Annotated in this window: 71 protein-coding genes and 1 tRNA gene (2 of these 72 cut by a window edge); 48 read left to right on the forward strand and 24 right to left on the reverse strand. The window is 67.0% G+C overall.

Annotated elements, in window-relative coordinates:
• The 5 genes from CA234_RS09415 to CA234_RS09435 form a co-directional block, all read left to right on the forward strand.
• Positions 1-865, forward strand: the 3' portion of a protein-coding gene (locus tag CA234_RS09415; RefSeq protein WP_126001518.1) for a M23 family metallopeptidase. The gene continues 311 nt to the left of window position 1, outside the view; 865 of the gene's 1,176 nt are visible here — the last part of the coding sequence; its start codon lies beyond the left edge, outside the window; its stop codon occupies positions 863-865.
• A gap of 40 nt (positions 866-905) precedes the next feature.
• The gene (gene erpA, locus CA234_RS09420; protein ID WP_126001519.1) at positions 906-1,250 is read left to right on the forward strand and encodes an iron-sulfur cluster insertion protein ErpA; all 345 of its coding nucleotides are present in this window, start codon (positions 906-908) and stop codon (positions 1,248-1,250) included.
• Between the two features lie 10 nt (positions 1,251-1,260).
• A complete protein-coding gene (gene xth, locus CA234_RS09425; RefSeq protein ID WP_126001520.1) occupies positions 1,261-2,031 on the forward strand; it encodes an exodeoxyribonuclease III in 771 nt (256 codons plus the stop codon).
• Positions 2,032-2,253: 222 nt separating this feature from the next.
• Positions 2,254-2,532, forward strand: coding sequence for a hypothetical protein (locus tag CA234_RS09430; protein WP_125977442.1), 279 nt, complete (start codon positions 2,254-2,256; stop codon positions 2,530-2,532).
• Between the two features lie 95 nt (positions 2,533-2,627).
• Entirely contained in the window at positions 2,628-2,891 is a 264-nt protein-coding gene (locus CA234_RS09435) for a hypothetical protein (RefSeq protein ID WP_125977443.1), read from the forward strand.
• A 48-nt stretch (positions 2,892-2,939) separates the two neighbouring features.
• Here the strand turns inward: CA234_RS09435 and CA234_RS09440 are convergent, their stop codons facing one another.
• Positions 2,940-4,097, reverse strand: coding sequence for an N-acetyltransferase (locus tag CA234_RS09440; RefSeq protein ID WP_125977444.1), 1,158 nt, complete (start codon positions 4,095-4,097; stop codon positions 2,940-2,942).
• Positions 4,098-4,249: 152 nt separating this feature from the next.
• Between CA234_RS09440 and CA234_RS09445 the strand changes: the two genes are divergently transcribed.
• Both CA234_RS09445 and CA234_RS09450 read left to right on the forward strand, forming a co-directional pair.
• On the forward strand, positions 4,250-5,356 hold the full coding sequence (locus CA234_RS09445) for a fatty acid desaturase (RefSeq protein WP_125977445.1): 1,107 nt from the start codon (positions 4,250-4,252) through the stop codon (positions 5,354-5,356).
• Positions 5,357-5,481: 125 nt separating this feature from the next.
• Positions 5,482-6,267, forward strand: coding sequence for a polysaccharide deacetylase family protein (locus CA234_RS09450; protein ID WP_126001521.1), 786 nt, complete (start codon positions 5,482-5,484; stop codon positions 6,265-6,267).
• Positions 6,268-6,273: 6 nt separating this feature from the next.
• Here CA234_RS09450 and CA234_RS09455 read toward each other — a convergent pair whose 3' ends face one another.
• The 3 genes from CA234_RS09455 to lptF are packed head-to-tail and all read right to left on the reverse strand — an operon-like array spanning position 6,274 to position 9,712.
• On the reverse strand, positions 6,274-7,368 hold the full coding sequence (locus tag CA234_RS09455) for a hypothetical protein (protein ID WP_126001522.1): 1,095 nt from the start codon (positions 7,366-7,368) through the stop codon (positions 6,274-6,276).
• 38 nt (positions 7,369-7,406) lie between these two features.
• Complete coding sequence (gene lptG, locus CA234_RS09460) at positions 7,407-8,504, reverse strand: LPS export ABC transporter permease LptG (protein WP_125977448.1); 1,098 nt, start codon at positions 8,502-8,504, stop codon at positions 7,407-7,409.
• A complete protein-coding gene (gene lptF / locus CA234_RS09465; protein WP_206431154.1) occupies positions 8,501-9,712 on the reverse strand; it encodes an LPS export ABC transporter permease LptF in 1,212 nt (403 codons plus the stop codon). Before lptF ends, lptG begins: the two co-directional genes overlap by 4 nt.
• A gap of 191 nt (positions 9,713-9,903) precedes the next feature.
• Between lptF and obgE the strand changes: the two genes are divergently transcribed.
• From obgE to CA234_RS09505, 8 genes are all read left to right on the forward strand, one after another.
• Positions 9,904-10,959: a GTPase ObgE gene (gene obgE / locus CA234_RS09470; RefSeq protein ID WP_125977449.1), complete on the forward strand. Its 1,056-nt coding sequence runs from the start codon at positions 9,904-9,906 to the stop codon at positions 10,957-10,959.
• 50 nt (positions 10,960-11,009) lie between these two features.
• Complete coding sequence (locus CA234_RS09475) at positions 11,010-11,750, forward strand: suppressor of fused domain protein (RefSeq protein WP_125977450.1); 741 nt, start codon at positions 11,010-11,012, stop codon at positions 11,748-11,750.
• Between the two features lie 42 nt (positions 11,751-11,792).
• Entirely contained in the window at positions 11,793-12,938 is a 1,146-nt protein-coding gene (proB, locus tag CA234_RS09480) for a glutamate 5-kinase (protein ID WP_125977451.1), read from the forward strand.
• Complete coding sequence (locus tag CA234_RS09485; protein WP_126001523.1) at positions 12,935-13,840, forward strand: NAD(P)H-binding protein; 906 nt, start codon at positions 12,935-12,937, stop codon at positions 13,838-13,840. The genes proB and CA234_RS09485 overlap by 4 nt, the downstream gene beginning before the upstream one ends.
• Positions 13,841-13,875: 35 nt before the next feature.
• Positions 13,876-15,426, forward strand: a complete 1,551-nt coding sequence (locus CA234_RS09490; protein ID WP_126001524.1) for a hypothetical protein — start codon at positions 13,876-13,878, stop codon at positions 15,424-15,426.
• 83 nt (positions 15,427-15,509) lie between these two features.
• Positions 15,510-15,752 (forward strand): acyl carrier protein, encoded by a 243-nt coding sequence (locus tag CA234_RS09495; RefSeq protein WP_019368784.1) that lies wholly within the window; start codon positions 15,510-15,512, stop codon positions 15,750-15,752.
• 5 nt (positions 15,753-15,757) lie between these two features.
• Positions 15,758-16,960 carry an aminotransferase class I/II-fold pyridoxal phosphate-dependent enzyme gene (locus CA234_RS09500; RefSeq protein ID WP_126001525.1) on the forward strand — a complete coding sequence of 401 codons (1,203 nt, stop codon included), beginning with the start codon at positions 15,758-15,760 and terminating at the stop codon, positions 16,958-16,960.
• Between the two features lie 44 nt (positions 16,961-17,004).
• Entirely contained in the window at positions 17,005-18,969 is a 1,965-nt protein-coding gene (locus CA234_RS09505; RefSeq protein ID WP_125977455.1) for an ATP-binding protein, read from the forward strand.
• Positions 18,970-18,985: 16 nt separating this feature from the next.
• Here the strand turns inward: CA234_RS09505 and CA234_RS09510 are convergent, their stop codons facing one another.
• The 5 genes from CA234_RS09510 to hspQ form a co-directional block, all read right to left on the reverse strand.
• Entirely contained in the window at positions 18,986-19,582 is a 597-nt protein-coding gene (locus CA234_RS09510) for a TetR family transcriptional regulator (RefSeq protein ID WP_125977456.1), read from the reverse strand.
• A 101-nt stretch (positions 19,583-19,683) separates the two neighbouring features.
• Positions 19,684-20,208, reverse strand: a complete 525-nt coding sequence (locus CA234_RS09515) for a GNAT family N-acetyltransferase (RefSeq protein ID WP_241213411.1) — start codon at positions 20,206-20,208, stop codon at positions 19,684-19,686.
• A 193-nt stretch (positions 20,209-20,401) separates the two neighbouring features.
• On the reverse strand, positions 20,402-20,671 hold the full coding sequence (gene rpmA, locus CA234_RS09520; protein WP_064313800.1) for a 50S ribosomal protein L27: 270 nt from the start codon (positions 20,669-20,671) through the stop codon (positions 20,402-20,404).
• 30 nt (positions 20,672-20,701) lie between these two features.
• Positions 20,702-21,007 (reverse strand): 50S ribosomal protein L21, encoded by a 306-nt coding sequence (gene rplU / locus CA234_RS09525; RefSeq protein ID WP_084580603.1) that lies wholly within the window; start codon positions 21,005-21,007, stop codon positions 20,702-20,704.
• Positions 21,008-21,143: 136 nt separating this feature from the next.
• Positions 21,144-21,524 carry a heat shock protein HspQ gene (gene hspQ / locus CA234_RS09530; RefSeq protein ID WP_125977458.1) on the reverse strand — a complete coding sequence of 127 codons (381 nt, stop codon included), beginning with the start codon at positions 21,522-21,524 and terminating at the stop codon, positions 21,144-21,146.
• Positions 21,525-21,738: 214 nt separating this feature from the next.
• Between hspQ and CA234_RS09535 the strand changes: the two genes are divergently transcribed.
• Positions 21,739-21,828, forward strand: a tRNA-Ser gene (locus tag CA234_RS09535).
• Between the two features lie 157 nt (positions 21,829-21,985).
• On the forward strand, positions 21,986-23,284 hold the full coding sequence (locus CA234_RS09540) for an integrase arm-type DNA-binding domain-containing protein (protein WP_126001526.1): 1,299 nt from the start codon (positions 21,986-21,988) through the stop codon (positions 23,282-23,284).
• A gap of 269 nt (positions 23,285-23,553) precedes the next feature.
• Here CA234_RS09540 and CA234_RS09545 read toward each other — a convergent pair whose 3' ends face one another.
• The 15 genes from CA234_RS09545 to CA234_RS09615 all read right to left on the reverse strand — a co-directional run bounded on the left by CA234_RS09545 (position 23,554) and on the right by CA234_RS09615 (position 31,622).
• A complete protein-coding gene (locus CA234_RS09545; protein WP_126001527.1) occupies positions 23,554-24,459 on the reverse strand; it encodes a hypothetical protein in 906 nt (301 codons plus the stop codon).
• 47 nt (positions 24,460-24,506) lie between these two features.
• Positions 24,507-24,761 (reverse strand): AlpA family transcriptional regulator, encoded by a 255-nt coding sequence (locus tag CA234_RS09550; RefSeq protein WP_126001528.1) that lies wholly within the window; start codon positions 24,759-24,761, stop codon positions 24,507-24,509.
• A 321-nt stretch (positions 24,762-25,082) separates the two neighbouring features.
• Positions 25,083-25,460: a hypothetical protein gene (locus tag CA234_RS09555; protein WP_126001529.1), complete on the reverse strand. Its 378-nt coding sequence runs from the start codon at positions 25,458-25,460 to the stop codon at positions 25,083-25,085.
• Positions 25,457-26,686 (reverse strand): phosphoadenosine phosphosulfate reductase family protein, encoded by a 1,230-nt coding sequence (locus tag CA234_RS09560; protein WP_126001530.1) that lies wholly within the window; start codon positions 26,684-26,686, stop codon positions 25,457-25,459. Before CA234_RS09560 ends, CA234_RS09555 begins: the two co-directional genes overlap by 4 nt.
• A complete protein-coding gene (locus CA234_RS09565) occupies positions 26,683-26,943 on the reverse strand; it encodes a hypothetical protein (RefSeq protein ID WP_241213412.1) in 261 nt (86 codons plus the stop codon). Before CA234_RS09565 ends, CA234_RS09560 begins: the two co-directional genes overlap by 4 nt.
• Positions 26,940-27,119: a conjugal transfer protein TraR gene (locus tag CA234_RS09570; RefSeq protein WP_126001531.1), complete on the reverse strand. Its 180-nt coding sequence runs from the start codon at positions 27,117-27,119 to the stop codon at positions 26,940-26,942. Before CA234_RS09570 ends, CA234_RS09565 begins: the two co-directional genes overlap by 4 nt.
• Positions 27,112-28,158 carry a phage Gp37/Gp68 family protein gene (locus CA234_RS09575; protein ID WP_126001532.1) on the reverse strand — a complete coding sequence of 349 codons (1,047 nt, stop codon included), beginning with the start codon at positions 28,156-28,158 and terminating at the stop codon, positions 27,112-27,114. Before CA234_RS09575 ends, CA234_RS09570 begins: the two co-directional genes overlap by 8 nt.
• Positions 28,151-28,624 carry a hypothetical protein gene (locus CA234_RS09580; RefSeq protein ID WP_126001533.1) on the reverse strand — a complete coding sequence of 158 codons (474 nt, stop codon included), beginning with the start codon at positions 28,622-28,624 and terminating at the stop codon, positions 28,151-28,153. Before CA234_RS09580 ends, CA234_RS09575 begins: the two co-directional genes overlap by 8 nt.
• Positions 28,624-28,875, reverse strand: coding sequence for a hypothetical protein (locus CA234_RS09585; RefSeq protein ID WP_126001534.1), 252 nt, complete (start codon positions 28,873-28,875; stop codon positions 28,624-28,626). Before CA234_RS09585 ends, CA234_RS09580 begins: the two co-directional genes overlap by 1 nt.
• Before the next feature lie 205 nt (positions 28,876-29,080).
• Complete coding sequence (locus CA234_RS09595; RefSeq protein WP_126001536.1) at positions 29,081-29,458, reverse strand: hypothetical protein; 378 nt, start codon at positions 29,456-29,458, stop codon at positions 29,081-29,083.
• Positions 29,455-29,604: a hypothetical protein gene (locus CA234_RS24320; RefSeq protein ID WP_164521760.1), complete on the reverse strand. Its 150-nt coding sequence runs from the start codon at positions 29,602-29,604 to the stop codon at positions 29,455-29,457. The genes CA234_RS09595 and CA234_RS24320 overlap by 4 nt, the downstream gene beginning before the upstream one ends.
• Complete coding sequence (locus CA234_RS24855) at positions 29,601-30,020, reverse strand: hypothetical protein (RefSeq protein ID WP_241213413.1); 420 nt, start codon at positions 30,018-30,020, stop codon at positions 29,601-29,603. Before CA234_RS24855 ends, CA234_RS24320 begins: the two co-directional genes overlap by 4 nt.
• A gap of 90 nt (positions 30,021-30,110) precedes the next feature.
• A complete protein-coding gene (locus CA234_RS09605) occupies positions 30,111-30,485 on the reverse strand; it encodes an HIRAN domain-containing protein (protein ID WP_164521761.1) in 375 nt (124 codons plus the stop codon).
• A 13-nt stretch (positions 30,486-30,498) separates the two neighbouring features.
• A complete protein-coding gene (locus CA234_RS09610; RefSeq protein ID WP_126001538.1) occupies positions 30,499-30,957 on the reverse strand; it encodes a hypothetical protein in 459 nt (152 codons plus the stop codon).
• Positions 30,936-31,622 (reverse strand): S24 family peptidase, encoded by a 687-nt coding sequence (locus tag CA234_RS09615; RefSeq protein WP_164521762.1) that lies wholly within the window; start codon positions 31,620-31,622, stop codon positions 30,936-30,938. Before CA234_RS09615 ends, CA234_RS09610 begins: the two co-directional genes overlap by 22 nt.
• Positions 31,623-31,933: 311 nt before the next feature.
• On the opposite strand from CA234_RS09615, the gene CA234_RS09620 reads away from it, so the two are divergent.
• The 31 genes from CA234_RS09620 to CA234_RS09765 all read left to right on the forward strand — a co-directional run.
• Complete coding sequence (locus CA234_RS09620) at positions 31,934-32,188, forward strand: hypothetical protein (protein WP_126001540.1); 255 nt, start codon at positions 31,934-31,936, stop codon at positions 32,186-32,188.
• Positions 32,185-32,661, forward strand: coding sequence for a hypothetical protein (locus CA234_RS09625; protein ID WP_241213414.1), 477 nt, complete (start codon positions 32,185-32,187; stop codon positions 32,659-32,661). The genes CA234_RS09620 and CA234_RS09625 overlap by 4 nt, the downstream gene beginning before the upstream one ends.
• A 34-nt stretch (positions 32,662-32,695) precedes the next feature.
• Entirely contained in the window at positions 32,696-32,959 is a 264-nt protein-coding gene (locus tag CA234_RS09630; RefSeq protein ID WP_126001541.1) for a hypothetical protein, read from the forward strand.
• A complete protein-coding gene (locus CA234_RS09635; RefSeq protein ID WP_126001542.1) occupies positions 32,956-33,171 on the forward strand; it encodes a hypothetical protein in 216 nt (71 codons plus the stop codon). Before CA234_RS09630 ends, CA234_RS09635 begins: the two co-directional genes overlap by 4 nt.
• Positions 33,155-33,568 carry a hypothetical protein gene (locus CA234_RS09640; protein ID WP_126001543.1) on the forward strand — a complete coding sequence of 138 codons (414 nt, stop codon included), beginning with the start codon at positions 33,155-33,157 and terminating at the stop codon, positions 33,566-33,568. The genes CA234_RS09635 and CA234_RS09640 overlap by 17 nt, the downstream gene beginning before the upstream one ends.
• A 20-nt stretch (positions 33,569-33,588) precedes the next feature.
• The gene (locus CA234_RS09645; protein WP_126001544.1) at positions 33,589-34,533 is read left to right on the forward strand and encodes a DUF2303 family protein; all 945 of its coding nucleotides are present in this window, start codon (positions 33,589-33,591) and stop codon (positions 34,531-34,533) included.
• A gap of 125 nt (positions 34,534-34,658) precedes the next feature.
• Entirely contained in the window at positions 34,659-34,964 is a 306-nt protein-coding gene (locus CA234_RS09650) for a hypothetical protein (protein ID WP_126001545.1), read from the forward strand.
• Positions 34,965-35,017: 53 nt separating this feature from the next.
• A complete protein-coding gene (locus tag CA234_RS09655; RefSeq protein WP_206431155.1) occupies positions 35,018-35,896 on the forward strand; it encodes a DUF1376 domain-containing protein in 879 nt (292 codons plus the stop codon).
• Complete coding sequence (locus tag CA234_RS09660; RefSeq protein ID WP_126001547.1) at positions 35,847-36,401, forward strand: hypothetical protein; 555 nt, start codon at positions 35,847-35,849, stop codon at positions 36,399-36,401. The genes CA234_RS09655 and CA234_RS09660 overlap by 50 nt, the downstream gene beginning before the upstream one ends.
• A 45-nt stretch (positions 36,402-36,446) precedes the next feature.
• Entirely contained in the window at positions 36,447-37,139 is a 693-nt protein-coding gene (locus CA234_RS09665) for a hypothetical protein (RefSeq protein ID WP_126001548.1), read from the forward strand.
• Between the two features lie 92 nt (positions 37,140-37,231).
• Entirely contained in the window at positions 37,232-37,585 is a 354-nt protein-coding gene (locus CA234_RS09670) for an HNH endonuclease signature motif containing protein (RefSeq protein WP_206431156.1), read from the forward strand.
• 12 nt (positions 37,586-37,597) lie between these two features.
• On the forward strand, positions 37,598-37,723 hold the full coding sequence (locus CA234_RS25185; protein WP_277600215.1) for a hypothetical protein: 126 nt from the start codon (positions 37,598-37,600) through the stop codon (positions 37,721-37,723).
• A 125-nt stretch (positions 37,724-37,848) separates the two neighbouring features.
• Positions 37,849-38,403 carry a hypothetical protein gene (locus tag CA234_RS24860; RefSeq protein ID WP_241213416.1) on the forward strand — a complete coding sequence of 185 codons (555 nt, stop codon included), beginning with the start codon at positions 37,849-37,851 and terminating at the stop codon, positions 38,401-38,403.
• Between the two features lie 67 nt (positions 38,404-38,470).
• Complete coding sequence (locus CA234_RS09680) at positions 38,471-40,105, forward strand: terminase large subunit (RefSeq protein WP_164521763.1); 1,635 nt, start codon at positions 38,471-38,473, stop codon at positions 40,103-40,105.
• An 85-nt stretch (positions 40,106-40,190) separates the two neighbouring features.
• Positions 40,191-41,429 (forward strand): phage portal protein, encoded by a 1,239-nt coding sequence (locus tag CA234_RS09685; protein ID WP_164521764.1) that lies wholly within the window; start codon positions 40,191-40,193, stop codon positions 41,427-41,429.
• Positions 41,426-42,424 carry a head maturation protease, ClpP-related gene (locus CA234_RS09690; RefSeq protein WP_126001550.1) on the forward strand — a complete coding sequence of 333 codons (999 nt, stop codon included), beginning with the start codon at positions 41,426-41,428 and terminating at the stop codon, positions 42,422-42,424. Before CA234_RS09685 ends, CA234_RS09690 begins: the two co-directional genes overlap by 4 nt.
• Before the next feature lie 15 nt (positions 42,425-42,439).
• Complete coding sequence (locus CA234_RS09695) at positions 42,440-43,897, forward strand: phage major capsid protein (protein ID WP_126001551.1); 1,458 nt, start codon at positions 42,440-42,442, stop codon at positions 43,895-43,897.
• A gap of 89 nt (positions 43,898-43,986) precedes the next feature.
• Positions 43,987-44,211, forward strand: coding sequence for a hypothetical protein (locus tag CA234_RS09700; RefSeq protein ID WP_126001552.1), 225 nt, complete (start codon positions 43,987-43,989; stop codon positions 44,209-44,211).
• Between the two features lie 52 nt (positions 44,212-44,263).
• Positions 44,264-44,950 (forward strand): hypothetical protein, encoded by a 687-nt coding sequence (locus tag CA234_RS09705; RefSeq protein WP_126001553.1) that lies wholly within the window; start codon positions 44,264-44,266, stop codon positions 44,948-44,950.
• Between the two features lie 15 nt (positions 44,951-44,965).
• The gene (locus tag CA234_RS09710) at positions 44,966-45,460 is read left to right on the forward strand and encodes a hypothetical protein (RefSeq protein WP_126001554.1); all 495 of its coding nucleotides are present in this window, start codon (positions 44,966-44,968) and stop codon (positions 45,458-45,460) included.
• The gene (locus CA234_RS09715; protein WP_126001555.1) at positions 45,457-45,678 is read left to right on the forward strand and encodes a hypothetical protein; all 222 of its coding nucleotides are present in this window, start codon (positions 45,457-45,459) and stop codon (positions 45,676-45,678) included. Before CA234_RS09710 ends, CA234_RS09715 begins: the two co-directional genes overlap by 4 nt.
• Entirely contained in the window at positions 45,675-46,304 is a 630-nt protein-coding gene (locus CA234_RS09720; RefSeq protein WP_126001556.1) for a head-tail connector protein, read from the forward strand. The genes CA234_RS09715 and CA234_RS09720 overlap by 4 nt, the downstream gene beginning before the upstream one ends.
• Positions 46,304-46,684 carry a head-tail adaptor protein gene (locus CA234_RS09725; protein ID WP_241213417.1) on the forward strand — a complete coding sequence of 127 codons (381 nt, stop codon included), beginning with the start codon at positions 46,304-46,306 and terminating at the stop codon, positions 46,682-46,684. The genes CA234_RS09720 and CA234_RS09725 overlap by 1 nt, the downstream gene beginning before the upstream one ends.
• The gene (locus CA234_RS09730; RefSeq protein ID WP_126001558.1) at positions 46,684-47,214 is read left to right on the forward strand and encodes an HK97 gp10 family phage protein; all 531 of its coding nucleotides are present in this window, start codon (positions 46,684-46,686) and stop codon (positions 47,212-47,214) included. The genes CA234_RS09725 and CA234_RS09730 overlap by 1 nt, the downstream gene beginning before the upstream one ends.
• A complete protein-coding gene (locus tag CA234_RS09735; RefSeq protein WP_126001559.1) occupies positions 47,211-47,624 on the forward strand; it encodes a hypothetical protein in 414 nt (137 codons plus the stop codon). The genes CA234_RS09730 and CA234_RS09735 overlap by 4 nt, the downstream gene beginning before the upstream one ends.
• Before the next feature lie 18 nt (positions 47,625-47,642).
• On the forward strand, positions 47,643-47,825 hold the full coding sequence (locus CA234_RS09740; RefSeq protein ID WP_126001560.1) for a hypothetical protein: 183 nt from the start codon (positions 47,643-47,645) through the stop codon (positions 47,823-47,825).
• A gap of 68 nt (positions 47,826-47,893) precedes the next feature.
• Positions 47,894-48,343 (forward strand): hypothetical protein, encoded by a 450-nt coding sequence (locus CA234_RS09745; RefSeq protein WP_126001561.1) that lies wholly within the window; start codon positions 47,894-47,896, stop codon positions 48,341-48,343.
• 103 nt (positions 48,344-48,446) lie between these two features.
• Positions 48,447-48,863 carry a hypothetical protein gene (locus CA234_RS09750; protein ID WP_126001562.1) on the forward strand — a complete coding sequence of 139 codons (417 nt, stop codon included), beginning with the start codon at positions 48,447-48,449 and terminating at the stop codon, positions 48,861-48,863.
• Positions 48,821-49,306 (forward strand): hypothetical protein, encoded by a 486-nt coding sequence (locus CA234_RS09755; protein WP_241213418.1) that lies wholly within the window; start codon positions 48,821-48,823, stop codon positions 49,304-49,306. The genes CA234_RS09750 and CA234_RS09755 overlap by 43 nt, the downstream gene beginning before the upstream one ends.
• Positions 49,307-49,321: 15 nt before the next feature.
• Entirely contained in the window at positions 49,322-49,690 is a 369-nt protein-coding gene (locus CA234_RS09760; protein ID WP_126001563.1) for a hypothetical protein, read from the forward strand.
• Positions 49,691-49,783: 93 nt separating this feature from the next.
• On the forward strand, positions 49,784-53,039 hold the 5' portion of the coding sequence (locus tag CA234_RS09765; RefSeq protein ID WP_126001564.1) for a phage tail length tape measure family protein. It continues 2,405 nt past the right edge of the window; only the first 3,256 of its 5,661 coding nucleotides appear in the window; it begins with the start codon at positions 49,784-49,786; its stop codon lies off the right edge, out of view.

Genomic DNA, 53,039 nt, shown 5'->3' on the forward strand with positions numbered 1-53,039 from the left:
CAAGCTCCAGGCCGCCAAGATCGAGCAGCGCCAGGCGGTGCTCAACGCCGTCGTGTCGGGCAAGGCCGATCGCTCGGTGCTCGAAGCCGATCTCAAGGCCGTCCCGCAGCAGACCAGCGCGCTGACCGACGAAATCGTCGCGCCGCTGCGCAAGGTGGAGGCGCGCCAGGTCGCGCTCGCCGTGCAGGCGCAGAAGGTCGGCGAGGCGCGGGTGCGCCAGGCTGCGGCGCACATCCAGCATCTCGGCCTCGCGCCAAATCGCTTCGTCAAGGTCAACGTCGCCATGGGCGGCCCGTACGAGCCGGCGAGCGACGAAGATGCCGCGGCTGCGACCACCGCCGATGCGGATGCGCAGTTCCGCACCCTGTTCGAAACGTGGAAGAAGCTCGACTCGATCGAATCGAGCACGATTTCGATCCCGTCGATGCAGCCGGTGCAGCATGTCAGCTTCACGTCGCATTTCGGCGTCCGCTCGGACCCGTTCCGCGGCACCGCGGCGATGCACGCCGGCGTCGACATTCCCGGCCAGATGGGCACGCCGATCTACGCGACCGCGGACGGTATCGTCTCGCACGCCGGGCGCCTGGGCGGCTATGGCAATCTGGTCGAGATCAACCATGGTCGCGGCATGGAAACGCGCTACGGCCACCTCTCGAAGATCCTGGTGGCGGACAATACCCGTGTCCGCCGCGGCCAGATCATCGGCTTGATGGGCTCGACCGGCCGCTCGACCGGCACGCACCTCCATTACGAGGTCCGTCTCGACGGTCGCGCGATCAATCCGATCCCGTTCATCCAGTCGGGCGATTATGTCGCGCAGGCGCCGGCTTCGGGCGGCGTCGGCGGTCCGCGCGGCCAGCGCTGAGCGCATTGCCGGACGGGCATGGGCGCATTATCTGACGCCCATGACGACAACCATCGACCAGCCCACCATCGCGCTGACGCCTGCCGCCGCGGCGCGCGTCGCCGCGATTGCCGCCAAGCAGGCCAAGCCCGCCATCCTGCGGCTTTCGGTGGAAGGCGGCGGCTGTTCGGGCTTCCAATATCGCTTCGGCCTGGCCGAGGGCGTGGAGGCCGATGACAGCGTCGCCGAAGTCGACGGCGTGCGGCTGGTGGTCGACTCGGTGAGCCTCGACCTGGTGCGCGGCGCGCAGGTGGATTTCATCGACAATCTCGGCGGCGCCCACTTCGCGGTGACCAACCCCAATGCGGCATCCGGTTGCGGCTGCGGCACCAGCTTCTCGATCTGAGCGCAACCCTTTGAAAATCGTCAGCTACAACGTCAACGGCATCAAGGCGCGGATCGACCGCCTGGTCGAGTATCTCACCGAGCAGCAGCCGGACATCGTCTGCCTGCAGGAACTCAAGAGCTCCGACGACACGCTGCCGGTCGCCGCGATCGAAGCGGCGGGCTATGGCGCGGTGTGGCACGGACAGAAGGGCTTCAACGGCGTCGCCATCCTCGCCAGGGGCCAGCAGCCGGTCGAGCGCCAGCGCGGACTGGCGGGCGATCCCGAGGACGCGCACAGCCGCTATATCGAGGTGGAGGTCGGCGATCTGATCGTCGGCGGGCTCTATTTGCCCAACGGCAATCCCCAGCCGGGCCCCAAGTTCGACTACAAGCTGCGCTGGATGGACCGGCTGTACGACCGCGCGGCGCAACTGCTCGCCGAGGAGCGGCCGGCGGTCCTTGCGGGCGATTTCAACGTCATCCCCAATGACGACGATACCTTCTCGGTCCGCGCCATGGCCGAGGACGCGCTGATGCAGCCCGAATCGCGCGAGCGCTACCGCATGCTGCTCGCGCAGGGCTGGACCGACGCGCTGCGCACCCGCTTCCCCAAGGGCGGCGTGTGGACCTTCTGGGACTATCAGGCGGGCGCCTGGCAGCGCGACGCGGGCTTCCGCATCGACCATCTGCTGCTCAGCCCGCAGGCGGCCGACCGCTTCACCGGCGCCGGTGTCGACAAGGACTATCGCGGCCGCGAAAAGGCCAGCGACCACGCACCGACCTGGGTGACGCTGCGCTAGGCGCGGCGTAGCTGGCATTCTTTTTTCGGAAGTGGCGAGGGTGTTGGCGTATGGCGCCAACCCTTGGTCATCTGTGCCGTATTATGGCACCATGACACTTCGGTGAATTCTGCTAAGTAATTGAAAACAAACTCTGGTGGAAACTGGCACGGGTCCTGCAGAACATCGAGGTACCGGCGAAAGCGAAGGAGCGTCGGCCCTTAAAGCAGACAGGAACCTGACATGAGCCCAATTCGCACACCCAAAATCCTCGGCCTGATACCGGCCGCCGTGCTGCTCGCCACCACCCTGACCGCGGCTGCATCGGCCCAGGCTGCATCGGAGCCCGAGCAGACCAAGGCGGCCGCGAAGAAGGACCTTCGCACGCTGGACCCGATCGCCCGACGCCTCGTCTGGTGCGTCGAGCGCAAGGCGGCCGACGGCTCGGAGAAGAAGATCAAGCAGTGCAAGACCCGCGAGGCCTGGATCCGCGAAGGCAACGATCCCTTCCGCGAATACTGATCGCCCGTACCCACCTCTGACATTTCACGAAGCCTACCAACCCCCGCATCGCGTGCGGCGGAACGATCCCGCACGCCTTTTTCAGGAGAAGAGACATGACCAAGTTCGTTCGTACCGCTCGCATCGGCGCCACCCTGTTCGGCGCGTGCGCCCTGGTGGCCGTCGCCGCAGTTCCCGCCAGCGCCGCATCGGAGAAGTCAAAGCGCGCCGAAAGCGCCCTGACGGCCGAGGCCGGTTCGGTTCGGGTGTGCGTGAAGTTCGAGGCGCCGACCGGTACCCGCATTGCACCGCCGCGCCAGTGCAAGACCCGCGATCAGTGGATCAAGGATACCGGCGTCGACCCGCTCGCGACGCGCTGAACCCTGGCCGGCAGCGGGTGGGAGTACCGCCCGCTGCCACCGCCAGGATCACAGCGCCTTCTGGTAAATCAGATACTCGCGGTTGATCTTGCTTTCGATCGCATCGGCGATCGCGATCATCCCCTGATTGTCGTCCAGGATCCAGCCGATCTCGCCCCGGCTCGCGCCGTAATGGGTCACCGACGCGCGGCGGATATATTCGATCATCATGAAGGCCAGCTGGCTCGCCATGCGCGAGCTCTGCAGCCGCTTCACCACCCCCATCAGCGGCACGCGCATCGTCCGCGCCTTCGGGCGACGCAGCCACAGCAGCAGCTTGGCCCAGCCGAAGGGCAGCAGCGAACCCTTGAGCGGCTGCAGCGGCTCGTTGAGGTCGGGCAGGGTGACCATGAACGCGACGGGTTCGCCGTCATATTCGGCGATGCGGATCAGGTCGTTGAACACCAAAGGCTTCAGCTTCTTGCCGACATCGTCCACCTCGGGCTGGGTGAGCGGCACGAAGCCCCAATTGTCCCCCCATGCATCGTTGAGGATGGCGAGGATGATCGCGGCTTCCTCGGCGAACTTGGCCTTGTTGACCTCGCGAATGCGGATGCGGGTGTTCTTCTCGCCGGCGGCGACGATGCGCTGCACGATCGGCGGGAATTCCTTGCTGATGTCCAGCTCATAGGTGACCAGCTTCTTGGCCGGGCCATAGCCCTGCGCCTCGATCCAGCCCTGGTAGCGCGCCGGATGGTGGCCCATCAGCACCGTTGGCGGATGGTCATGGCCCTTCACCAGCAGGCCTGGTTCTTCCCAGATCGACAGGCTCACCGGGCCCAGCGTCCTGGTCATGCCCTTGCCACGAAGCCAGTCCTCGGCCTGCGCGATCACCGCAGCGGCGACCTCAGCATCCTCCGCCTCGAACAGCCCCCAGAAGCCGGTCCCGGGGCCGAAGCCCTGCTCCGGCGGCATCTGCAGTGCCAGCGTGTCGATATGCGCCGAGATGCGGCCGACCACCTTGCCCCCGCGCTCGGCGAGGAACAGCTGCCCCTCGGCATGGCTGAACCAGCCATTTTTCTTCGGGCTGATTGTGGCGGCCACTTCCTCGCGCAGCGGCGCGACCCAGTTGGGATCGTCGCCGTTCAGGCGGTAGGCGAGTTCGATGAACGCCTTGGTATCGGCCTTGCCCGATACGGGCCGGACCTTGAGATCGGCACTAGCCACGTGGAGTATCCCCAGAAAAACTTGATACGGCGCAATGCAGTCTTGCGTCCGAGAGCGCCTGTCAAGCGCAGGCATGCAGTGCAGCGAAACGGCCCCATGGGCGCCCTGTAATGCCACCTTGTAGCCACTATCTAAGGCCAATGGCACTACCCATGACCCAATCGCTAGCCTTCGATCATCCGGACGCCCCGGACGCCGAAATCTCGGCGACGATCGCGCGCATCCGCCTTTCGGGCGTTCCCGACGACCGTGCGATGCTGCGTGCCGCCGCGGAGCTGACCCGCGATCTCCATACGCCCAACAAGGCGATGTACTGGACCGACTGCTTCCTTTCGGCGGCGATCGGCTATGCCGGCATGGCGACCGCGATGTTCGCGGCCTCGCCCTGGGTGGCGGTGATCGGCGGCATCGTCGCGGTGCTCGCGCTGTACCGCGCCGAGCTGTTCATCCACGAGATCACCCATCTCAAGCACTCGCTGCTGCCGGGCTTCCGCACCGCGTGGAACGCGTTCGTCGGCGTGCCGCTGCTGCTGCCCTCGTTCATGTACGAGGGCATCCACACGATCCACCATGCGCGCACCCGCTACGGCACCGATCAGGATCCCGAATATCTGCCGCTCGCGCTGATGAAGCCGTGGACGCTGCCGCTGTTCCTGCTGGTCTCGGTGCTGATGCCGATCGGGCTGCTGCTCCGCTTCGCGGTGCTGTCGCCGCTGTCGCTCTTCTCGCCGAAGCTGCGCCGCCTCGTCGTGGCGCGCTATTCGGGGCTGCAGATCAACCCCAAGTTCGAGCGCCGCGCGCCCGAAGGCGAGTTCCGCCGCCAGTGGTTCTGGCAGGAGCTGGGCGCGAGCCTGTTCGCGATCACGCTGATCGGCATTACCGTGGCCGGAATCCTGCCGCTGCGCGCCTTCTTCGCCTACATCGCGATCGTCGCCTGCTCTGCGGTGATCAACCAGGTCCGCACGCTGGTCGCGCATCTGTGGGAGAACGAAGGCGAGCCGCTGACCGTGACCGCGCAGTATCTCGACAGCGTCAACGTGCCCGAGCCGGGCTTGCTGCCCTATCTCTGGGCGCCGGTGGGCCTGCGCTACCACGCGCTGCACCATCTGCTGCCGGCGGTGCCGTACCATGCGCTGGGCACGGCGCACCGTCGCCTTGTCGCGGCGCTGTCGCCCGACTCGGTCTATCACCAGGCCAATTACCCGACGCTCTCGGGGCTGGTGGTGAAGCTGGCACAGGGCACGATGCGCCAGCGCTGATCGGCGTGAGCGACAGGCAAGGGGCCGGGCACCAGGCGGTGCGCCGGCCCCTTTCTTTTTGGGCGCACGCCCTTGCGCACCTTCGGGCCGCAGCTAGGCTGGCGGCAGGATCGGAGGAGAGGGTGATGCGACGGCTTTTCGCAGCGGCGGTGCTTTGTGCGTGGATGGCGGTGCCGGCAGCGGCGCAGACTCGCTGGCCGAACGGCGCCAAGGCGGCGGTGGTGCTCACCTATGACGACGCCCTGGAGTCGCAGCTCGATCACGCGATCCCGGCACTCGACACCGCCGGGCTGAAGGGCACCTTCTTCCTGGCCAATGTGAAGGAAGCCGATGTCGAGCGCTGGCGCGCGGCGGCGAAGGGCGGGCACGAGCTCGCCAACCACACGATCTTCCACCCCTGCACGCACGACGTCTATCCCGCCGATCCGCGCTATGTGAGCGAGGCCTATACGTCGGCCAGCATGCTCCGCGAGATCGCCCAGCAGAACGTGCTGCTCCGTGCGCTGGACGGCAAGGATCGCCACGGCTTCGCCACGCCCTGCGGGCAGAACCTGGCGGGCGGCAAGGACTATCTGGAGGACCTGCGCAAGGCGGGCTCCGTCACCTATGTGCGCGGCGTGGTCGACACGCCGGCGAATGCCCGCGCGGATGTCGCCAAGGCCGATCCCATGCACGTCCCCGCACGCGGTTTTGGCGAAGGCGCGACGGCGGAGGAGATGATCGCCTATGCCCGCGAGGCCGAGCAGGGCGGCGGCTGGGCCGTGTTCCTGTTCCACGGCGTCGGTGGCGACTATCAGGCCGTGCCCGATGCCGAGCACCGCGCCTTGCTCGCCTGGCTGGTGCAGCACCGTAGCGAGGTGTGGGTGACGACGCTGCAGGGCGCGCTCGACTGGGCCAAGGCGCACCCCTGAGGTGCGTTAGGGCCGCTCGCCCGGCTTCAGTCCCAGCGCGGACCAGGGGAGGATCGCCCAGTCCGGCGCGTCGCAGGCGCGCTGCACACGGGCGAAATAGGCGCCGAGCCACAGGCCTTTCTCGGAAAGCGCCCAACCGGGAAAGTCCCACACCTCCGGGTCCGAATAGTCGCAACCGTCCTCGTCGCCCTCGGCCGGTTTGGTCATCTCGTCGGGATGGTAGCGCTTGAGCAGCGCCACCACGCCCGGCGCGAAGCGCTTGCTGCGATAGCTGTACCAGCCGTCGCTCTCCTCCGCCGGAACCGGTGCCGGTCCAAAATGGAGCAGATCGTCGAGCTTGAGTTCGCGGCCGGTGCGCATGTCGAAGCTGTGGCCGGCGGTGGCGAAGTCCGGATGCGCGGTGCCGGCGCAGCTCCAGCTCGCATTCCACACATAGCTCATGTGATTCGCGCCCAGCCAGGGCCGCTTTGCCTCGGCCACGTCGGTGCCGGGGCCGCCCTCATAGCCGGTGCAGGCGAACCAGGCGGAGACGTCCTGCCACTGGTTGCGGGCGAGCGCGTGGTTGACCGCCGCCAGCGCCGGCGCCGCATAGCCGCTCTCGATGCGGAACAGGCGGATGCCGGAAAGGGGCTCGCGGTACCAGCGGATCGTCTTGCCGTTGACCGTCTCCGCCTGCTGCGCGGTCAGGCTGAGCCCGGTGAGATGCCAGCGTTCATAGCCGCTCAGCTTGGGCGGGAGGTCGGTCGGAAGCCCCTCCGGCGCGCCCGCCGGGCGCAGGCGGACCGGCAGGCGCTTCGCCTTGGCGGTGGTCAGCGTACCGGCGAGCGTCGCGCCGCTGCGGGTCAGGTGCAGCTTGTCGCCGGTCACCCGCGATTCGAGGTCGAGCGTCTGGCCGCGGACGCTGCCCGATAGGTCGATGTCGAGCCGCGAGCTGAAGTAGAAATATTGGCCGAAGACCTCGCCCTTGTCCTCGCTGAGCGTCATCACGATCCGCGCCGTGCCGACGGTGCCCTGGTAGAGCTGCTCCGGCCCAGCCCGTGCCACGGCAGGGGCAAGCGCCAGCATGGTGGCGGCGAAGAAGCGGGCAGTGGGTCGGAACATTTCAAAAGGCCTCAAGCGGGTGTTGCCGCGTGAATAGCCTATTCCTCGGTCCGCAGCAGCACCGCTTCGCCGATCATCAGGAACAGCAGGAACGGCGCCCAGGCGGCGAGGAAGGGCGGGTAGGCACCCAGATTGCCCATCGCCAGCGCGAAATTGTCGGCGACGAAATAGAGGAAGCCGAGCGCCATGCCGATCACCACGCGGACGAACAGCTTGCCCGACCGCGCCAGGCCGAATGCGGAGACGGCGCCGAGCAGCGGCATCAGGAAGGCCGAGAGCGGGCCGGACAGCTTGTGCCACAGCGAGCCTTCGAGCGCCTTGGTCGGGCGGCCCGCTGCCTTCAGCTCGCCGATCGCCATGCGCAGCTCGCTGAACGAGCTCGAATTGGGATCGACATGGGCGAGGGTGAACTGATCCGGGCGCACGCCCTGGCCGATGATCGTATCGGGGACCGGGGTCAGCGTAGCGCTGGCCACGTCGAAGCGCTTGACGTTGTCGACGCGCCAGCCGTCGCCCGCACGCACGCCGTGCTTGGCGGTGAGGATCGAGGCAAGCGAGCCCTTGTCGCGCTGATAGACGGTGATGTCGTACAGCTGGGCGGCATCGCCCTTCCCCTTGATCTGCTGCACGTTGATCAGGTTGCCGCTTGCCTGCACCCACACGTTGGCGCGGTCGCCGCGGTCGATGGGGAGTGGCGCGAACTCCACCTTCTTCCACTGCTCCAGCGTCGAGGTCGCGCGGCTGACGATGCGGTCGTTGAACGCGAAGGACAGGCCGGCGACGATCAGGCCCGAGAGCATCAGCGGCGCCAGCACCTGGTGCGCCGACAGGCCGCCCGACTTGAGCGCGATGATCTCGCTGTTCTGGTTGAGCTGGGCGAGCGTGAAGATCGCCCCGCCGAGCACCGAATAGGGCAGGAAGGTGGAAATGATCTGCGGCACCCGCAGCGTGGCGTAGCGCAGGATCTCGGCGTTGCCGTTGCCCGGATAGGCCAGGATGCCGGCGCTTTCGGTCAGCAGGTCGAGCGAGGTCAGCACCAGCACCAGCGCGCCGAGCAGCGCGAAGGTGCGGAACACGAACAGCCGCGCCATGTACAGCGACACGGTGGGCGAGGGAAACAGGCCGCGCAGGCTCATCGCGCCGCCTCCGCCTTGCGACGCCGTCGCTTGGCCCCCGGCAGCAGCCGGCCGATCAGCTTGGCGGTCTTGGCGAAGACGCGTTCCAGCGCGCCGATCGGCTGCCCGCCGGGCACATAGGCGACGGTATAGTACATCCAGACGGTAAGCCCCGCGAAGATCGAGAACGGTACCCACAGCGCGATGATCGGATCGATCAGCCCCAGGCTGCCCACCCCCTGCGCGTACTCGTTCACCTTGTGATAGGTCACGATCATCAGGATAGACAGGAACACGCCGAGCATCGAGGTGGAGCGCTTGGGCGGGATCGCCAGCGCCACCGCCAGCATCGGCAGCAGGAACATCGTCGTCACTTCCGCCATGCGATAGTGGAAGGCCGAGCGGCTGGTCTCGCGGTCGATCTCGGGGGCCGAGCGGTTGCGGCCGATCACCGCAAGCTCGGGCAGGGTGCGCTCGATATTGCTGTCGCCGCGCTTGCGGAACTGCTCGTATTTGGGGAGCGGGATCGGCAGATTGTGGGTGGTGAAGGTCAGCACCCGCGGCACCGGCGAGCTCTTGTCGTAATGGACGAGCGTGCCGTTGGTCAGGCGGAAGATGATCGTGTCGGGATCGTCCGAGCGGAGGAACTGGCCCTTCTGCGCGGTCACGGCCAGCGGGGTGCCGTCCTTGTTGGTCATCTCGACGAAGATGCCGCGCAGGTCGCGCCCTTCGTCCTGGCTCGATTCGATCCGCAGCGTCATCTTCGAGCCGAAGCTGGTAAATTCGCCGACCTTGATCGAGGCGCCGAGCGCGCCCGAGCGCAGCTCGAAGCGGAGCTGCTCGTAATTGTAGCGCGAGGTGGGCTGGACGAAGCCGACGATCGCGAAGTTCACCGCCGCCAGCACGATGGCGTACATGTACGGCACGCGCAGCAGCCTTGTGTAGCTGACGCCCACCGCGCGCAGCACGTCGAGCTCGGACGAGGTGGCGAGCCGGCGAAAGGCGAGCAGCACGCCGAGCATCAGCCCGATGGGAATGCCGAGGCCGAGATATTCGGGCAGCAGGTTGGCGAGCATGCGCCAAACCACGCTCACCGGACCGCCCTCGGTCGCGACGAACTCGAACAGCCGAAGCATGCGATCGAGCACGAGCAGCATCGCGGAGATGATCAGGGTGGAGATCAGCGGCACCGCGATCAGCCGCGCCATGTAGCGATCGATCGAATTCATGCTGTTCGCTGAACGTCCTTCAGAGCTTGGATCCTTGCGCCCCTGTAACGGAAAACGGGCGGAAACGATCCGGTCGCGTATAGCCGTGCTGAACGCCGATGCCACCCGGAAAGTGTCATGTCGTTAGCCACATTGCCGGCAGGCGCGCTGCCGGGGGTGACGAAATTGCGCCGAACGTATATGGGCCCGCGATGCATTTCCTCGATCAAGCCAAGATTTTCGTCCGCTCGGGTGCCGGTGGGCCCGGTGCCGTGAGCTTCCGTCGCGAAAAGTTCATCGAATATGGTGGCCCCGACGGCGGCAACGGCGGCAAGGGCGGCGACATCATCTTCGAGGCGATCGCCGGCCTCAACACGCTGATCGACTTCCGCTACACCCAGCACTTCCGTGCCCCGCGCGGGAGCGGCGGCTCGGGCTCGAACCGCACCGGTGCAGGCGGCGAAGACCTGGTTATCAAGGTGCCGATCGGCACCCAGATCCTCGCCGACGACGACGAGCGCACGCTGCTGGCCGACCTCACCAAGGAAGGCCAGCGCATCGTCTTCCTGCGGGGCGGCGACGGCGGGCGCGGCAATGCAACCTACAAGACCTCGACGAACCGCGCGCCCCGCCAGCACGGCACCGGCTGGCCGAGCGAAGAGGCCTGGGTTTGGCTGCGGCTCAAGCTGCTCGCCGATGCGGGGCTGGTGGGCTTGCCCAATGCCGGCAAGTCGACCTTCATCAACGCGGTGACCAACGCGCAGGCCAAGGTGGGCGAATATGCCTTCACCACCACGCGGCCCCAGCTGGGCGTGGTGCGCCACAAGCAGCGCGAATTCGTGATCGCCGACATTCCCGGCCTGATCGAAGGCGCGGCGGACGGTGCCGGCATCGGCGACCGCTTCCTCGGCCATATCGAGCGCTGCCGCGTGCTGCTCCACCTGATCGACGCCAATGACGAGGACGTGGCGACCAGCTACCGGATCGTTCGCGACGAGCTGGAGGCGTATGGCGCAGGCTTGTCCGAAAAGCCTGTCGTGATCGCGCTCAACAAGATCGACACGCTCGACGACGAACTGATCGCCGCGCTCTCCGCCGAGCTGGAAGAGGCGAGCGGCGCGCAAGTCATTCCGCTGTCCGGCGCCGCCGGCACCGGGGTCGACTGGGTACTCGACCAGTTGCTCGAAGTGATCGGCCCGAACGAGAACCGGGCGGCCGACGAAAGCTTCGAAGATGGTGAAGAACCGGTTCAATGGTCGCCGGTCTGACGCATTTCTAGGGCAACGCTTCCGCCTGATTCCTTTTGGGAGAGATGCGGATGGGTGTGTTCGGCTGGTTGCGCGGGTTGTTTGGTGCGAAGCCGCAGGCGGTTAGCAGGCCCGAGCCACACCGAATCGCCAGCGTTGCCGAACGTTCGGCCGAAGCGCGGGGGCTGTTCTGGTCGGCACTGGGGCCGGCGAGCGACCGCATTCTCTCGTCCGCGCCCGCAGGCTCGCTCTGGCCGGGCGGGCACGAGGCATACCGGCTGATCCACCGCGGCAGCGCGATCCTGCTCGCAACCGATGGCCTCTCGGATCCGTTCGACGATAGCGCCACCGCGAACGGTTTCGAGATCGAGCTGTTCGTCGAGGGCCCGGGCGAGGGCGCGCCGGCGCAGGTGGCGGGCGATGGCTGGATGCTGGAGGTGCTGCGCCGGGTCGCCGCGATCGTCGCCGAGGAGCAGGGCATCCTCCGCCCGCTCGAACGCCATGGCCCGATCCCGCTCGAACTCACCAACGTTTCCAGCTCGGCGGCGATCGCCGCGCGGCTGCCGGCGCATTTCCTCACTGCCGACGACGTGCTGGGCGTGATGATCGGCGGCCCGGAGCCCGATTTCGACACGCAGATCGAGGACATGCCGCTGTCTCCCGTCCGCGCGGTGCCGGTGGTGCTGCTCACCGCCGCCGAGTTGGGCGAGATCCGCGCGGGCGACAGTGATACCCGCGACGCGGTGATCGCGCGCCTCAAGGCGACCGGCGTCGGCCATTGCAGCGACCTCCAGCGCGAATCGATCGTGTGACCCGCTTGGCAGATGCCGAACCGCACCGCTAAGAGCGCGGGCATGTCCGCGCTCGCACGCCCTGCCGACGCCATCGGCTTCAGCCCTTCGACCTGCGGCCGGCTGGTCGTGAAGGTGGGCTCCTCGCTGCTCGTCGATCGCGAGGGGCAGATCCGCCGCGACTGGCTGGCGGCACTCACCGCGGATCTCGGCGCGCGGGCCCGTGAGGGGCAGCAGCTCGTCATCGTCTCCTCGGGTGCGATCGCACTCGGCGCGCGCCGGCTCAAGCTGCCCAAGGGCGGCCGCGCGAGCCTGGAGGATGCGCAGGCGGCTGCGGCGACCGGCCAGATCGCGCTCTCCAGCATCTGGGCCGAGCTGCTCCACGACCAGGGCATCACCGCCGCGCAGATGCTGGTGACGCTCGACGATCTGGAAGACCGCCGCCGCTACCTCAACGTCTCGGCGACGCTCGACCGGCTGCTGCGCCTCGGCGTGGTGCCGGTGATCAACGAGAATGATTCGGTCGCGACCGAGGAAATCCGTTTCGGCGACAACGACCGGCTCGCTGCCCGCGTTGCGAGCGCCGCCAATGCCGAGGGCGTGGTGCTGCTGTCGGACGTCGACGGGCTCTATACCGCCAACCCCAATACCAACCCCGATGCGCAGCTGATCGCGCTGGTCGACGTGATCGACGAGCGGATCGAGGCGATGGCCGATCGCGGCTCGGCCTCGGGCATGGGATCGGGCGGCATGGTGTCGAAGATCGAGGCGGCGCGGATTGCCACGAGCGCCGGCGCGCACCTCGCCATCGCCGATGGGCGGGTGGAGCATCCGCTGGCGCGGCTCGCGACGTCGCGGCGCGGCACGCTGTTCCTCGGCCAGAAGGGCGCGGCGGCGCGCAAGGCGTGGCTGCGCGGCGGACTCACCGCCAAGGGTGCGATCCATATCGACGAGGGCGCGGCGCAGGCACTGAAGGAAGGCCGCAGCCTGCTCTCGGCCGGGGCGACCCGCGTCGAGGGCCGCTTCGCACGCGGCGATCTCGTTGTTGTGGTGGGGCCGGACGGCAAGCATCTCGCGCGCGGGCTCGCCGAATATGGCCATGTCGATGCCTCGCGCATCGTCGGGCGGCGCAGCGAGGAGCTGGTCGGGATCCTCGGCTATGCCCCCCGCGCCGCTTTGGTCCACCGCAGCCACATGGCACTGCTGTGAGCGTGTTCGCGGTCACCGGCGGCACCGGCTTCGTCGGATCGCGGCTGATCGAGCTTGCGCTGAAGGCGGGGCACCAGGTCCGCGCACTCACCCGCCGTGACCAGCCGGCACGCGACGGCGTCACCTGGGTCCGCGGCGATCTCGATGCGACCGCGGCGCTGACGGAACTCTGCACCGGGGCAGATGCGGTCATCCATGTCGCCGGCGTGGTCAACGCGCCCGACCGCGAGGGCTTCGCGCACGGCAACATCACCGGCACCGCCAACATGCTCGCCGCGACCAAGCAGGCAGGTGTGCGCCGCTACGTCCATGTCTCCTCGCTCGCCAGCCGCGAGCCGGGGCTTTCCGGCTATGGCTGGTCCAAGGGCGAGGCGGACAAGCTGGTCCGCGATTCCGGGCTCGACTGGACCATCGTCCGCCCGCCGGCGATCTATGGTCCGGGCGACCTGGAGATGCTGGAGCTGTTCCGCGTCGCCCGCTTCGGGCTGGCGCTGCTGCCGCCGGGCGGCCGGATCTCGGTGATCGAAGTCGGCGACCTCGGCCGGCTGCTGCTGGCGCTCGCCGCAGCCGATCGCTTCCCCGGCGAGGTCGACCCCGATGACGGCCGGGCAGGGGGGTGGACCCATCCCGAATTCGCCCATGCCATCGGCCGGGCGGTGGGACGGCGGGTGCTCGCGCTGTCGCTGCCCAAGGCGGTGCTGATGCTCGGCGCGCGCGTCGACCGGCTGCTGCGCGGCAAGCGCGCCAAGCTCACCCCCGATCGCGTGTCGTACTTCTGCCATCCCGACTGGGTGGCCGATCCCGCGCACCGTGCGCCAGCCAACCTCTGGACGCCGCAGGTGGAGACCGAGACGGGCCTTCAGGAGACCGCACGCTGGTACCGCACCAAGGGGCTGCTCTGAGCCCGGACGCCGCTTAACCATTCTATAAAGGGTGCATGTGGAACGCCCCGATCAAGCTCATCCTTTGGGACCTCGACGACACGCTGTGGCGGGGCACGCTCGCCGATGGCGACGCGGTCGCGCTGTTCGAGCAGCGCGCCGAGATGGTCCGCGCCTTCAACGCGCGCGGCGTGGTCTCCTCGATCTGCTCGAAGAACGACTTCGACGCGGCGAAGGCCCGCCTGGAGGCGTTCGGGCTCTGGGACGAATTCGTCTTCCCGCACATCGCCTTCACCCCCAAGGCCGAGGCGATCCGCGGCATCATCGCAGACATGCAGCTGCGCGCGGTCAACGTTCTCTTCATCGACGATAACCCGCACAATCTCGCCGAAGTGCGCCACGCCCTGCCCGAGATCCAGACGCTCGACGCCACCGCCGCCGATGCCGACGAGCAGCTCGCCGGCCTGCTCGCGATCCAGACCGGCACCCGCAGCCGTGTCGCCGAGTACCGGATCCTCGAAGCCAAGAAGCGCGACCGCGGCGCGGTGGAAGGCCAGTCCAACGAGGCGTTCCTGCGCGCCTCGGGCCTCTGCGCCTGCGCGCCGTTCATCATGGACAACCTCGAGTTCGTGCCGCGCATCGCCGAGCTGATCAACCGCGCCAACCAGCTCAACTACACCCAGTCGCGCGTCGACGCCGCCCAGCTCGAGCGCGACATCATCAACGTCACCCGCCACGACAGCTGGTCGATCTTCGCCTGGGACAAATATGGCCGCTACGGGCTGGTCGGCTTCGTCATGTACGACCGCGTCGAGCAAAAGCTGGTCCACTTCACCTTCTCGTGCCGCGCGATGCACATGGGGCTGGAGGCATATGCGCTGGGCAAGATCCGGGGGAACTGGCCCGATGCCGATTTCAGCGCGCTCGACGGCCGCTTCAGCCGGGTGTCTCCGGACTGGATCGAGGACCATGGCTTTGACGAGCCCGACGTTCGGGCCGCGATCCGCGCCGAGCGCAGTGGCCAGCTAGCGGGCGAGGCGGGAATCCGCATCATGTTCGACTGCCAGTCCGGCGGCATCGCGCATTACAGCCAATATCGTCCGGCGATCGACTTCGACAACAATCCCCGCCTTTTCGCGCTGCGGATGATGGACGACGACAGCTACAAGGCGCAGCACTTCCCGCCCTTCCTCGTCTATGGCGCGACCGTCGACTATCTCGACGTGCGCTGGCCGGGGAAATGGCACCTGCTGGAACGCGGCGTCTACCAGAAGTGTGTGCTGCGGCTGTGTATCCACCTGATCGAGAACGACCTTCGCATGCTGGTGGTGCTGCCGCCCGAGGACGCGCCGATCGAGAAGTATCGGCTGGGCCTCAACCATTCGCCCGAGCGCGCGCGAATCTTCAACGCGATCTGGCGGCAGATGGCGCGCGAGAATCCCGGCCGCATCTTCCTGCTGGAAGTGGCCGACCTGCTCGACAGCTATGAGGAGATGGCAGACGTCACCCATTTCCACCCCAGTCTGCTCCAGAAGATCGCCGCGCAGATGGACCTGTGGGTGTACGGCGTGCTCACCGCGGGCAGCGGGGATGCGGCGGCGGCCTGACCTTTCGGGCACTGCCCCGCCACGGGCCCGGTTTCGCCGCATTCGCTTGGCACCTGCGGCCGATCACACTAAGGACCGGCCGCATGACTGACCGTGCAGAAATCTTCGACATCGTCGCCGCGCAGATCGAACCCTTCAACAAGAAGGGAGTCGCGCTCACCGAAACTACCACCTTCGCGGGCGATCTCGAATGGGACAGCCTGACGGTGATGGATTTCGTCGCCGCGATCGAGGACGAGTTCGACATCGTCATCACCATGAACATGCAGGCCGAGATCGAGAATGTCGGCCAGCTGGTCGACGCCGTGCAGAAGCTCAAGGGCTGAACCGCATGACCGACCTGATGAGCAAGTTCGACGGCCTGATCGCCGAGCGGCAGGCGCTGCTCGACAGCGGCGTGATCGACCCGTTCGCGATCGTGATGGAGCAGGTGAAGTCGCCGACTGAAGCGGTGATCAAGGGCCGGGACACGATCCTGCTCGGCACCTACAACTATATGGGCATGACGTTCGATCCGGACGTGATCAAGGCCGGCAAGGACGCGCTCGACCAGTTCGGCTCGGGTACCAACGGCAGCCGCATGCTTAACGGCACCTTCCGCGACCATATGGACGTCGAGCAGGCGCTGCGCGACTTCTACGGCGTGTCGGGCGCGATCGTGTTCTCAACCGGCTACATGGCCAATCTGGGCATGATCTCGACGCTCGCCGGAAAGGGCGAGTACATCATCCTCGACGCCGACAGCCACGCCTCGATCTATGACGGCTGCAAGCAGGGCAATGCCGAGATCGTCCGCTTCCGCCACAATGACGTGACGGACCTGGACAAGCGCCTCGGCCGCCTGCCCGCCGAAGCCGGCAAGCTGGTGGTGCTGGAAGGCGTCTATTCGATGCTCGGCGACATCGCGCCGCTCAAGGAAATGGTCGCCGTCGCCAAGAAGCACGGCGCGATGGTGCTGGTCGACGAAGCGCATTCGATGGGCTTTTTCGGCCCCAACGGCCGCGGCGTGTACGAGGACCAGGGGCTGGAAGCGGACGTCGATTTCGTCGTCGGTACCTTCTCCAAGTCGGTTGGCACCGTCGGCGGCTTCTGCATCTCGAACCACCCCAAGTTCGAGGCGATCCGCCTGGCCTGCCGCCCGTACATCTTCACCGCCTCGCTGCCGCCCAGCGTAGTGGCGACCGCGGCGACCTCGATCCGCAAGCTGATGACCGCGCACGAGAAGCGCGCCCGGCTGTGGGAGAATGCCCGCACACTGCACGGCGGCCTGAAGGCGATGGGCTTCAAGCTCGGCACCGAGACGCCCGAAAGCGCCATCATCGCGGTGATCCTGGAGGACCAGGAGCAGGCGGTGGTGATGTGGCAGGCGCTCCTCGAAAACGGCCTGTACGTCAACATGGCGCGCCCGCCGGCGACCCCGGCCGGCACCTTCCTGCTGCGCTGCTCGCTCTGCGCCGAGCATCGCCCCGAGCAGATCGAGCGCGTGCTGGGCATGTTCCGCGCGGCCGGGGAGGCCGTGGGGGTCATCGTCTAACCGGCCTTTTCACTTTCGTCCCAAGCGCCTAGAGTCGGGGCCGGATGAGCGAAGCGATCCCGTCTCTGGAGCGTTCGGTTCACGCGAAGAACTGGCGCCTGGTGCTGCTGGCGGCGCTGGCAGTGGCCGGCGTGCTCGTGCTCGGCGCGCTGATCCTGATCCAGCAGCGCACCGATCTCGAGCGGGACCGGGCGATCGCGCTCCAGCAGCACAGCTTCGAAGTGATTCTGCGCGCCAACCAGCTCTCCGGCGGCATCGCCTCGGCGGAGGCGGCGCTGGGCCGCTATGTGGTGAGCGCCGATCGCAATCTCGGCCAGCAATATAGCGATCAATGGGGCAAGGCCGGCGAGCAGCTCCAGCGGCTGCGCCAGCTGACCGGCGACAACCCGACGCTGTTCGCCGAGGTCCGCCAGCTGCAGCGCGCCTTCGCCGAGCGTGGCAAGGAACTCGACGCGACTGCGCTCTACACCACCTACAAGCGCAACAGCGACGCGTTTGGCGCCTATTATCAGGTCCGCGAGAGCGCGGCGCGCAAGCAGGTCGAAGCGATCCTCGACGATATCGTCGAGCAGGAACGACGGCTGCTGCGCGACCGCACCCGCGCGGCGGCGCAGCTGATCGAGAACAGCAGCTATGCCTCGCGCGTGCTCAGCGGCTTCGGCCTGGTGATTGCCCTGGGCGCCGTCATCTTTGGGTGGCTCGCGATCGAGGCGCAGGGCGATCGTGCGCTCGCCGATGCCGACGCCGCCTGGGAGCGCGAGCGGACGGGGCAACTGCGCGAAGCCGTTGCCGCCGCCACCGCCCAGCTGCGCGAGGAAGCGCGCGAGCGCGAGGTCGCCGAGGCCAAGCTGCGCCAGGCGCAGAAGATGGACGCGGTGGGTCAGCTGACCGGTGGTATCGCGCATGACTTCAACAACATGCTGGCCGTCGTGCTGGGCGGGGTGGAATTGGCGCGCCGCCAGATCGAAAGCGATCCCCGCGAAGCCGCGCGCCATCTCGACAATGCGATGGAGGGCGCGCACCGCGCCGCCGCGCTCACCCGCCAGTTGCTCGCCTTTTCGCGCTCCGAATCGTTGGCGCCCGAGCCGGTCGATGCCGGCGCGCTGATTCGCGGGATGCGCGACCTGCTGGATCGTACGCTGGGCGACGCGATCCGGGTGGAGGCGCAGGACCGCGGCATGGGGTGGCGGATCTGGGTCGACCGCCACCAGCTCGAAAACGCGGTGCTCAACCTGGCGGTGAACGCGCGCGACGCGATGAACGGGCGCGGCACGCTGGTGATCACCACCGGCGAATCGCGGCTGGCGGCGAACGAGGTCGGGCATTGCGCGGCGGGCGACTATGTCTCGGTCGCCGTCCGCGACGATGGCTGCGGCATGACCCCCGAGGTGCTGGAGCGCGTGTTCGAGCCCTTCTTCACCACCAAGCCGGTGGGCAAGGGGACGGGGCTGGGGCTCAGCCAGATCTTCGGCTTCGTCCGCCAGTCGGGCGGCGGCATCGCGATCGAGACCGCGCCCGATGCCGGCACCACGGTCACCCTGTACCTGCCGCGCTACAAGGGCGCGCTGACCGGCACCGTCACGGCGCCCGTGGTCATCGAGTCGGCGGAGGAGAAGGTGGGCGAGAGCTACGACATTCTCGTCGTGGAGGACGATCCCCGCGTGCTGGCTGCCACGCTGGCGGCGCTGCGCGAGCTGGGCCACCGGGCGGTGGGCTGCGCCGATCCGCTCCACGCGCCGACGGCGATCGCGGCGATGGCCTCGCTCGATCTGGTGATGACCGACGTGCTGATGCCCGGCCAGACCGGCCCGGAAATGATTGCCGCGGTCGAGGCGACGTTGACCGGGGTCGCGGTGCTGTTCGTCACCGGCTTCACCGGCGAGGCGAGCGCCGAGCAGCTCCGCGACCGCCCGGTGCTCCGCAAGCCGTTCACCGTCGCGGCGCTCGCGCGCGCGGTGCGCGAGGCCGTGGCGGGCGAAGCCCAGCGAATGGGGCAGGCGGCGGAGTAGGGCGCCGCGTCGCGCGTTACGGCCCTTCGCTCGCTGCCTCGATCCGCTCACGCAGCATCGCCGCGGCCAGGTCGCGCGCCGTGTCGCGCGGGAGGCCCAGCGCGCGGGCCATGGGGGCGCCGAGTAGCGCGTCGCCCAGCGCCATCAGGGTCAGCTGCAGCGTTTCCTCGCGCAGCGGCGCGCGCGAATCGGTGCCTTCGCTGATCCGGTCGACCAGCCGGTGGATCGCCTCCAGGATCGGGTCGAGCGCATCCTGATTGCCGGTGAGCAGCATCCAGCTCGCCAGTGCGCCCGCGCCCTCGCGGCCGAACGCGTCGAAGGTGAGGGCCACCACCTCGCGCAGGTCGTGGTCGGTGGTCCGGGCGCGCAGCACCGCCTCGCCGATCTTGGCGGTGACGGTCTCGGCCATGCTCGCCGCCAGCGCCTTTTGCAGCCCCGCCGCCGAGCCGAAATGATGGAGCAGGTTGGCGTGCGTCCGACCGATCCGCGCGGCGACGGCCTTGAGCGTCACCGCCTGCGGGCCGTCCTCGATCAGCAGCGCGCGGGCGGCTTCGAGCGCGGCATCGCGCGATTCTCCGGGGGAGAGGCGCCGGCGCGCCGCCTTGGTCGTCAAGCTGCTGGCCTTGTGTCCATATATGGCCGGCTTAGTCGAGCTCGCGCGCGGTGGGAAGCGCCGCGCCCATCCTCCCCCCTTGGAGGAAGGACGGGAAGGCGTCACGCCGCGAGGCGGGGTTCCGGCCCCGATCGGCAGCCTTCGGCGTCGAGATCCAGCTCGAAGCCGACGCACGCCATCTCGCATCCGCGACCCTTGGACCAGAGCGGCTCGACGCGGCCGGTCGGCTGGAAGCCCAGCTTGCGCAACACGCGGCCCGAGGCGGGGTTGTCGACCGCGTGGCGCGAGGTCACCCGGCGGATGCCCGACGCGCGCGCCGCGGCGAGCACGCCGCGCGCCGCTTCGGTGGCATAGCCCTTGCCCCAGGCGGACGGCGTGTACCAATAGCCGAGCTCGTGCGCCTCGCCGCCGGCCGCATCGATGCCGACGCAGCCGATCAACGCCACGCTGCCGCCCTGGTGCTCGAACACCAGGAAGCGCGTGTCGGTCCAATGGGCGAGAAAGGTCTCGGCCGCTTCGATCGAATAGGGCCAGGGCACGCGCGACAGATTGCGCACGACGGCCTCATGGTCGATCGCCCGGGCTAGGGTGGGGGCGTCCTCGGGCCAGCCGGGACGTAACGTCAATCTCTGGGTCCGCACGAACATGACCACTCTCCTCGGTCCTGCGGCTTATGCGCATGCCGATATGGCATCGCTGTTTCGCCGCGGTGTCAGGGGAGCAATAAAAAAGGGAGACCGGGGCGACCCGTCTCCCTTTTCGCGTTGGTTCATCCGAACCCGGGTCGCCCTGGTGGGCAACCCGTACGGTCGCCCGATGTTACTCGGCCGCCTCGGCAATCATGTCTACGGAGCAGAACTTGCGACCAAGCTTGCCTTCCTTGAACGACACGCGGCCTTCGACGAGCGCGAAAAGGGTATGGTCCTTGCCCATGCCCACGTTCACACCCGGGTAGAATTTGGTGCCGCGCTGACGCACGAGGATGTTGCCGGCGAGAACCGTCTCGCCGCCGAACTTCTTCACGCCAAGACGGCGGCCAGCAGAGTCGCGACCGTTGCGGGACGAGCCGCCTGCCTTCTTATGTGCCATTGTCTATACTCCTCGTGTCTCGTCAGTCGCTTACTGGGCCGCGCCGATGGCAGTGATCTTGAGGATCGTGTGCTGCTGGCGATGGCCGTTCTTGCGGCGATAGTTGTGACGACGACGCTTCTTGAAGACGATGACCTTCTCGCCCTTCGCCTGCGCGACGATTTCGGCAGAAACGGTCAGGCCGTCGGTAGCCTTCAGCTCGCCGCCTTCGCCGGCCAGCAGGACGTCGCCCAGCGTCACCGACGAACCGGCTTCGCCGTCGAGCTTCTCGACGACGATCTTGTCTCCTGCGGCAACGCGATACTGCTTGCCGCCCGTGCGCACGATAGCGAACATCGGTCTCTTCTCTGGTTCAAATGCATGTGCCCGCCAAGGTTGCACCTCGGCAGGAGGAAGGGCGCAACTATGCGAGGGGGGCGGGAATGTCAACCGTTCCGCAAGACGAAACTGCGATTTTCCGAGTCACGCGCGCTTAATGGCGATGGTTCGGCTTCAGCTGGTAGCGACCTGCGTCGAAGCTGTCGAAAAGCCCGCTGATTCCGGGATGGTCAACCGGCTCGTCGCTGTCGTCCGCCACCAGGTTCTGCTGGCTGACATAGGCGATATAGGTCGAATCGGCATTCTCGGCGAGCAGATGGTAGAAGGGCTGGTCCTTGGCCGGCCGCATGTCGACGGGAATCGAATCATACCATTCGTCGCTGTTCGCGAAGACGGGGTCGACGTCGAAGATCACGCCGCGGAAATCGAGCAGGCGGTGGCGCACCACGTCGCCGATGGCGAAGCGCGCGCTGGCGATCGGCGGCATCGGCGTGCCCGAGTCGATGGAAAGAAGCGAACCATTGGTTTCTGACATTTCCCCAATCTAGGGTTGCGGAGGCGCAACGGCAACGGTGCGCGGCCTGCCGTTCCCGATCCGGGAAGGGGCAGGGTGGCGCATGCGCTTTCCGCGATCGCGAAAAAACTTGAAGAACCCTGCTTGCGGCCCCCAAAACTTTGCGCTAGTGGCCGCGCCTCACAGCGACCGGTACGCGGTGCGGGGCCTTCCCGAAGCGCGTATCCTCCCTAGCGGAGAGGTGCCGGAGTGGTCGATCGGGGCGGTCTCGAAAACCGTTGTGCGGGTAACCGTACCGAGGGTTCGAATCCCTCCCTCTCCGCCATAGGGCCATTCCAAACAGTTCAGAACGATACCGAAAGGCGCTGATTTCAGCGCCTTTTTGCGTTATACGTCCTGCAGAATGATCCCGATTTGTTCCAATCAAGCCGCGCTGCTATGGGGGTACAAGTCGGGGTATCGCATTTTGCGTGGGGGTATCGATGCTGACTGAAGTTGCCATCAAGCGCGCCGAGCCGCGCGAGAAGCCGTACAAGATGGCCGACGCGGGCGGCCTGTTCCTCTACGTGGCGCCGTCGGGCCTGAAGTCGTTCCGCATGAAGTTCCGGTTCGGCAACCAGGAGAAGCTGCTCACCTTCGGGCCCTACCCGACCGTGAAGCTGGCCGAGGCTCGCGAGCGCCGCGACGAGGCGCGTCGGCTGATCCGAGAGAACATCGACCCGTCCGGCGCCCGCGCGCGCAAGGAAGAGGAGAAGCGGCTCGCCGAGATCGAGGCGGCGAAGCAGCTGACGTTTGAGCAGGCGGCCCGCGCCTGGCACGACCTGCAGAAGGGGCGGTGGGCTCCCGTGCACGCTGAGGACGTGATCACCAGCCTCGAGCGCGACATCTTCCCGGCGCTGGGGCGCTTCCCGCTCACCGAGGTCGACACGCCGATGGTGCTGCGCGCTCTGCGCAAGGTGGAAGAGCGCGGGGCGATCGAGACCGCCCGGCGACTGCGCCAACGGATCTCCGGCATCTATGCGATGTATGTCTCGGAAGGCGTGGTTTCGGCCGACCCGGCGGCGACGGTGGTGAAGGCGCTCAAGCCGCTCCCGAAGAAGGGCCGCCAACCCGCGATCACTGACGTGCCGGGCGCGCGAGAGGTGCTGATCGCGGCTGAGGCGTCCGGCGCCAGCCCAATCACGAAGCTGGCCTCGCGCTTCCTCGCGCTCACCCAGGCCCGGCCGGGCATGGTCCGCGGCGCGGAGTGGGTCGAAATCGAGGGGATCGATTGGGACGATCGGCTGGCTGGGCCGCCGCTGGCAATCTGGCGCGTGCCGGCGGCGCGGATGAAGTTGATCCTGGACCTGAAGGACGAGGAATCGTTCGAGCACACCATTCCGCTCAGCTGGCAGGCGATCGACGTCCTGCGCGCGGTGCGGCGCCTGACCAGCCGGAACCGCCTAATCTTCCCGGGGCAGCGGCATAGCCACAAGCCGCTGAGCGAGAACGCGATCGGCTACCTCTATAATAGGGTCGGCTTCCACGGCCGGCACGTGCCGCACGGCTGGCGGTCCTCGTTCTCGACCACGATGAACGGGCTGGCGACCAAGCACAAGCGCGTCGGCGATGCCGAGGTGATCGAGCTGATGCTGGCGCACGTGCCGGAGAACAAGGTGAAGGCAGCCTACGACCGAGCGGGGCACATGGAGCGGCGTCGCGAGCTCACCCAGGAGTGGGCCGATCTACTGATGGAGGGGATGGTCGGAGCGAACGACCTGATCGGGGAGCCGCGCCGGTGACTGAAAGGGGAGCGGCATCGATGCGGACGATCGAGTTTTGATGCTCAGCGTTCCATATGATAGGCTGACGCGTGGGCGAACGTAGGCAGACTTCTCAGCCTCCGCTTAATGATGGAGGGCGCGCCGCTCGGTGCTCGGGATGGGCGGCAGTGCTCATCGCCGGGGTGGTATCGTTCGCCGCGCTGGCCGTGATCGGCCTCATCAGTCCACGAGCCATGGGCGCAGTCATGGCCGTAGGATTCGTCGTGCTGCTGGTCCGCTTCGTGATCTTAGTCCGACGGGAAATGTAGCCCGGAAGTGATCGCAGGTGTGGGGTAGATGACCCTTTCAACGAACTGCTCTTTGTCGACCCACGCTCCGGCGTGACGCTCCTGCTTCACGCGCAGGTCGACGCGCATTTCAATGCCTTCACCGAGCTCTAAGCCGGTGTGGCGCTCCCCAATGGCATTCAGAAATACTCTGTCGTTCATCGTAGCGCTGAACTCTACGCCGCCATGTTGGAAGCGCCACCGGCGGGGGTCGGCGACTAGTACCGGGCGTACGAGCACCACATTGTAGTCGTGTTTCCAAATTTCCCGACGCTCAAAACTTTCGACTTCCGCCGCATGCTCGCCGCTCAAGAGGAAGAATTGCGATCGGGGAATAAGCGTCTTCGGTTTTCGATGGATGTTTGGCGCGGAGCCCAAGCCGATAATTGACGGGTCACGCTCAACCTCTCGGAAGATCCGCTGCTTGTGGGAGACGGCAACTTGGTTGCGCAGGTTCGCCGTCACGTGGTCGGCAATCTTCTTCGCGTCCTCGTCGCTGATGCCGTCCTCATGACCTGCTGCCTTAAAGATCTCCTTCCACATGTCCTCGACGGTGTGGTTGACAGGGAACATCAGGAAGGTGGACACGATCGCGCTTAGCGCGCCCGCAGTCCAAGGATGCTCCTTGGAAACCTTTGAAATTGCCTTGATCAGGCTCCGCAGCCAAAGACTACCGTCCTCTCCGCTGACAAGCTCAACCCTAACATCAAGGGAAGGGTCTACTACTGACGCGATCTCCTTGATCAAGGCGTCCCACGCCAGCGCCGCATAAGCTACAACACTTAGGTCGGCGACCCGCCCAGGGGCCAGATCAAGGTACAGGCTGATCGGCGCGCCTTCTTCCGCCCCGCGTTCGTGAACTGGCATTTGACTCCCCCTCAATAGAGAGAGCTATGCCTTTTCCCGGTGTGTCGTCAATCAGCTCGCGCAGCGCCGTGCTCGCCGCTCCATCCGATCGGATCCGCCACCCAAGCATCAATTTCGCGCTCGTACCATGCGACTAAGCCGACGCTGATGTTGACCTGCTTCGGGAAGGTGCCGGCCGCGATCTTCCGATAAATGGTGGTGCGCCCCAGCCCGGTGCGCTGCTTCACGGCTGCGAGCCGCAGCAAGCTGTCCCGCTGGCGGCTGTAATTGCGGGCGAACTCCTCCCGCGCCTCGATGTGCATTTTTGAGCTCCTTTTGTCCTGCGACGCGCGTCGTCGTAAGTATTAAGGGAAATCGGGGTATTGACGACATGGTCAATACCCCTCGTAAATCTCGCGGATGGAATGTATACGGAGCCTCTCACATAATGGAGGCTTTGATGTTTGACGCTAAATTTCTGGATGTTGAGCGTTGCATCCGTGTATTGGCCAAGGCGGAAGAGGCGTACGAGCGCAGGCCGTCGCATGTAAGTGGACGTCGCCTCGATAGGCTAGCTAAAGACCTGTTCCCACGCATAACGGCGAGGATAACTAAGGCGGTGGATTGATCGCTGATCTTCTTGGTCACCTCGCGCTCTCCATCAGGAACTTCCGAAGCGCCAGGCCTTCGGGGTTGGACCAGTACATGCCGGGCAGCGAGCCGCCTTCTTCGCGGGTGCCGAGGCCGCGTCGCTCGAGCGCCTTCGCGACGGCAATGTCGGCACCGGTGCGCAACTCCACGCCGATACCTTCCTCGCCGGTGACGTCGTCGGGGCGGCTGGCGAGCAGCATGCGGCGCTGCGCCTCCGGCATCTCGCTCAGCTTCGTGCGCGCGATCGCTTCCTCGCGGACGCGGTCGATCGCGGCGAACACGAGGTCGTGGCGGCCGAAGGTGATATGCGCGTGGATCTTCTCGACGAGGCGGCGGTCGGCCTCGCGGGTATCGGTTCGAGCGAGCGTCATTGTCCCACCAACTCCCGAAAGAGGATCGGCTCGATCGAGCCGTCCTGGTTGACCTTGTCGAGCCAAGTCGTGGCGATCGGCTCATCACCATCCCAGCCGTCCGGCCAGGTGCCGGCAGCGATCAGGCCGCGGATGCGCGCCTCCTCTTCGGCGTTGATCAGGTCGATGCCCGGCCGGTCGCGCGACGCGGCGGCTGCATTGATCTCCGCCTGGATCGCCAGCAGCTCCCCGAGCGCTTGCAGCCTGGCTTCCAAGGTGATCGGCCCCATCCGCTGCGGGTTCTTCGCCAGCTCGCCCGACTTGAGCAGCTCGGCGCCGGCTTTGCGGAGCCGCTGCGCCGGCTTCCTGAGCCATTCATGGAGCGCGCGCAGCCGGTTGAGCGGCTCTAGATGCGCCCATGCGTCGAGCGTCATGATATAGTCGAGTGCCGTGTCGGCAGAGGCCAGCGGGCACTTGATGCAGCCGGTGCGCGCCGCCAGCTCCGTCGCGTCGTCGCCGCCGTAAGCGTCCGCCAAGATCTGTGTCGGCCAAGCCCCGAACTCGGGCATAGGCGCGAACACCTTCAGCCAGTCCCAGATGGTGCAGACGCGCCAGTGCAGAAGAGGCGCCAGCGTGGCGACCCTGCCGCGGATGCCCTTCGCCTCCGGCAGCACCTGCTGATACCAGCCTTGGCCGCACTCGGCGCCATCCTTCGAGCAACTCATTGCGATCCGTCCGTCGCGCACCGCACTCTCGCCCTGGCGCACGCCGGTCAGCATCAGCGCGGAGCCCTCGATGCCCTGCAGCGCCTGCTCGAGCGCCGATGTCATCGGCTCCACCTTGATCTGCCGGGTGCACCAGCGGAGTGTGTTGTTGTTCGGCGGCGGCACGCCGCGCCCGAGGATGTAGACCCAGAAGCGCTTGTCGAGGTTCGCCCGGACGACGATTACCTCAATCCAGTCGCGCTCGCGCAGCTTCTCCATGATCAGCTCGGCGCTGCGCTGGATCGGCGGCAGCTCCTGCCGGGTGTCCGCGTAGAACACGTACAGCTTCTTGGGGCGGGGCAGCTTGCCAGCTTCGATGAGGTTCACCACGAGGGTGACCAGCGCGGTGCTGTCTTTCCCGCCCGACCAAGCCACCGCGATGTGCTCGTGCTGGTCCCAATAGGCCAGCAGCGAGGCGACCGTCATCTCGACGAACTCGGCTTGCACGATCGATGCGTCGCCGAAGAGGTTCTGCGTCTTCATGCGTGCTGCTTCCCAAGAGCATGAGCGATGTGCTTCAGGTAGGTCGCCGCGGCCATCCAGTAGGAAACCATGGGGCCTTTCCGTCGGCGGTAGCTTTCCCGCTCCCGCGACAGCGCCTCCTTCCGGATTTCCATCAACACGACCTTCAGGGCAGCGCGCTGCTGGGGGTCAAGCGAGCGCAGCGCTTGCACCGCAGCGGGAAGGCCAAGGACCGGGTTGCGGACCTCCGGCCGCGAGGAGCGATCGATCACGCTCACCGGCGCCTCCCGTCGCGGCAGAAGCCGCAGAGGCCGTCGACCAGCCGGGGCATGTCATCGCCGCATCCCTCGCACTCGCCCGGCGCGCCGACGGGGATCGGCTGCCGCGCCGCGCGCAGGCTGCGCTCGAGGTGCTGCTCGGCGAGCGCGTTCGCCTCGTCGATCGTGTCAGCCATGGGTCACCTCGCCCGGGAACGCGGTGTGTTCGACGCCGTCGAGCAGGCGGCCGGCGACGCGCTTGCCAACGCGCTCGACCAGGCGGCACGGCACCTCCTCGGGCAGCTCGTCGCGGCTGTAGACGCTGCCGTCGGCGGAGATGAGGGCGGGCCGGATCGCTGAGGCATAGACCATGTCGGCGTATTCGGAGTCGTCCTCGACTTCCTCCGGCTCGGGGTTCCCATTGCCGTCATCCCACTCGCGCCACTCGCCCCACTGTTTGAACAGGAACGGCACGCCCGCGTCCGCGCACTGCTGGCGCAGCTGGCGCGCCCAGTCGGGGTGCATCGGCCGTGCGCCCGGGCCGCTCTCTCCGCCGACGATCACCCAGTCGAGCCCCGAGCGGGCCTTCATCCAGTCGGCTTCGCTCTGCCGTCCGGCGGCGCAGTTGTGCAGCGGCGGGTGGCCATTCTTGCACCACGAGCAGTCGCCCCAGCACTCCGAATAGAGCGCGTTCTCGCCGTGCCATGCGACCTCAAGGTCGACCGGACCGAGCAGGGGCTCCATCGACAGAAAGCGCACGCTGGCGGGCGTCGCCAGCAGCTTCGGGATGTCGCGGTTCGCCTCTTCCTGGTTCACGATCGTCGCGCCCAGCCAGACGTTCTCCGGCATGCCGCCGGCGGCCTCGGCCATCGCCGCGGCGTTGCCGATGCGCTTCGTCACCAACAGCCAGTCGAGCTGCGGCGTCTCGCGGATCAGCTGGAACAGCTCGGCGCGCACGGCGGGATCTGCGCGGTTGTCGAACACGTCTGCCAGGCTGGCGCAGAAGACGCGCTCCCGCACGCCGCGCGCGGCCGCCCGGTTGTTCCAGCGGCGCGGCTGCTTCCACGTCGACGCGGCGGTGCGGCGGCGCTCGCCCTCGTTACCCCAGATCACGCCGAGGCGGCTGGTGGCCAGCGTCTCCGCATAGCAGTGATCGCAGCCCGGGCCGACCTTGGTGCAGCCGATCCACGGGTTGAAGGTGTGGTGCGCCCACTCGATTTTCGTGTTCTCAGCCATTTCGCGGCCCCGATAGAAAGAGGGTGGAGGACGGCTGCACAGCGCCGGTCCGGTATTCGACAGCGATCGGCTCGGCGACGCGCTCGTAGAGCGTCTGACCGTTCGCCATGACGACGTTGGCGAGGAAGGCCTCCTCGAAGGTCTCGACCTTGCTCTCGACGCTCTCCAGCTTCGCCTTGATCACCAACATCAGCGCGCGACCGCGCTGGCGGACCATCTGCTCGCGACGTGTGGACCGCTGCTTCGCATCCAGCGCTGCGCCGCGGCCGTCGCGCTTCGGCGCGTCCTCGATCGAGGGCATCGCGATCGCAAAGCGGACCAGGCGGTCGGCGAGCGCGAACTGGATGGTGAACCGCGTCGGCTCGTCCATCTGCCCGATCGACTGCGCACCCGCCCGGCGGAGCATTCCGACGATCTCGGCGATCGACTTCTCGAAGGCGACTTCGGTGCGGTCGGCATAGGCCATCACTCGTCGTCCCAATGAGCGTTGAGGATCCGGGCCACCTTCTCAGCCACCGCGCCCCCCTCAGCGACGTAGTGTGCTACGATCAGGGCCGGGAAGCGCAGGCTGATGGTGGTACCACCGCTCTCGCTGGGCCGCGGCGGGTCCTGGTAGTGGACGGCGATAGCCTCCGCCTGCAGGTCCTCAGGATCGAGGTTGCGAAGGTAGAAGGTCGCCTGGGCGCTGAAGCGTTCGTGCGGCTTGTCGGCGCTCATTGGTGCTGCCCTTGATAGGTGCTCCGGCCGGCCTCCGCGGCCGGAGCGAGGGTGCGCGCTTGTGCGCTGCTTGCGACCACGAGGGTGGGGGTAGCGGAGGCCACCTCGGGGGATCGGGGCTGGTACGTCGCTACGACGCACCGAATGAGCATGCTGGCGAGCAGGACCGCGCCTAGCCAGCAGACGGCGCCGGAGAAGGAAATCCTCACTTGGCTTTCCTTTCGTTTACGAGGTGGCGGTTGAACGGATCCGGCTCGGCCGCCCAGCCGTCCTCCATGACGATCTTCACGTCGCCGTTCGGCGCGATCACGCGCAGGCGCTTGTCCTTGGTGACCGACAGCACCGGGCAATCGAACTGAAAGACCTTGGGAAGGGAGCCGCGGCGATGCCCATCCTCGCGCTGCGTCGCCTCGCGATAGACAGTCACGACCCGCGGCGGGTTGACGGGATCGATGCCGAGCCGCTGCATCTCCGCCACCTGGGCGCGGGTGAAGCGATCCTCGCGGGTCTCACCCCAGCCAATCCACGGGCTCCAGCCGGAGGGCGAAAGGTTGATGTGCTCGGGCTGCCGGGGGAACGTCACAGCGGCCACCAATAGAGCGCGGGGCGCTCCTTCGGCTGGGCGGCCTTAAACGGCGCGCGGCGCTCGGTGGCGATGCAGAGCGCACCCCAGTGCTTGGTATCCTCGGGGCGCTGGCTGGCCCGGAAGCGGACAGGGGCGGGCTTCATGCGGCCGCCTGCACGTTGGAGAGGACGCGCCCGCCGTCGCGGCGGCACGAACCCAGGAACGATGCGGCCTGCACCGGATCGGTGAACCGATAGTCGATCACGCCATGCGCGGTGGCGCACACCTTGTTCGGGAACAGCGACACGAACCACGGACCGTCGCCAACCACACGCTCCGCATCGAGCGCCATGTTGATCAGCTCGAACAGCACCAGGCCGGAAATGCCCAGGCGCCCGGCGCGCAGGTCGATGCCGTCCATGTGCTGCTGCACCTGGGCACCGATGGTGGCGCGGCGCGGATCGTCGAACGGCATGCCGACCAGCGGGCGGGTGATATCGCGGATGGCCAGCACGTCGCTGCGGAAGTCGTCGACTACCTGCAGGACGTCGGGGTCGTTGAGTGAGGGATGCTGTTGCATCGATAGCTCCGCGCAGCCGAATGCTGCGATCGCGCTATCTATTCGCTACGTTTTGTAGCATGTCAACATGAAATGTAGCGCTGCTCGCTCTCAGTTTTCGTCGTAGACAGGATCGACACCGTCCCAGTCCACCTCTTGCACAGGCTCGTGCGCGGGCGGCAGCTCAGGTCGATCGCCGTCGAATGCCAGGCGCACTAGTGCGCCGTAGGGTGTCGGAGCTTGGAAGATGGCCGCCATTTCACGGCCATTGCGGATCATACTGCCGATCCAAGGCGCACGCTCAGCGGTGAGGTAGCCGATCTGGATACCACGGGCACTGTAGACTGCGACAGCCTGCGGATCGGCCGGGTTGCCCGGCTCCGGGCGCAGCTCTGTCGGCTCACCGGGGATGCACATCGCGATTTCGAAGCGGCGGGTCGGGCCGCGCTTATTCGCGTAGTCTGCGCCGACCACCGACAGACTCATCGATCGAAACATTTCAGAACCGGTTGGCTGGCATAGCTGCATCGCCGGCTTTATCGCAGGTCATGTTCCAGAGATTGTAAACCCTAGTGCGATCATCACCAACGGACAGTATCACGGTAGCCAGTCCGCTTCGGCGATCAATGCTCACGGTCGATTCACTGCCGCCACCCAGATCAAGCCGTGCGAAAAACCGCCTTTCCGTTAATTCGACCTTGCACCCGACGGGCTTGTAGCAAACGTCATCTTCACTCCCGTCAGAAAGGATGTGGTAGATCCGCTTCTTGCCTTGATCGATGATATAACGCTGTGTTGGCAGCGTGCTTATGGACGAGATACCGGTAGATATTCGTCCGAACGATATATCTACGCCTTCACAAGAGAGCTGAATACGTTGCGTCTCGCTGGCTGTGCTGTAGCAAGCTGGAACCGCGCTCAAGCAGATAGCGGCGATTACAGTCCGCGTGCGAACCATACCGCTCTCCCCTCAATCCGTAGATCCTCAGCATCAACCTCTTGGTCTGGCACCGAAGGATTATCCGACACCACCAGCACTCTGCCCTTCCCGATCGCCCGCAGCCGCTTCAGCCCGGATGCACCGTAGACCGAGATCCAGTAGATCGCGTCCTGTTTGCCGAGCGCACGATCGGTCGTGTCGATCATGATCGTGTCGCCCCAGTTCAGCGTGGGGTACATGCTGTCGCCGATGCCGGTCACCAGCTTCAGGCGATGGTACGGCGCGCGCGTGATCAGTCGCACGAACGACGGGTCGAAGCGCACCGGCTCGGCTTCGACATAGTCGTCGATGAGCGTGCCAGGACCCATCGATAGGGATAGATCCAGGCGTTGAAGCTCCACCGTGCCGTCGTCGGCGGTCGCCAGCATAGCCGGCGGCACATCGGCAACCTCTATGGGACCGGTTGGCGGTGGGCCGCCCTCTAGGAGCCACTCCGCGCTTACCCCAAGCCTCTTGGCGAACTGAGCCGCGAGTTTCGCAAAGCCGTTCTGCCCGTTCTCGTAAGCACGGTACGTCGTCGCGTTTACGCCCATAGCCCGTGCGAAATCCGCCTTATCCGGAAACCCCGCGCGCTGTCGCGCCCATGCAAGCCGCTCGTGCGGAAAGTCTAGTCCTTCGGGCATGATCCGTCCGTCGCACGCAACGGCGCTACAAATCATGTTGCTATGTAGCGCTATGTTTGGTAGCACGCTCGAGCTATGGATCATATCGCGACAATCAAAGCGTTAGGCGGGGCGAAGGCTCTTGCAGATGCGCTCCGGTCCCGCGGCGTAACCGTCGCTGATGTGACCGTCCGGTCTTGGTCGCTCAGCGGCCGAGTCATCCCTGCAAAGTATTGGTCGCACATCGCCGCCATCGGGAACGAGCTCGGGCATGAGGTTTCCTTCGAGGCGCTGGCCGCTGCCGCAGCTGTGCGCGATGAGGCCCAGGCAGCATGATCGCGCTCGACCACGAGGCGGCGATCCGCGCCAGGATCGTCTCCCACCGCTCGCGCTGCGGCTCGGGCGGCTGGCACCCGGACGCTGCCACCTGCACCGATCGAAATTGCGGCCTCTCGGCCGTCAGCGAAGCCCCCCTGATCGCTGACGGCGTGTCGGGAGCGGGCGCGGATCTCCCCTCCCTGGCATCCGCGCCCGTCTTTCCCGCTGAGACCGGTTCCTTTTTCCATGCTCCGGAGGATGCACGTTGAGCGGCAAGCAGATCTACGGTCGATATCAGACCGTAACGGCATCTTTGCTCCTCAAGACGATCGGCGACAGTCTCGACGACATCCGTCGCGAGGATGGCGCAACCGACCAGGATCTGGGCGTGGTGCTCGGTCGGTCGAAGGATTCGGCGGAGCGCTATCGCAAGGGCGAGGGGGAGATGGGCGTGCTCGCCTTCCTACTCGGCTGCAAGGCTTGGGACGGCCGGTTCGCCAATCCCGTCTTCAACCTGCTCGGCTTCAAGCTCGTGGAGATGCAGAGCGGGGCGGGCAGTGACCGGGCTGGCTTCACGGCGCTCGCAACCCTGCTCGCAGAACTCGCCGAGGCCCTGGAAGACGACAACATCGTCGACGATCGCGAGCTGGCCGCCATGGCGTCCGCCGTCGAGAGCGCCGGCAAGCATATCGACCGGCTTCGCGAGCGCCTGAGCCTACGGCTGGTCTCTAACCGAGGATAACCCGCCGGCGCGGGGCCGGCTGAAGGAGTGCACCATGATCGCCACGATTGGCGCGGCGGCTGCCCAGGCAGCTTCTGCGAGCGCATCTTTGCGCGCTGAAGCCGGGGCAGGGGAGCGGTACCCGTTCCTGTCCCACCGTACCGTCGCCGAGGTCTGGGCAGACTGCGGTGCGCCGCGCTGCGTCGGCGGCGTCTGGCGCATGGAAGACGAGCGTGTTTCGCCCGTGCGCCACGAGATCGACGGGTTCGTGTTCATCCCCATCGAAGCGCGCGTCGGCTTCGCAGAGGCCGAACAGTGACGCGCCCGGCGATCTTCGAAGCAGCTCGCCGCCTCTCGCTCTGGCTTCAGCGCGCCCGGCTGTCCCGCGACCTCGATCGCGCGCTCGCCGAGCGCCGCCGCGCCCGCGCCGCGCGCCAGGCCGCCGCCCGGAAGGGCGAGGCCACCAAGTTCCACAACCGCGTCACCGCTCTCAAGCCTGTGAAAGGAGAACACCGTGAACACCACGCCTGAACGAGGGACGGCACTCCCGCCGATCCCGCCCGCCGACGGGGGCCGCATGCCGCCCGCCGCCAACAGCTTCGGGGACTTCGTCCGCTTCCTCGAAGACGGCCAGTTCGATGCCGAGCTGACCGAGGTGATGAAGAGCCTCGCCGGAGAGATGGCGAACGCCGCCATCGACAGCGGCGGCAAGTCCAAGGGCAAGCTGACGCTCACCTTCGACTTCGCCCTCGAAGGGCGCGTGTTCAGCATCGCCGCGAAGCACAAGGTCGACCTGCCGGTCGCCAAGCGTCCGAAGTCGGTCATGTGGACCACCGAGGACATGCGCTTCACCCCCAGCAATCCCGCGCAGGGCCACCTGTTCGGCGTCCGCGAAGTCGGCGGCGCCGGCGGCTTCCGCGACGCCTGACCCCAAGAGAGGAAACACCCATGGCAACCACCGACACCACCGCCACCGTGCCCGCCGGCGATCTCGTCCAGGATGTCCGCAGCCTCGTGGAAGACTACGTCAAAGCCGAGGTCATCACGGTGCTTGATCCGTCGACCGGCGTCTGCGCGCTGGCCGTCCGGTCTGGGAACAGCGTGAACCCGATCGATCCGAAGATCTTCGAACCGTATCGCGACGAGCCGCGCTTCCGGCATGGCACTGCAACCATGCTGTCGCTCGACAGCCTGATCGAGCACGTCAACCGCTTCAAGGATGCGGATTCGATCGTCTTCGCGAACGACGACCGCAAGAACCCGTCGCTTACCGCGGTTCTCGACTACCATCGCATCGGCTCGGCCGGCGATCCCCGCTTCGGCAAGCATCGCTCCACCTTCGCCTTCCCGCTCTCCGACGAGTGGCAGGCCTGGGCCGAGGCGAATGACGAGAAGATGACGATGGCCGAGTTCGCGGCCTTCCTCGAGAACCGCATCATCGACGTGCTTTACCTGATCCCCGGCGAGGATTCGCTCCCGGAAGATCTCCAGCGGCTGGTCGACACTCTCGGCGGCCCGGACACCATCGCGACGCCGAACAAGCTGATGGAGCTCGCCCGCGGCCTGCAGGTGAACGACGAAGCGATCGTACAGGAGGCGGTGAACCTGGCGAGCGGGGAGGGCGTCGTGCGCTTCCAAGCGCGGCACACCGACGAACATGGTGCGCCGCTCAAGGTGCCGTCGCTGTTCCTGATCGCGATCCCGGTGTTCCGCAACGGGCCGCTGTACCGGCTCGCCGCCCGGCTCCGGTACCGCGCGGCGCAGGGACGCCTGACCTTCTGGTTCGAGCTGTGGCGCACCGACCGCACCTTCGATCACGCCTTCAGCGAATCGCTGGAGCGCGTCCGCGTCGAGACGGAGCTGCCCGTCCTGGTGGGTAAGCCGGAAGCCTGAGCACGACAGCGCCGCCGGGCTCAATCCGGCGGCGCACCGCCCCACGCGCACGAGTATCGAGATTGATGATCGCAGAGCTTCCTTGGCCGCCCCGCATCCTCAGCCCCAACGGGCGCGGGCACCACATGGCCGTTCACAAGGCGAAGAAGAAGGCGAGGCGGGTCGGCGGTGAGGCTGTGATCGCAGCCGGTCGCCCGCGCTTCCCCGCGGACACGCCTCTGGCGGTCACCCTGACCTTCCACCCGAAGACGCGCGCCGCCCCCGATGAGGACAACGCGATCGCCAGCCTGAAGGCCTACCTCGACGGCATCGCCGGGGCGCTCGGCGTCGACGACAAGCTGTTCCGCCTGCAGCGGCCGATCATGGCCGAGCCGGTGAAGGGCGGGCGCGTGCTCGTCTCCATCCAAGTCCAGGAGCCTCCGGCCCAATGACACACCCCGCGCCCCTGACGCCGGCGGATGCTGACCTTCAGGATTTCCCTTTCATGCCGCTGCACGTCGCCCGACTGCGCGACAGCGATCTAGCGGCCGAGGCGCACCCGGAGGCCTGTTGGTATGCGGTGCTGCTCTGGGCGTCGTCGTGGCACCAGGTGCCCGCAGGCTCGCTGCCCGACAATGACGCGGTGCTCGCCCGGCTATGCGGGCTTGGGCGCGACGTTCGCACCTTTCGAAAGCACCGCGCGGACGCAATGCGAGGCTTCGTGATGTGCAGCGACGGCCGCCTCTACCATCCTGTTGTTGCCGAGCTGGTGATTGAGGCGTGGCGCCGGAAGCAAGAGCAGCGCTGGCGCACCGAGCTGGCGCGCATCAAGAAGGCCAACCAGCGCAACGGCACGGACCTGCCATCCCCGACCCTTGAGGAGTTCCTTGCAAGGGACAAGCCCGTCCAAGTCCCCAATTTGTCCCTAGGGACACAGCCAGAAGTCCCCAAGGACGAGGCATCCAAGGGACAGGGACAGAGAGAGGGACAGGGACATACTAGTTCCGATGCTGACGCATCGGGCGCCGCGGCGCCGCCAAGCCCACCCGATGCCGAGAAGGTCATGTTCGACGCAGGACGCCAGCTGCTCGGCGCGGCCGGCATGGCCCCGGACGCCGCGGGCCGGATCCTCGGCAAGTGGAAGCGCGACCACGGCGCGGAGGCGGTGATCACCGCACTCGGCAAGGCCCAGCGCGAAGGCGCGATCGACCCAAAATCATTCATCGAAGGATGCTTGCGACATGGCAAATCACCTCATCACGGCCGACCGAGCGGACCAATCGAGAGCAGTCGCCGCTTTCGCGAGCGGCTCGAACTGGACGCTCAGCGAGGCGATGGCGCTGGCGGAGGGCTTGGAGCTCTTTCCGCTGCTGGCCCGGTATGAGCGCGGCCTCGCGCCGTTGAAGGAGGCGGAGCCCGGCCCGCTGACCCTCGCGTCAAAGCTCAGCGTGGGGCTGCGCGAGGACCTGTCCCTGCTGCTGACCAAGGTTTCGCCCGGCATCAGCCAGGATCAGGCCGACGCCTGGCTGAGCGTGATGGTGACCGCTCTTGGCGATCTGCCGGGCCGCGTTGCCCGCGAGGCTGCCCAAGCGGCGCTGCACCAGCCGATGCAGTTCGCGAACCAGATCGAGGGCGTGATCCGCACCCTCGCCGCCGGGCTGATGGCTCGCCACCGCCTTGCGTGCGAGCGGCTGCGGCAAATGGCGGCCGAGGCGCGGCGCCGCGAAGTCGCCGAAGAGGAGGAGGTTGCGCCGATGAGCGACGACGAGATCCGACGCATGAAGCCTGAGATACGCAGCCTCGGCCTCGCATGTGGCGCGCTGACGCAGGATCAGGTTGACCGGGCGCTCGCCGCGGAAGTGGTCGAAGCGGAGCAGCGTGCCGCTTGAGAACGAGAACAAAGCGTGATTCGGGTGCGGGTTGGGAGTATTGGGGTGGTTGAGATGAGCGGGAACATGGGCACGGCTGGCACCTGGTGCATTCTGCGGACGAGCGGCGGGCGCACCGTGCCGCTTTCCAAGTCACTGGCCGATGCTGGCTTCGAGGTGTGGACGCCGGTGCGCACGATCCGTCGGCCGGCGCCGGGGCAGGCGCGTCGCTTGGTGCTGGGGCAAACCCGCAAGCTGATCGATGTCGAGCTGCCCATCCTGCCTGGCTTCGTGTTCGCGCGGTCCGGTCAACTCGACGACTTGGTGCGAGCGTCTGTCGCCGAGCCCAAGAGGCATCCCAGCTTCTCCATATTCCATCGGGCAGGGCGAGTTCCTCTTGTGCGTGACGCCAGCATCATGGGCCTTCGCATGGCAGAGGAGGGCGCGGCATCGGAGCACGCCGAGCAGCTCGCCACCGAGGCACGCGAGGCTGAGCGGCTGGCCCGCGCCGAGCAGCTGCGGACCGCGAAGGAGAAGCGAAAAGCTCTGCGCAAAGAGGTGAAGGACCTGCCTACCGGGGCAGAGGTCACCGTGTCCGATATGCCTGCGTTCGATGGGCTCGTCGGCCGCATCCTAGAGGGGCGGGGCGCTTCCGCACTGGTCGACTTCGGCGGCATGTTCCCTGTTGAGATCGAGGCTTGGCAACTCGTTCCGACATTGATACAGAACGGGAACAGCCTTCCGGGGCTCGCTGCTTGAGCAGCTACGGCGACAGACGATCTTGGTCACCATGCCACTGCGCATCGCCACCAACTGACCAGCGCACCGCGCTTGGGCAGGAGTGCTAAGCTATGAGCAAACGGAGATTGGCGGGCCTGCCACCCAGGCTCGCCTCGCTGCCGTCCCGGCTCACCACATTCGATAGCGGCGATCGCGGGCGGACGCAGGCGAGCCCGTGGCGGCAGTGGTACAAGACGCCTCGCTGGCGCGCGACGCGCCTCCGGATCTTCGCTCGCGATGCCTATCACTGCCAGTGGCCGGGCTGCGGCCGCATCGAGCCCAACACATCGCTGCTCGTCGCCGACCATCGCAAAGCCCATCGCGGCGACGAGCGCCTCTTCTGGGACGACGATAACCTGCAGACGCTCTGCAAGCCCTGCCACGACGGTGCGAAGCAGCGCGCCGAGCAGCGCGGCAGGGCCTAGGGAGACGGCAACATGCGCATGATCAGGATACTGAAGCTCATGCTTTGCCGCCACCAGTGGCAGCGTTCGATGTTCGTCGTTCTCGGTGAGCGCGAGGCCGCCATATGGTGCCCGCGCTGCGGCAAGCACAAGCGCTGACACCACCCACCCCCCGGTCAAAAGTCTGGCCGGGCGCCGCCGCACTGGACCGGCCCCGTCCCACGCGCAGAAAAAATCCTGGTGGAGCGGCTGGGGGTGCGAACTTTCGCCGGAGGTAGCCGCCGATGGCGACACGGAAATCGACTATCGATTGGGCTCGGATCGAGCTCGAATACTTGGCGGGCGAAGACTCCATCCGCGAAATAGCTGACCGGCACGAGATTTCGGACGCGGCTATTCGAAAGAAGGCAAAGGCGCTGGGGTGGGTTCGCGAGGTTCGCAGTGCGAACCGGTGCGAACCTGCCCGCCAGCCACCTCCGCCGCCGCGATCGGACCCGGAGGCGCCCCGCGATCACAACCAGATCGCCGACGATGGCCGGGGGCTGGTCGGGCGGATGCTCGACGAGCTGGACGCGGTCACCAGCCAGCGCGGCGAGCTTGAGGATCTGATCATCGCCGCCACCGCCGACGATGATGACGACAGCCGGCGCGACGCGATGCTGAAGGCGCTGAGCCTGGGCAATAGGGCGAACACGATGAAGACGCTCGCGCTCGCACTGAAGACGCTCAACGAGGCCGCGGCACCGCAGGGGAAGAAGCAAGCCGCCCAGGAGAAGGCGAACGAGGTCGGCCGGCGCTTCCAGCCGCTGGGACCACCGACGCTCAAGGCTGTGAAGTAGGGTGGCACCGACCTGGTCGACCGCTTGCCTGGACTGGAAGGACCGGATCCGGCAGCGGCGAACGCTCATGCCGTTCGACCCGCTGTTCGCCGCCTCCGCAGAGGCGAAGATGGCGGTGTTCAAGTCGCTCCGGATCGTCGACCTGCCGGGCCGCCCGACTATCGGGGAATCGGCAGACGGCTGGCTGCTAGACTTCGCCGCCGCGATCTTCGGCGCGTACGATCACGAGACCGGGCAGCAGATGATCCGCGAGGGCATGCTGCTGGTCTCGAAGAAGAACACGAAATCGACGATCGCCGCCGGGATCATGCTCACCGAGCTGATCTGCGGATGGCGTGAATCGGACGAGAACCTGATCCTGGCGCCGACGATCGAGGTTGCAGGCAACAGCTTCAAGCCCGCCTGCGACATGATCCGCGCCGACGAGGAGCTCGACGCGCTGCTCCACATACAGGAGCATATCCGGCTCATCACGAACCGGGTGACCAAGGCCACCCTGAAGGTGGTCGCGGCCGACAGCGCGACGGTGTCGGGCAAGAAGGCCAGCCGGGTGCTGGTCGACGAGCTTTGGCTGTTCGGCAAGAAGGCGACGGCCGACGCGATGCTCCGCGAGGCGGCGGGCGGGCAGGTCTCCAGGCCGGAGGGGTACACCCTCTATCTGACGACGCAGTCGGACGAGCCGCCGGCGGGCGTGTTCAAGGACAAGCTGGCCTATGCGCGCGACGTTCGCGACGGGCTGGTGCAGGACAACGAATTTCTCCCGGTGCTCTACGAGTTCCCTGAGGAGATGATGGCAGCGGGCGACCATCTGCTCCCCGAGAACTTCTACATCACCAACCCCAACCTGGGGCGCTCGGTCAGCCAGAAGTGGCTGGAGAGCGAGTTCCGCAAGGTCGAGAACGCCGAGGACGGCACCAAGCAGGTCTTCTACGCGAAGCACCTCAACGTCGAGATCGGCGTCGGTCTGCGGCATGATGCCTGGGTCGGCGCGCTGTACTGGGAAGCCGCCGCGGCGCCTCCGGAGATCTGGGACGGCACGCTCGAGCAGTTCCTCGCCATCTGCGAGGTGGTGGTTGCCGGGATCGATGGCGGCGGCCTTGACGACTTGCTCGGCATGACGCTGCTCGGCAGGCACCGCGAGACGAAGGCCTGGCTGAGCTGGTCGCATGCCTGGGCGCAGCTGGACGTCTTCGAGCGGCGCAAGGACATCGCCAGCCGGCTCAACGATTTCATTGCCGAGGGCACGCTGACGAAGTGCACCGATCCGACGCAGGATCTGGTCGAGCTGGCGGACATCCTCGAGCGCGTGAAGGTCGCGGGCCTCTTCCCGGAGGAGTATGCAATCGGGCTCGACCCGGCAGGGGTTGCGGCGATAGTCGACGAACTGATCGGCCGGGGCTTCACCGAAAAGCAGCTGCTGGCGATCTCGCAGGGCTTCCGCCTCTCCGCCGCGGTCTGGGGATCGGAGCGCAAGCTGAAGGACGGCACGCTGCTCCATGCCGTGCAGGAGCTGATGAACTGGTGCGTCGGCAACGCCAAGGCGGAGCAGCGCGGGAACGCGGTGCTGATCACCAAGCAGATCGCCGGCAAGGCCAAGATCGACCCGCTGATCGCCCTATTCAATGCCGTCATGCTGATGGCCCGCAACCCGGCGGCGGTACCGCCGTCCGTCTACACCCGCCGCGGCATCGTTCGGGTCTGAAGGAGGGCGCATGGCAGGCATCTCGCCCGACGATTACCGCCGCGCATATGGCAATCGCCGATCGGAGGCGCCGCGCGCGCCGACGATGGTCGAGCGCAACGGCCCGGTCAGCGCCCGCCAGGTGATGGACCTCGACAGCCCGGAGTTCGCCGACTTCGTGCGAGGTACAGCGCCAGCGGCGAGTGATACGCACGTCGGCGAGCTGATCTCGTTGCGGAACAGCACGTTCTTTCGTGCGGTCAACCTGATTGCGGCGTCGATCGGCATGTTGCCCACCTTCCTGATGCGCCGAACGGTCGACGCGCGCGGGCAGGAGCACATCGAGAAGGCGAAGGATCACCCGCTCTATCGGGTGCTGCACAAGCGCCCGAACACCTATCAGACCGCTTTCGAGTTCAAGAGCTACATGCAGCAGCTCGCGCTGCGCCAGGGCAATGCCTATGCCCTGATCATCCGCGGGCTGGGCGGGAAGGTGGTACAGCTGGTGCCCCTGCCGCGCGGCGCTGTCACGCCGAAGCTCTCCGACGACTGGCGGCTGACGTTCGAGTATCGCCGGAAGAGCGGTGGGACCGTGATCCTGCCCGCCACCGAAGTCTTCCACTTCCGCCACCCGGTCACCCGAGACGGTCTGAACGGCGTCAGCCTGATCGACATGGCGCGCAACTCCATCGGCATCGCCGCGGACGCCGAGCGCGCGGCCGGCAAGTTGCTCAACGGTGGCGTGATGGCGGGCGGCGCGCTGGAAACCGACAAGGGCCTCGGCGACGAGGCGATCGCGCGCCTCAAGGAGAGCATGGCGGAGGATTACACCGGCGCCGATAACGCCGGCACCTGGATGATCCTCGAAGAGGGCATGAAGGCCAAGCCGTTCATCGCCAGCGCGCGCGATGCGCAATACGACGAGCTTCGGAAGCGCCAGGCGGAGGAGGTCTCCCGCTTCACCGGCGTGCCGCGCCCGCTGCTTATGTTCGACGAAACCAGCTGGGGCAGCGGCATCGAGCAGCTCGGCCTGTTCTTCGTCACCTACTGCTTGATGCCGTGGTTCGTCGCCTGGGAGCAGGCGATCGAGCGTTCGTGCTTCACCGAAGCCGAGCAGAACGCGGAACAGCTCTACGTGAAGTTCAACGAGGGGGCGCTGCTGCGCGGCTCTCTCAAGGATCAGGCGGAGTTCTTCAAGGCCGCCCTCGGCCCGAACCAGGGCTATCGATCGCCGAACGAGGTGCGCGCCGCCTTCGACCTCAACCCGAAAACAGGCGACGAGACTGGCCCAGACGCCATCCCGCAACCGACCGCAGCCCCGCAATCGCAAGGGAAAACCGAATGAGCGAGCAACCGCGCGCGCCCGGGCGACCGGACGCCATCAAGACGCTGGGCAGCAAGCCCTTGCCCGGCGCGAAGCCCACCGGCGCGACGCCGGGGCGCCCGCGCGCGATCGTCGGCATTGTCCAGGCCCGCGAGCGCCCGGGCGCGCTGCCCGTGCCGGCCGACCGCAAGGTGTCGGCCTTCTCGCCGGTGTCGGTGCTGGACCGCTGGAGCGAGGATGCCGCCGGCATTCGTCCGGCGGCGCTCGAGCAGGGCGACGCGACGATCACCATGTTCGACGTTATCGGCGAGGACTGGTGGACCGGCGGCGGGGTGACGGCGAAGAAGGTCGCCGCTCAGCTCCGCGCGATCGGCAACCGCCCGGTCGAGGTGCAGGTCAACAGCGGCGGCGGCGACATGTTCGAGGGCCTTGCGATCTACAACGTGCTGCGCGAGCACCCCGCCGAGGTCACTGTGAAGGTCATGGGCATGGCGGCCTCGGCCGCCTCGATCATCGCCATGGCGGGGGACCGCGTCGAGATCGGTGCCGCCAGCTTCGTCATGATTCATAATTGCTGGGTGGTCGCATCGGGCAACCGCCACGACATGGCCGAGGTCGCAGCCTTCCTCACCCCGTTCGATCAGGCGATGGCCGACGTCTACGCCCAGCGCACGGGCAAGGCGGCTGCGGAGATCACGAAGTGGATGGACGCCGAGACCTACATGTCCGGCAGCACCGCCATCGACCGCGGCTTCGCCGATGCACTGCTCTCCGCCGACCAGATGAAGGTCGACGAGAAGGCCAAGGCCTCCGACCGGGAGGTGAACGAGATCCGCGCGCTCGAGCTGACCTTGCTCGCGAGCGGGATGACGCGGGCGCAAGCGCGTTCCCGCATCAAAGCACTCAAGGGCACGCCGGACGCTGCCCCTGACAATGCCGACACGCCTGGCGCTGGCGGCGACGATCCCGAGCTGATGGCCGCGATGCGGTCCCTGCTCGCTGACTTCCAAGCCTGAGACCAGGAGAAGACCATGAAGTTCACTACTCGAACCGCCCTCTCGGCGGTGGCGACGGTGCTCGCCCATCCGCTTCGCGCGCTGTTCACGCCGAAGCCGACTTACACCCTCACCGCGCCGACGCTGCAGCCGCGCGGCCGCTTCGATATCCTCGCCGATCTGGGCGACGATGCACAGCTCGATACCTCGCCGACGGTCCAGGAGATCATCGCCGGCATGTCGATGCCGCGTGCGCTGGTCGCGGCGACCGTCCGTGCCGACGCGAACACCGACCCCAAGGCGATGATCGCCCAACTGCAGAACGCCCACAACGAGTTCAAGGCGACCATCGAGAGCAATCTCGGCGCCAAGGCCGACGACGCGGCGGTGAAGGCCAAGCTCGAGACGATCAACGCCACGCTCAACACGCTGGAGACGGCGCTGAACGATCACGCGGCGAAGCTGGCGGCAGCCTCGCTAAACGGCGGCACCAATGTGGCGCCCTCCGACCCGGAATATACGAACGCCTTCGCCTCGTTCATGCGGGCGGGTGGCCGCGAGGAGGAGTTCAAGCTCGCCGCCGAGCAGAAGAAGGGGCCGCGTGCTGCGATGTCGGAGGGCGTGCCCGCCGATGGTGGCCTGCTGACCCCGGTGGAGTGGGACCGCACCATCTCCGGCCGCCTGAAGCTCATCACGCCGATGCGCGCCGAATCGACGGTGATCACGATCAGCAAGGCCGGCTTCACCAAGCTCTTCACCGATCGCGGGGTCGGCAGCGGCTGGGTCGGCGAGACGGCCGCGCGCCCGGCGACTGCGACGCCGCAGTTTACCGCGCTCGCGTTCGGCCTGGGGCAGCTCTATGCGAACGCCGCCGCCTCGCAGGACGTGCTGGACGACGCCGAGATCGACCTCGAGAGCTGGCTGACCGGCGAGATCGACACCGAGTTCAGCCGCCAGGAAGGCATCGCATTCGTTGCCGGTGACGGCACGAACAAGCCGTACGGGTTCCTGAACTACGCGACCGGCGGCTCTGCGGCGGCCCGGCACCCGTGGGGCGCAATCGAGGTGCTCACCAGCGGCGACGCGGCCAAGTTCACCACCGACAAGGTGATCGACGCGGTCTACAAGCTGCCGGCGATCTACACGCCCAACGCCAAGTTCTTCACCAACCGCAGCTCGCTCGGAGCGATCCGCAAGCTGAAGGACGGGCAGGGCAATTACATCTGGCAGCCGACCTTCGTCGCCGGGCAGCCGTCGACGCTGGCGGGCTATCCGGTCGTCGACATGCCCGACATGCCGAACGCCGCCGCAGGCAACAACGCCATGGCCTTCGGCGACATGCGCGAGACCTATCTGGTGATCGACCGCATCGGCTTCCGCGTCCTGCGCGATCCTTACACCAACAAGCCCTACATCAGCTTCTACTGCACGAAGCGCGTGGGCGGCGGGGTGAAGAACCCGGACGCCATGAAGGTGATCCAGATCGGCGCCTGATCCTCGAACCTCACCGGGCCGGCTTCGGCTGGCCCGGTTGATCGAAGCGGCGCCGGGTTGCGCCGTTTCGGTCAACCATGGAGGCCCCCATGACCAAAGCTACCACGCACGCGGCGGAGCCCGCGACCACCACCGACAAGGGCGACTTCGGCGCATCCGGCGCTCCCGAGGTCGAAGTGCACGCCGCGCTCGACCACCCGGCGCTGGATGGCGATCCTCGCGCCGGCACCACCGCCGAGCAGAACCGCATCGACTTCAACGATCCGCACAAGCCGGGCCACGAAGTCGTCGAAGAGGCGCTGAAGGCGAAGTGATCCCGGGCCGCGCCGAGCGCGCGGCCCATTCACCCTACCGAAGGAGGGCCCCATGGCCGACAACATCACGACGCCGGTCCCTGACGGCAAAGTCCTGGCGCTGAAGGAAATCGGCGGCATCCTGTTCGCGCTGAACCTGATCGCGGACGCTGCTGGCGTCGACGCCATGGGTTTGGTCGCAGCCAATCCCGCTGCTTACACGATGCTCGGCCGCCTCAAGACGATCGCCGACGGCGTCCTCGCGGCAACGCCTGCGGGCGAGAACTATATGGGCAAGATCGGCGGCGACGTGCTGCTGAGCGCCCCCGCCGCACCTCCGACGGTCAGCGCCTCGGCCTACGCGGCCGGCCAGGTGATCGGCACCAAGTTCACGCTGCCGAACGCTGCGCGCGTCGCCGCCGGCGCAGGCCTGATCCAGGCCGCGAGCCTGCTGTCGAAGACCGCGACCACGGCCGCGATCGACATGATCATCTTCTCGGCCGATCCGACCGCATCGACGCTGACCGACAAGACGGCGCCGACGATCGCCGCCGCCGACATCGACAAGATCGTCGGCGTGATCCACCTCACCGACTGGAGCGCCTTGGGCGCCGCGGCGCTGGCGCAGAACCTCGCCGTGGGGCTGCCGTTCCGCCTGCCGGCGGGCACCAGCCTTTACGCGGTGCTGATCGCCCGCGCGGCGATCACGCCCGGCTCTACGGCCGACCTGCTCCCTGCGGTCCGCATCATCCCCGGCTAACAGGAGGCTCCCGCCATGCTGACGCACCTGATCGTCCTCGGCCTGCTCTCTGCTCCTTCGGGGGCCGGCATCGGCCCGGTGATCGCCACGCCGGATCGCACCGCGGCCATGGCGATTATCCAGCCGACGGCATCGCGCCCCAACAACATCCCGCTGGGCGCTGTCACCTGGGCGCAGCCCTACGACCCCGGCGACCATGCGCCGTACGCGATCAGCTTCAAGGACCTGCTCGACGAGGGCGAGATGATCGCCAGCATCGATGCGATCAAGGTCTCGTCCTCTGCCGCGCTGCTCGGGATTTCGGTCGACACCGCCCCCGCCTATGCGCCGATCATCGATATCGCGGGCGACAAGATCCAGCTCTGGTTCCTGGTCGATCAATCGGCGTGGGAATCGGCTGCCTTCGCCGCGGCGGGCGTGCAGGTCGCAATCACCGTGCGGGTGGTGACCGACGGCGCGCCAGCGAAGCGCTATGAGCGCACCGCGGTGCTGACGGTGCGGCAGCTGTGAACGTCGACAACGGGCGCCGCGTCCGGCTGGAGATCGCGGGCGTGTTCGAAGGCCTCGCCGGTGTGCAGGGCAACCGTGCATCGTTCGTCCCCAACCGCTCCTCAGCCCGCCCCGAGAGCGTGAAGGGTGGCATTCTCGACGGTCAGAACGTGCGGCTCGCCACCACCCGCGACGGCGACGGCCCGGTCTATATCGCGCGCTTTCAGGTGATCGAATGACCCTCGCCGAGATGCGGCAGCTCGTCGGCCTGCCCGACAGCGCCACCGACGCGGAAGTCGTCGCGGCCTATGCCGCGATGACCGACGACGCGCCGGCCCCGAGTATCCCGCTGGTCGAGCCGCTGACCGTCGAGCAGGCGCGGGCGCAGTGCCGGATCGATGACGATATCGAGGACGCGTTGATCGCGCAGAAGATCACCAGCGCGCGCGAGTGGGTGGAGCGCCACACCGGCCGGATCCTCGCCAAGCGCACACTGACGATGGGCTTCCCCGCCTGGGGCAAGGCCCTCACCATCTACCGCCGCCCGATCCTCTCGATTGACGCGATCGCGTTCGACGGGCTTGAGGGTGACGCGACGTTCACCGACTTCGGCACCGCGATCGGCACCTATCCGACCCGCATCGTGCCCGCGCTCGGCGCGCGCTGGCCTCAGCTGCGGGCCGGCGGCGGCATCACGGTTGCCTATACTGCCGGCTACGAGGCCGGGAAGGTGCCGCAGTTGTACGTCGAGGCGATCCAGGTGCTGGTCGCCGGCATGATGACCGAGCGCACCGGCAACTATGGCGCGGCGATCGAGGCGGCGAAGAACATGCTGCAGCACGCGGCGCGCGCGACCCACGTCTGATGGCGATCATCCAGCCGGGGCGGCTGAACCGCCGCATCCAGATCGAGCGACCGGTGCCCGACACGAGCCTCGACGGCGCGGGCTCTGGCACATGGGCGGCGGTCGGGTCGCCGGTGTGGGCCGAAGTGCAGGACCAGCTGCCCAGCCGCGGCGAGCGCCTGGCCGATGGGATCAACGTCGCGGCGCGCCCGGCGCGCGTGCGGATGCGGTACCGGGCGGACATCACCAGCGACATGCGCCTGGTGCTGCTCCGCAAGGTCGCCGCCGCCTACGTGCCCGAGCGCATCATGCAGATCATTACGGTCCCTGCCGAGCTGGGCTTCCGCGAGGGCCTCGAAATGATGGTCGAGGACTATCGCCCGGCCGGGAACACCGCCTGATGGTGACGGTGCGCGGGCGGGACGCGGTCGACCGCTTCTTCGCCCAGCTGCCGAAGGAGATTGAGGGTAAGCTGCTCCGCGGCGCCGGCCGCGCTGGTGGCGCGGTGCTGGTGGAAGCAGCGAAGGAAGGAGCGGACTCCAAGGATCTGCGCGAGGGCATCTACGCGCGGCAGTCCAGCCGCGACGGCCGCATCGTCGTCAAGGTCACCGTGCGCCCAGGCTGGGCATATTCGCTCGGCGTCTGGCAGGAGTGGGGGACCGAGCCGCACTTCATCAAGGTTGCCGAGGATCAGCGGCAGGGCCGCTCGATCGGCAGGATCAACAGGCTCGTGAAGGCGGGCTCGCTGGTGATCAACGGGCAGTTCGTCGGCGACACCGTTCGCCATCCCGGCGCTGTCGACAAGCCGTTCCTTCGCCCAGCGCTCGACATCCGCGGTGCCGACGCGGTGCGTGCGGCGCAGGCGTACATCAACAGCAGGATCGTCGGCGGCAGGATCGTCGGCTCCGTAGAGCCCGAGGAAGAGCAATGAGCGACGGGCCAGAAGCTGCGGACATCGTCGGCGCGTTGCTGCGCGGCTCCGCCGATCTCACCGAGATCGTCCCGGCGGAGCGCATCAAGATCGGCAGGCTGCCCGATGACGCTCCGCTGCCGCAGGTGCTGCTCAGCACGACCAGCACGGTCGAGCGGAAGCCGCTGAAGCGCCCTGCAGCGGTTCGCACGACCGAGCGCGTGTCGGTGAAGGTGCGCGCGGACAATCTGCGCGACCAGCGCCTGCTGCGCCGCTTGGTCGTGCGCTGCTGTGCTCATCAGACGGGCGATATCGGCGGCGGCTCTGCCGTCTCGATCACCACCGACGGCGCAGGGCCCGAGGGCATCGGCCTGGGGGGCGCCTTCGAACGAACTCAGGACCTCCGCGTCAGCCACGACGTCGCAGTCTGAGCCCAAGAGGAGAAGACCATGTCGACCACGAAGACCGCCTATGCGCTGAAGACTTTCCGCGATGCTGGCACCGAGAAAGAATACGAGGGCGATAAGGCCCACGATTTCACCGACGGCGAATATCGCAACTTCAAGGCAGCCGGCCTGATCTCGGATCAGAAGCCCGCCCCCGCGAAGGCGGCCGATAAGCCTGCCGCCTGACCAGTTCGGCCGCGATCTGCGGTTGATCCCCCGCCGGCGACGCCGGCTCACCACCAAGGAGTAGAACCATGGGTCTCCAGACCGGAGCCGGGGCGTCGATCGCAATTTCGGTTGCTGCCCCGGCCACTTTCGACGCCACCGGCTATGCCGCGCTGACGTTCACCGAAGCAGGGAACTGCGAAAAACTCGGTGCGATCGGCTCGACTTACGCCAAGACCGAGTTCCAGCCGCTCAAAGGGCCCAAGCAGAAGCTGAAGGGCAGCGCGGACTATGGCTCGCTCCAGCCGTCGTTCGCAATCGACGACACCGACGCCGGCCAGACGATTTTCCGCACGGCCGCCGACGACGAGACGAACGCGCTCTACTCGATCCGCGTCACCTACCAGAACGGCGCCAAGCGGTACTTCCAGGCGCGCGTGTTCGGCTGGCCGGAGACGATCGACGGCGCTGACCCGGTCGTGATGGCGACGCCGACCGTCGAGATCTGCTCGAAGATCGTGAAGGTCGCCGGCACCTGATCCTGCCCGGCGCCCGCGACGCCGGTTTCACTCTGCGCCAGCTCGCCGCGTGATCGCGGGATGCGTGACGGGCTGGCGCACCAATCCCGCGAAAGGTCACCCCATGTTCGATATCACCAGCCAGGCGGTCTCCGACACCGCCGCTATCCACCTCAAGAACGCTGCCGGCGAGCCGCTCTATGCAGACGCGGCGCGCACCCAGCCGGTCCGCATCATCGTCTACAGCCCTGGCAGCGCCGCTTTCTCCGCTCTGGAAACGGCCCAGTCCGCCCGCGCGGTGAAGCGCCTCAAGGCGAACGACGGCGAGATCGCCGCCACCAGCGCCGAGGAGCGCGTCCGGCAGAGCGCCGAAGATCTCGCCGCGGTGACCGTCGGCTTCGAGAACCTGAAGTATCCGCCGGCTGGCGACGCGCAGGGCGTCGAGCTGTTCAAGGCGCTCTACGCCGACCCGACGCTGGGCTTCATCCCCAAGCAGGTATGGAAGTTCATCAGCGACTGGGGCAACTTCACGGGAAAGTAAGCAGCCAGCTGATCGTGTTCGTCCGGCAAATGGCGTGGCTCAACACCGCGCCCAAGCCGGACGAGCGGACCAAGCGGGCGAAGGTCGCCGCGGACGCGCCGAAGGTCACCCGGGCGGAGCGCATGAAGGCCGATGGCGTCGATCTGCCATTGCCGCCCAACCCGTTGCCCCATGTCATCGATCACCTGCTCGAGGTGGGCCTCACGGAGGCCGCCGGCATGGGAGCGGGCCCGATCAGCTGGCTCACGATCGACGCCTGGGCTCGCCGGGCATGTATCGACCTCACCCCGTGGGAGGCTCGTCTGATCCGGCGCCTATCGGTCGAATATGTCGCCGAGCAGCGCCGCGCCGAGAGTGAGAACTGCCCTCCGCCCTGGGCTTGGCAGGTCACCGACGCCGAGAAGCAGGCGGCAAACAGGGCGCTAGAAATGGTCCTGGGCTGACGATAGTGTGCGCGCATGGGAATCGGTCTTCGCGCGCTCGTATTGGCATCCGCCCTGGTGGCTTCGCCAGCAATGGCGGACGAGCAGCAGTTCGACCTGATCTGTAACTTCGGAAAGACGCCAATCCGATATCGCATTGATGCTGCGATCGGGCAGGCATGCGAACAAGACTGCTCCCGCATCTGGAAAATGGGCCCGGTCACGTCGGGTGACATGACCTTGATGGATACGACCGGAACACCCGGGGAGGTCCAACAGACCATCGTCATCAATCGGCTAACCGGCAAACTACGTCACTGGATTAGGGGGCTCGACGGTCCTTTGACCGAAGAAGCCACCTGCTCGGCCGCCCCATTCAGCGGTTTCCCTCCCGCGAAGTTTTGAGCCGCGCAGCTGTCTGCTGAGCCGCTCAGCTGAGCATCCCGACTAGATTTTACCTGCCCCGCTTCTGCGGGGCTTTTCTCGTGGAGGTCGCCCATGGACGACGGCACGCCGATGCTTGAAATCGGCATGATCATCGACCCGGCGGAATCGTTCGGGGAATTGGCGCGCCTCCGCGCCGAGATGAACACCACCGAATACCAACTGGTGCAGTCCGCCAAGCGGGTGGAGCGCGAAACCGGCGGCATGGTGAATGCGTCCGCGGTGGTGGGCCAGATCACCACCGTCGGCAACGCGACCACCCGTTCGGAGCAGGAAATTCGGCGAGAGAAGCGCAACACCGAGCGCCAGATAGAGCGCATGATCGCCGTTTTTGATCGCGAGACCCAGGCGGTCGGCCGCTCCCGTGAAGAGCAGCGTGCAGCGCGGGCCGAGGCATTGGCGCTGGCGTCCGCTCGAGACGGCAACACTGACGCCGCCAACCGCCTCACCGCCAGCATGCGCGCGCTCGAAGCCGCGCAGAGCAAGCTCAGCGAGGACAATCTCGCCGCGGAGATGCGCGCCCAGGCTGCAGCCGCTGCAGAGCGCGAGCGCCAGGAAGCAGCACTGAACGCGCAGCTGCTCGAGCGCTCCCGGCTTGAGGCCGCCCTTGACCGCCTGAACGGGACCGATCGCCCGACGGCGGCGCAGGGGGGCGCCACTGTATCGGCGCTGGCAGAGCGGGAGCGTGCGCTCGAGCTTGCCGAGCGTGAAGCCGCCGCCGAGCAGGAGCTCATCGCCGCGCAGCGCCAGCAGAATAGCCTCCTTGCAGAGCGCGCTAGCATCCAGTCCGCGCTGGAGCGCACCACCGGCCTCGGTCGAACGAGTGCCGTGCAGTCCGGGGCTTCGTTCAGCGCCCTGACGCAAATGGTGCGGGAGGAAGAAGAGCTTGCCGCCGCTGCCGACCGCATTCGCGCGAGCCTGAATCCTGCGGCGGCCGCGCAGAAGCGCTTCAACGACGAAATCGCGGTCGCGCAGCGCGCGGTCGGCGCGGGCGTGCTCAGCCTGGATGAATATGTCGGCAAGCTGCGCATGGAGCGCGCTGCACTTAAGGAAGTCGAGGACGCCCAGAAGGGCATGAACGACGCGAACCGCAGGACGCAGCAGGATCTGCGGATGATTGCGGTGCAGCTGCCCGACATCATCGGCGGCCTGCTCACCGGCCAAAAGCCGTTGCAGGTGCTGATCCAGCAGGGCGGCCAGATCACCCAGCAGGCGCAGATGGCCGAGGGCGGCATCGCTGGCCTCGCCCGCTCGATCGGGAGCCTTTTGACCCCGGCGGCGATCGCCGCGGGCGCGACTGGCGTGGCGGTGATCGCTGCGGTCGCCGCTTGGTGGCAGTACAGCGACGCTGTCCAGAAATCGGCCGACCTCGCGCGGGGCGCGGGCCTGGTGATCGGCGCGACGGCCGATAATCTCGAAGCGGGCGCGGAAGCGGCTTCGCGGGCGGGCAACATGAGCGTCGCCGCGGCTCGCGACGTGCAGAACAGCTATGTTCAGATGGGGGGTATCGGCCGGGACGTGCTGGCGGGGTTGACCGCGACCACCACCGGCTTCGCCCGGGCCACGGGACAGGATGCTGCTGGCGCCGCCAAGGAACTCGGTGCAGCCTTCCAGGATCCGGTGAAGGGCGCGGAGGACCTGACCCTCCGCTATGGCATCCTCACCCAGGCGCAGATCGACCATATTCAGGAACTGGTGCAGCAGAACGATCTGTATGGCGCTCAGCAGGTGCTGCTCGGCGGGCTGGCCCCACAGTTCGACAAGGCCGCGGTGCACGCCACTGGGCTCGCCGGCGCGTGGGATGCTATTGCTACCGCTGCCAGCAACGCCTGGACGGCGATGGGCAAGGCGATTGATCGCGCGCTCGGCGGCGGCACGCTGACCCAGAAGATCGAGGACCAGTACCAGCAGCGCTATCGCTACCTGCAGCAGACCGGCGGCTTTGGCGACACCTCTGTCTACGACAAGCGGATCGCCGACATGCAGGCGCAGCTGAAGGCGGAGCAGGCGGCGGAGAGGGAGCGCAGCGCCGCCGCGCAGGCCCGTGTGAACGGTCAGAAGGCCATGGCGATCGTCGGCCGGGTCACTGGCGGCGACCAGTTCGATAAGCTCAAGGGCGATTTGGGCATCGTCAACAGCGTCCTGGCCGACACGGGCCGCCTCTCGAATTTCACGTCCGAACAGCTGAAGGACCTGCGCCAGTCGCAGGAGATGCTGAGCAACGCCGTGCGCACATATATTCCGCCGGCGGAGAAGGCCGTGCGGCTGGCCCAGCTCGATGCGCAGATCGCAGCGGCAAAAACGCCGGCCCGAAAGGCCGAGCTGGCTGCTCAGAAGGCGCAGGTTGAGGCGTCTGGCAAACTGGTGACCACCGAGGAGGCCCAAGCCACCGCGGCGGCCAATGCGGCGCGGGCGCGGGTCCAGGCCAGCCGCTCGGGGCAGAGCCACGCCGAGACGCTGGCGCGCGAGGCTGCGTCGACCGAGGCGCAGATCCGCAACCTCTACGCGCTCGGCACCGCCTACGGCGTGTCGAGCGGCGCTGCGCTGATCGCCGAGGCGCGGGTCAAGGCGGAGAGCCGGGCCATCAAGGATCGGGGCGACATCGGCGCAGCGGTCGATCGCCAGATCCGTCTGTCGATCGCGCAGCGTGTCTCGGACGCCGATAAGGGCGTCGCTTCCATGGAACAGCAGGCGGACATCCAGGCGAAGGTCAACGCGTCGGTGGCGGCTGGTCTCACGCCAGCATCGCAGGCGATCGACCTGGTGCGCGCCCAGATGGAGGATCTCCCGCTCCTCGCCGCGATCCAGGCCGCCCAGTCCGTGGCGGCGGAAGCGGCAGGCAAGAAGGACGTTGCGCGCCAGAAGGCGTTCACCGACGCCGCGGAGAAGGCGAGCAAGGCGCTGCGCGACCAGCAGAAGGCTCGCGCCGATCTCGAGGCCACGAAGGTCACCGCGAATTACAATGCGGACATCGCGAGCGGCTCGCGCCGGCTTGCAGAGCTCCGCACGGAGCTGGACCTCGTAGGGCAGACCGATGCCGCTCGGGCGCATCAGCTCGCGATTGTGCAGGCGCTGCAGTACGCCGAGGCGCAGCGGTACGACACCTTCCAGACGATCGGCTATGTCGCAACGCAGGTGAAGGTCGTCGATCTGCAGGAGCAGCTTCGTCTGAAAACCGAGGTGGCGAATGAGAAGCTGACCTACCAAAGTGACATTCTACAGCAGATTGCCGAGAACGTCTCTGAGGCGGCGAGCGGTATGGCCGATGCATTCGGTGATGTCGGCAGGGCTATTGGTGATCTGACTGGTC

The sequence above is a fragment of the Sphingomonas sp. ABOLE genome (assembly GCF_003950455.1).
GTDB lineage: Bacteria > Pseudomonadota > Alphaproteobacteria > Sphingomonadales > Sphingomonadaceae > Sphingomonas > Sphingomonas trueperi.

Bases quoted from the DNA above. Each gene is read 5' to 3' on its own strand.
- erpA (WP_126001519.1), top strand. From the start codon at position 906: ATGACGACAACCATCGACCAGCCCACCATCGCGCTGACGCCTGCCGCC.
- CA234_RS09430 (WP_125977442.1), top strand. From the start codon at position 2,254: ATGAGCCCAATTCGCACACCCAAAATCCTCGGCCTGATACCGGCCGCC.
- CA234_RS09435 (WP_125977443.1), top strand. From the start codon at position 2,628: ATGACCAAGTTCGTTCGTACCGCTCGCATCGGCGCCACCCTGTTCGGC.
- CA234_RS09445 (WP_125977445.1), top strand. From the start codon at position 4,250: ATGACCCAATCGCTAGCCTTCGATCATCCGGACGCCCCGGACGCCGAA.
- CA234_RS09450 (WP_126001521.1), top strand. From the start codon at position 5,482: ATGCGACGGCTTTTCGCAGCGGCGGTGCTTTGTGCGTGGATGGCGGTG.
- CA234_RS09455 (WP_126001522.1), bottom strand. From the start codon at position 7,368: ATGTTCCGACCCACTGCCCGCTTCTTCGCCGCCACCATGCTGGCGCTT.
- lptG (WP_125977448.1), bottom strand. From the start codon at position 8,504: ATGAGCCTGCGCGGCCTGTTTCCCTCGCCCACCGTGTCGCTGTACATG.
- lptF (WP_206431154.1), bottom strand. From the start codon at position 9,712: ATGAATTCGATCGATCGCTACATGGCGCGGCTGATCGCGGTGCCGCTG.
- obgE (WP_125977449.1), top strand. From the start codon at position 9,904: ATGCATTTCCTCGATCAAGCCAAGATTTTCGTCCGCTCGGGTGCCGGT.
- CA234_RS09475 (WP_125977450.1), top strand. From the start codon at position 11,010: ATGGGTGTGTTCGGCTGGTTGCGCGGGTTGTTTGGTGCGAAGCCGCAG.
- proB (WP_125977451.1), top strand. From the start codon at position 11,793: ATGTCCGCGCTCGCACGCCCTGCCGACGCCATCGGCTTCAGCCCTTCG.
- CA234_RS09490 (WP_126001524.1), top strand. From the start codon at position 13,876: ATGTGGAACGCCCCGATCAAGCTCATCCTTTGGGACCTCGACGACACG.
- CA234_RS09495 (WP_019368784.1), top strand. From the start codon at position 15,510: ATGACTGACCGTGCAGAAATCTTCGACATCGTCGCCGCGCAGATCGAA.
- CA234_RS09500 (WP_126001525.1), top strand. From the start codon at position 15,758: ATGACCGACCTGATGAGCAAGTTCGACGGCCTGATCGCCGAGCGGCAG.
- CA234_RS09505 (WP_125977455.1), top strand. From the start codon at position 17,005: ATGAGCGAAGCGATCCCGTCTCTGGAGCGTTCGGTTCACGCGAAGAAC.
- rpmA (WP_064313800.1), bottom strand. From the start codon at position 20,671: ATGGCACATAAGAAGGCAGGCGGCTCGTCCCGCAACGGTCGCGACTCT.
- rplU (WP_084580603.1), bottom strand. From the start codon at position 21,007: ATGTTCGCTATCGTGCGCACGGGCGGCAAGCAGTATCGCGTTGCCGCA.
- hspQ (WP_125977458.1), bottom strand. From the start codon at position 21,524: ATGTCAGAAACCAATGGTTCGCTTCTTTCCATCGACTCGGGCACGCCG.
- CA234_RS09540 (WP_126001526.1), top strand. From the start codon at position 21,986: ATGCTGACTGAAGTTGCCATCAAGCGCGCCGAGCCGCGCGAGAAGCCG.
- CA234_RS09545 (WP_126001527.1), bottom strand. From the start codon at position 24,459: ATGCCAGTTCACGAACGCGGGGCGGAAGAAGGCGCGCCGATCAGCCTG.
- CA234_RS09550 (WP_126001528.1), bottom strand. From the start codon at position 24,761: ATGCACATCGAGGCGCGGGAGGAGTTCGCCCGCAATTACAGCCGCCAG.
- CA234_RS09555 (WP_126001529.1), bottom strand. From the start codon at position 25,460: ATGACGCTCGCTCGAACCGATACCCGCGAGGCCGACCGCCGCCTCGTC.
- CA234_RS09560 (WP_126001530.1), bottom strand. From the start codon at position 26,686: ATGAAGACGCAGAACCTCTTCGGCGACGCATCGATCGTGCAAGCCGAG.
- CA234_RS09570 (WP_126001531.1), bottom strand. From the start codon at position 27,119: ATGGCTGACACGATCGACGAGGCGAACGCGCTCGCCGAGCAGCACCTC.
- CA234_RS09575 (WP_126001532.1), bottom strand. From the start codon at position 28,158: ATGGCTGAGAACACGAAAATCGAGTGGGCGCACCACACCTTCAACCCG.
- CA234_RS09580 (WP_126001533.1), bottom strand. From the start codon at position 28,624: ATGGCCTATGCCGACCGCACCGAAGTCGCCTTCGAGAAGTCGATCGCC.
- CA234_RS09585 (WP_126001534.1), bottom strand. From the start codon at position 28,875: ATGAGCGCCGACAAGCCGCACGAACGCTTCAGCGCCCAGGCGACCTTC.
- CA234_RS24320 (WP_164521760.1), bottom strand. From the start codon at position 29,604: ATGAAGCCCGCCCCTGTCCGCTTCCGGGCCAGCCAGCGCCCCGAGGAT.
- CA234_RS24855 (WP_241213413.1), bottom strand. From the start codon at position 30,020: ATGCAACAGCATCCCTCACTCAACGACCCCGACGTCCTGCAGGTAGTC.
- CA234_RS09605 (WP_164521761.1), bottom strand. From the start codon at position 30,485: ATGAGTCTGTCGGTGGTCGGCGCAGACTACGCGAATAAGCGCGGCCCG.
- CA234_RS09610 (WP_126001538.1), bottom strand. From the start codon at position 30,957: ATGGTTCGCACGCGGACTGTAATCGCCGCTATCTGCTTGAGCGCGGTT.
- CA234_RS09615 (WP_164521762.1), bottom strand. From the start codon at position 31,622: ATGCCCGAAGGACTAGACTTTCCGCACGAGCGGCTTGCATGGGCGCGA.
- CA234_RS09620 (WP_126001540.1), top strand. From the start codon at position 31,934: ATGATCGCGCTCGACCACGAGGCGGCGATCCGCGCCAGGATCGTCTCC.
- CA234_RS09630 (WP_126001541.1), top strand. From the start codon at position 32,696: ATGATCGCCACGATTGGCGCGGCGGCTGCCCAGGCAGCTTCTGCGAGC.
- CA234_RS09645 (WP_126001544.1), top strand. From the start codon at position 33,589: ATGGCAACCACCGACACCACCGCCACCGTGCCCGCCGGCGATCTCGTC.
- CA234_RS09650 (WP_126001545.1), top strand. From the start codon at position 34,659: ATGGCCGTTCACAAGGCGAAGAAGAAGGCGAGGCGGGTCGGCGGTGAG.
- CA234_RS09655 (WP_206431155.1), top strand. From the start codon at position 35,018: ATGCCGCTGCACGTCGCCCGACTGCGCGACAGCGATCTAGCGGCCGAG.
- CA234_RS09660 (WP_126001547.1), top strand. From the start codon at position 35,847: ATGGCGCTGGCGGAGGGCTTGGAGCTCTTTCCGCTGCTGGCCCGGTAT.
- CA234_RS09670 (WP_206431156.1), top strand. From the start codon at position 37,232: ATGAGCAAACGGAGATTGGCGGGCCTGCCACCCAGGCTCGCCTCGCTG.
- CA234_RS25185 (WP_277600215.1), top strand. From the start codon at position 37,598: ATGCGCATGATCAGGATACTGAAGCTCATGCTTTGCCGCCACCAGTGG.
- CA234_RS24860 (WP_241213416.1), top strand. From the start codon at position 37,849: ATGGCGACACGGAAATCGACTATCGATTGGGCTCGGATCGAGCTCGAA.
- CA234_RS09680 (WP_164521763.1), top strand. From the start codon at position 38,471: ATGCCGTTCGACCCGCTGTTCGCCGCCTCCGCAGAGGCGAAGATGGCG.
- CA234_RS09685 (WP_164521764.1), top strand. From the start codon at position 40,191: ATGGTCGAGCGCAACGGCCCGGTCAGCGCCCGCCAGGTGATGGACCTC.
- CA234_RS09690 (WP_126001550.1), top strand. From the start codon at position 41,426: ATGAGCGAGCAACCGCGCGCGCCCGGGCGACCGGACGCCATCAAGACG.
- CA234_RS09695 (WP_126001551.1), top strand. From the start codon at position 42,440: ATGAAGTTCACTACTCGAACCGCCCTCTCGGCGGTGGCGACGGTGCTC.
- CA234_RS09700 (WP_126001552.1), top strand. From the start codon at position 43,987: ATGACCAAAGCTACCACGCACGCGGCGGAGCCCGCGACCACCACCGAC.
- CA234_RS09705 (WP_126001553.1), top strand. From the start codon at position 44,264: ATGGCCGACAACATCACGACGCCGGTCCCTGACGGCAAAGTCCTGGCG.
- CA234_RS09710 (WP_126001554.1), top strand. From the start codon at position 44,966: ATGCTGACGCACCTGATCGTCCTCGGCCTGCTCTCTGCTCCTTCGGGG.
- CA234_RS09720 (WP_126001556.1), top strand. From the start codon at position 45,675: ATGACCCTCGCCGAGATGCGGCAGCTCGTCGGCCTGCCCGACAGCGCC.
- CA234_RS09725 (WP_241213417.1), top strand. From the start codon at position 46,304: ATGGCGATCATCCAGCCGGGGCGGCTGAACCGCCGCATCCAGATCGAG.
- CA234_RS09730 (WP_126001558.1), top strand. From the start codon at position 46,684: ATGGTGACGGTGCGCGGGCGGGACGCGGTCGACCGCTTCTTCGCCCAG.
- CA234_RS09735 (WP_126001559.1), top strand. From the start codon at position 47,211: ATGAGCGACGGGCCAGAAGCTGCGGACATCGTCGGCGCGTTGCTGCGC.
- CA234_RS09740 (WP_126001560.1), top strand. From the start codon at position 47,643: ATGTCGACCACGAAGACCGCCTATGCGCTGAAGACTTTCCGCGATGCT.
- CA234_RS09745 (WP_126001561.1), top strand. From the start codon at position 47,894: ATGGGTCTCCAGACCGGAGCCGGGGCGTCGATCGCAATTTCGGTTGCT.
- CA234_RS09750 (WP_126001562.1), top strand. From the start codon at position 48,447: ATGTTCGATATCACCAGCCAGGCGGTCTCCGACACCGCCGCTATCCAC.
- CA234_RS09755 (WP_241213418.1), top strand. From the start codon at position 48,821: ATGGAAGTTCATCAGCGACTGGGGCAACTTCACGGGAAAGTAAGCAGC.
- CA234_RS09760 (WP_126001563.1), top strand. From the start codon at position 49,322: ATGGGAATCGGTCTTCGCGCGCTCGTATTGGCATCCGCCCTGGTGGCT.